Origin of the sequence: Rhodophyticola porphyridii (assembly GCF_003688285.1) — a bacterium.
Classification (GTDB): Bacteria; Pseudomonadota; Alphaproteobacteria; order Rhodobacterales; family Rhodobacteraceae; genus Rhodophyticola; species Rhodophyticola porphyridii.
The window spans coordinates 1-56,043 of sequence record NZ_RCNT01000001.1; the positions used below are offsets into that span (position 1 = coordinate 1).

Below are 56,043 nucleotides of genomic sequence, written 5' to 3' on the forward strand. Positions count from 1 at the left end.
CACCATCCGCCACCCCGTCACGCCCCCTCGCGGCCCCGTGAGCCGCCGCAACATCCCTCACGAAAACAGAGACTTGCCCTCGCAGAGCCGTGACAATCGCACAGCCCCGCGCCCACCCCGAGGGCGCTCAGACGCGAATCAGGCGGCTGGGGAGTGGTATCAGCGGGAGATTTCGATAAATCCGCGTTCGGCCCTGCCCGTGGCATCGATTACCGTCAGTTCGGCAAACCCGGGGGCGGCCCTGCCAAGATCGACCTGCCGGTCGAAGACACCGGTCGCAACAGGCCGCCCGTTCCAAAGCCATGTGAAAGGGGGGTGGCCCCGCTCGACCCGCGCCAGAAGCGGCAGATCGGGTGTGGCCGCAAGGATTGCGCCGTCGGGTGGAAAGGCGATCACCGGAGCCTCCGCATCCCGTGCCCCGGCGGTTTCCGGCTGAAACCGGCGGAGCGGCGGCGGCAATTGCATATGGGGGACGGTCAGGGCCCCCAATGGCGGTGCCGCAAGCGGGGCCAGATCGGGACCAAGCCGGGCGAAGGCCTCGAACAGCAGTGGCGCCGCCAGATCGGCTCCGAAGGCACCGGGCACGGAGGCGCCATCGGCCCGGCCCAGCCAGACACCGACCACGTGGCGCCCGTCAAAGCCGAAGGCCCATGCATCGCGGTGGCCATAGCTGGTCCCGGTCTTGTAGGCCAACCCGTTGCGCGGCGCGTTGGGCGGCGGCACCAGGCCTGACAGGATATCGCCCAGATACCATGCGGCGGTAGCTGATAGGATACGGTTGCGCGCGCCTGCGTCATCGCTCGGACGGATACGCAGCGGCATCGTTTCTCCACCCCGGGCGATCATCGCATAGAGCCGCATCAGATCCTCCATGCTTGTCCCGATCCCGCCAAGTCCGATGGCAAGGCCCGGCTCCCCCTGGGGCAGTTCGGCCCGCATCCCGATACGGCGCATGCGGGTCAGCATCTCGGCCGGGCCGATCTGGTCCAGCAGGCTGACCACCGGGGTGTTGAGCGAGGCCTGCAGCGCGTGACGCACGCTCAACTCGCCGCGAAAAACGTTGTCGAAGTTTTGCGGCGCATAGCTTCCGAAACGGACCGGGCGATCATCGACCAGGGTTTCGGGATGGATGAGGCCCGCTTCGAACCCCAGACCGTAGACAAGAGGTTTCAGGGTGGATCCCGGCGAGCGCAGCGCGCGGGTCATGTCGACAAAACCTCGGCGCACATCGTCGGTGTAATCCGCGGCCCCGACCGTGGCGCGCATCTCGCCGGTCCGATGGTCCAGCACCATGATCGCGGCAGTCAGCCTGCGGTCGCGCCCCTCGACGGCCCGTGCAGCCAGAAGCTCCATCTGGGCCTGAACGCCGCGATCGAGCGTCAGCGCGTGGCGCGCGGCGGTCGGCCGGTCCGCCAGAACCCGATCGGCCAGATGGGGCGCCAGCGCCGGAAAGCCGTGCCGTTCATCCGGAATGGGCGCGCGGCGGGCCCAGGCGATTTCGGTTTCAGCGATACCGCCGAAGCGGATTGCCCGGTCGAGCACCCGGTCACGCGCCAGGCGCGCGGCCTCCGGGAACCGGTCGGGCCGGCGGCTGGCGGGTGCCTGCGGCAGCGCGACAAGCAAGGCGGATTGTGCGGCCGTCAGCCGCCGCGGCTCGGTTCCGAACCATGTCAGGCTGGCGGCGCGGAGACCCTCCACATTGCCGCCATAGGGCGCCAGATGGAGATAGAGCGTCAGGATCTCCTCCTTGCTCAGCACCCGCTCCAATGCCAGCGCAAGGCGTATCTGCCGCAGTTTCCCACGCCAGGCGCCCGTGCCGCTGTCTTCCAGCAGCCGCGCGACCTGCATCGTGAGCGTGGAGCCGCCCGAGACGATCCGGCCATACCGCAGTGCCTGCCATGCCGCCCGCGCAAAGGCGCGCGGATCCACGCCCGAATGGGTCCAGAACCGCCGATCCTCGTAGGTGATCAGCATGTCGATGAAGCCTGGATCCACCTCGGCCAGGCGGACGGGCAGACGCCACCGCCCATCCTCGACAGTATAGGCGCGCAGAAGATCTCCGTTCCTGTCGACGACCTCGACGCCCGTGACCGGAACCAGCGGCGGAAGCTCCGTCGCGTCGATCCAGGCGTTCAGCCGCGCCACCCCGGTACCGACAAGGACAAGCGTCAGGGCCAGCGCGATCAGCGGGCTCCGCCAAAGCCGCATCTATTCGGTCACTACCAACCGGCCCGATACCGTCTGCGCGCGGTATTGCGGGCGGTACATATCCTCGACACTCGCGGCGGGGTGATGAAATTCGCCCGGTGTGACCGCGCGAACGATATATCCCAGACGGAAGCTGCGATCGGTGCGCCAGTCGACGGCGGCCATGAAGCGGTCCTGCCGGAACTCCGTATGGGTCGCCACGTCGTCCAGTTCGAACCCGTCGAGTGCGCGGATATCGCCACCGCGCAGAAGATTCGGGTTATCGATCTCGAACCCGGCCGGAAGCGGGTCATTGATCATCAGACGCGCTTCGCGCCCGTCGAACGGCGTCACCGTCAGCAGCGCCACCAGCCGCGTGCCGACCGGAACCTGCGCCGGATCGGCGGGCTGTCCTTCCAGCGTCACGTAGCTCCGGCTGATGCGGTAGCCGTTGCCGAAGGCCTCGGTCGCGCCGGCGGGCACACCGAACCGGGTCAGGGTCAGGGCCTCGGGCGTGGTGCCCGTATTGGTGATCCGGCGGTCGGTTGTGTCGCCGGCGCGCAGCACCTCCACCAGCGGGCCGGATACCGGTTGACCGTCAAGTTCAAGGCCCGTCACGGAATCCGCATCGATAAGCGCATGGGCGGCCAGAAGGCTCCACACCGCTTCCTGTGTCGATACCTGCCGGCCCGGCGGGGTCAGCGCCAGCGCCAGATCGGAGATAGGGACCGCATCGGACCCGGCCTGCACCGCCAGCGTCAACAGCCCGGCCGCATCCCGCCGGTCGGTGCCGTAATCGCTGCGCCAGACCGTGGCTTCGGGGGCGTCCAGCCGGTCCTGCAGCATGGCATATCCGGCGCGGAACATCGCATCGGCCCGCGGCTGATCGCCATACATCGCCAGCGCCGCCCCCAACTGGCCAAGTGCAAGGGGGCTGCCGAACGCCGTCGCCTTTACATCGGCATAGTAACGCAGGTCGCCCATGGATGCCGTGCCTTCGCGGGCCAGCACCATCAGTGCATAGGCCAGATCTTCGCCGCCATTCTCGAAATCGGGATAGAAGGAGATTTCGTTGCGCAGATTGTCGAGGGCGCGGCCGAAGGCCAGATCAGACACCTGATACCCCTGCCCGCGCGCGCGGGACAGGAAATCGGTCACATAGGCGTCTAGCCACAGATCGCCGGAATAGGCGCCCCAAAGGCCAAAGCCTCCATTGCTGGCCTGATTGACCAGCACATCGCTGATTGCCGCGTTGATCCGGCGATCCAGATCCTCCGCCGTGGTCAAATCCATGGTCTGGGCGACCGAGGACAGGTAGAGAAGCGGCATCGCCTGACTCGCGACCTGTTCGGTGCAGCCATAGGGGTAGCGGTCAAGCATCTGCAGCAGCCCCGGTGCATCGAACCGCGACAGTGGTCCGGCGGAAAGCGTGGCCCGGCCCGATCCGGGAAGGAACCCGGTGAAGGCGGCGCTATCCAATGTGAAAGTGTCGCCGGGGTTCAACGTGACGACGCTCGTTTCGGCGATCTCGGGGTCGTTTATCTGCACCGGCAGGACCAGCGGTTTGGCAACAACGGTCCCGTCCGGCAGGTTCAGCGAGACAGAGATTTCCTGCACACCGGGTCTGTCGCCGGCCGTGATCGGAACCGAAAGGCGGCTGGTCTCTCCCGCGCCGAGATTGACGCTGAAGGGCATCAGCCCGACATCGACGCCCTGGGTGGAGGTCAGGCCAAGCCGCATCTCTCCGGTCGGGCCGGTGGCATGGGTTATCTCCAGCAGCAGTCGCGCCGTGTCGCCCGGTGACAGGAAACGCGGCAGGCTGGCGGTAACCACCACCGGATCGCGGATCAGAACATCCGCCTCGCCCTGACCGACACCGGTCCGGGACCACGCTACCGCCATCACGCGCACCGTGCCGTTGAAGGACGGTATGTCGAAGCTGGCGCGGGCCAGCCCGTCCTGCCCCACGGTGAGCGGGCCGGAGTGAAACGCCACCAGCGCCTCGGTGGGCGGCGGTGCCTGCATCCGCATCCCTGCGCTTTCGTCGCCGCCCGAGCGCACGCGCCCTTCGGCCCCGCTGCGGCTGTCGATCAGACGGCCATAGACATCGCGAAGCGCCATGCCCAGCCTGCGCTGGCCGAAATAATGGCCTTGAGGGTCCGGGCTCTCGAATCCGGTCAGGTTCAAGATGCCCAGATCGACGGCGGCGATCGAGGCGTAAACCGTGTCGCCCGGCGCGGCGTTGCCGATGCGGAGCGCGACCTCCAGCGGCCCACGCGGCATCGTCTCCGCCGGCGCCTCCAATGTCACATCCAGCGCCCGGTCGCCCGGATCGATCGCGGCATGCGCCAGACCGAGCGCCCGGGCCGGTGTCTGGGCGTCGATATCGACCACGGGCCGCAGCAGGGTTGCCGAGACATAGGCGCCGCTGCCCCAGTCATCGGTGACCGGCAAGGCAACTTCCACGGGTTCGTCGCCCAGTTCGACAATCTGCATGTCGATCAACCGGTTCGACATCACCCGGATCAGGGCCGTGCCTCCCTGCCGGGGGATGATGCGAAGTTGTGCGGTATCTCCGGGGCTGTAGGTCTCCGCATCCAGCGACAGGTCCAGCACGTCCGGTGTGCCACCGGTATCGGCGGGCGCATACCAGCCGGCTTCGAACCCGACAGAAGTGATGCCATAGGCGCCGGATGCGGTTTCCACCCGCAGTTCGAACGCACCCCATTCGACGGCCTGACCGATGCGCACCGGATCGGGGCCAAGTGTCTCCTGGCCGCTGGCGATCCGGGTGCGGGTCGTGACCTGCTCCCAGTTCCACGCGCCGTTCTGGGAGTACCACTGATAGCGGCGCTCGACACGGTTTAGGGTCCATTCCACGGGCACTGAGCCATCGGCATTCACCGCAACCAGATCGAACTGTGCCTCCGCACCTTCGGCCAGTGTGCCGTCGAAAAGCGGCCTGATGCCGATGAGCGCGCCCTGCGGCTCTACCGCGCGTGTGATCTGGCGCTCGACCGGGCGGCCCGATCCTTCCGAAACGCGGACCGTGACCGTCAGGTCCCGCGGATGCGGCGGACCGGAGGTTTCCGGCAGATCCAGGGTCAGCGTGGCACGCCCGTCTCTGGCGGTGACAACGTCGCCGGGGACGCTTCCGAAGGCGGGCTGGGGGGGCTGGTCGTGACGCCCGAAGCGATATCCGGGCCAGTTCTCAAGCGTATCCCGTGGGCGCAGTACCAGCGTTCCTTCAACCGGGAGATTGCCGGCGGGGGCGCCGAACAGATAGTCCGCCTCAAGGTCGAGCCGCGGTCTCTGACCGGGGCGGATCGGCCCCTCGGGCAGGCTAAGCGTCACGTCGATGCGCTCGGGCAGAAAATCCTCGACCAGCAGGGCCCGGCTGGCAAGCGGTGGCGCTTCGGGGTCCGCATGGACGGCCAGCCGCCACGTGCCGCGGGGAATGTTGGTGCCAAGCGGCAGCGCGAACACGAAGCCCCCCGCCCCGCTTTCGCGCAGCAGGGTCCGGGTGTACTCCACACCATCCGCGCGGGTCAGGATCGCGGTCAGCGGCAGGCCGGTGATCGCCTCGGCCCGGCCGTCGCGCGCCAGCGCCGTGGCGTGAATGACCTCGCCCGCGCGATAGGCGCCGCGATCGGTGGTCAGAAACAGATCGATCGCACCGGCCGCCTCTCGCCCCTCCACCCCGCGATCGGAAAGATCGAATTCCGCGTCGCGCAGGGACAGAAAGGCATAATCATCCGTGTCTGTCACGGCCACCATGGCGGGCGCAGCCCCGGCGCGGCCAAGGGCCAGCCCCGCATCGAACAGCGCGTAGCCCTCCGCGTCGGTCACGGCCTCGCCCAGCACGCGATTGGATTCCGAGATCAGGCTGACGGTCAGGCCCGACCGGGCGGCCGCATCGGACAGCCCGCGCACGACGACATGGATACCATCGGCGCCGCTCATGGTGGACAGCCCCAGATCGCTGACCAGAAACCACTGGGTGGCGGCTGTTGTATCCCGCGCGGCCTGATTGGCGGCGCGCGCCTCCAGCGCATAGATCCCCGGGCCCAGATCGGTCAGCACGTCGCCCATCGGCAGACGGGTCGTGACATCGCGGTTCAGCTCCTGCGCAACCTCGCCGGTTCCTGTCCAGACCTCTTCGGCCAGTTCGGTGGTAAAGCGGTTGATCTCCCACTCGTTCAGAGGCCGGCCGAAATAGGTCTCCTGCAAGCTGCGGACAAGATTTCGGTCAGACACGCGGAACAGGCGCAGCGCCACCTCGTCTGTATTGACGGCGACGACGGGGATCGCCGCGGCCTCGCTGCGCGGCAGGATATAGGCGCGACCGGGAAAGCGGACAGAGGGGCTTCGATCCTGCACATACTGCCGGATCGTGACCGGTGCCTGCAGCATTTCACCCGATGCCGCCGGCAGGCCTGCGCGCAATGTGAACTCGTATCTCTGGCCATGGGTGACACCCGAGATACAAAGCTGGCGATCCTCCGCATCCACGCTCAGCCCTGAAACCGTGGATTGCAGGAAATCGCCGTAGGTGACGCCACCGGGCTCCAGATCTTCTGAGAAGATCACGCAGATCCGCGGCATTGCCGCCTCGTTGTCGACCTGGGTTTCGAGCACGCGGAACCCGAAAAGCCTGATGGCCCTGTCGAGCGCGCCCGACAGGTCAGCCCGCGGGGCCTGGGCCAAAGCCAGGCGCAGGGCCGGGATCGTGTCGCGCCCCCGACCCTGCCGTTCCAGCGTCTGCGCGAGGATGTCGAGCGCATCGGCCAGAACCGGCCCGTCCGGCGCGCGCAGCGCCGCATTGGTCGCGGCGGCGAAAGCGCGGGTCTGCAACTGGTACCGTGGCTGCCCGTTGATATCGCTGAGTGCCAGAAGATGGCGGGCATATTCTGCCCAGAGCGCGGGCGCATCGCTGCGGGTGATTGCCGCCCCGGTCAGGCGGATCGCCCCCGGCAGGTCGCCGCGGGACGCGGCATCGCGGGCGGCATCGGCCAGTTGCTGTACACTCCAGGTGCCGGCGGGGTGCTCGCCGGCCAATCCCTCCGCCTGGCGGCGTGCGCTGGACAGATCGCCGGGGCGCAGAAATGACAGGGCCGCCACGCGGCCGTCCAGCCGCTCCAGAACGCCGGGATCGGTGGCGTAGGCCTCTGCGGAGATGGCCCCATCGTAAGGGTTCCGGGCAAGAACACCGGATTTCGGGAAACAGGCGTCGGAGCGCTGGTTGAACGTGAAGGCCCGGCAATCGGGATCCGCCAGACAGGCGGCGGAACAGGCTTCGAAGGTCGTGTCGAAAAGGGGCCGCAAATCGGCGCCGGGAAAATCCACATCGCGTGTTATGGCGATGAACCGATCCGGAATCGCATCCTCGGCAAATACGGGCAGAGCAACGAGCAGCCAGGTCAGCAGCGCAAAAATCGGGCGCATGGCAGTCTCCTGAAAATGATGAAATAATGGGCTGATAGTGCCACGCTTTTCAGGGCTCTGTCCACGATTTCCCGTGCCGCGTTAAACCAATGTTCAGACGGTTCGGGGAACATCGCGATCAAGTGATGTGCTGGGACATAGGGAAATCATGGGCAGCGCCGGTATCGATGACCGTTTGGCGCAGGAGCGCCGCTTGCGTCTGGCCGCCGAGCGGCTTCTGGTTCAGAAATCCGACGAGCTGTATTCCGCGAACAAGAAGCTTGCGGAACATACAAATGCGCTGAGTTATCAGGTCATTGAACAGCGGGAGGAAAATGCCGAGCTGATCGGGCAGACCACGCAGGTGAAGGCCCAGCTTGAGGTGGCCACCGAAAAAGCGGTGATGGCCGAGCGCCGGTTGTGGGACTCGCTGGAGGCGATCGATGACGGGTTCGCCATTTTCGACAGCGATTGGCGGATGATCGCCGCCAACCCCGCTTTCATCGCCGTGTTCGACAATATCGCCGATATCGGCCCGGGGGCCAGCTACGAGGCGGTGCTTCGCATCGCCGTGGAAGAAGGCATCGTCGATCTGGAAGGGGTCGGACCCGAAGACTGGATCGACGACATGATCGCCAGATGGGAAAGCGAGACAATTCCCGAAAAGACACTGAAGCTCTGGAACGGCGCCTATATTCGCCTGCATGACGAACGCACCGGCGAAGGCGATGTGGTGTCGCTGGCGATCGACATCACCGAAACGGTCCGCCGGGAGCAGGAACTGCGCAAGGCCCGCGATCAGGCGGAGGCCGCCAATCGCGCCAAATCCGCCTTCCTTGCCAATATGAGCCATGAGATCCGCACCCCGATGAACGGCGTGGTCGGCATGGCCGATCTGCTGCGTGACACCGAGCTGACCGAGGAACAGCGCCTCTACATCGACACGATCAAGAGCTCGGGCGAGGCATTGCTGGTCATCATAAATGACGTTCTGGATTACTCGAAGATCGAGGCCGACAAGATCACACTGCATCCCGAGCCTTTCGATATGCAGGAAATGATCCATGAAATCTTTCGATTGCTGCGCCCGGGCATTCAGGGCCGCGACCTGACGCTCCGGGTCGATTACGACATGTTCATGCCCGAAAGGGTGGTGGCGGATCGGGGGCGCATCCGCCAGATCCTGACCAATCTGATCGGCAACGCAGTGAAGTTCACCCCTGAGGGCTATGTTCTTGTCCGCGTCGTGGGCGAAGGCCGGAATGACGGCCAGGTCACCTTTCGGATGGTGGTGGAAGATACGGGCATCGGCATCCCCGCCGAGATGCAGGCCCATGTCTTCGGGCAGTTCAACCAGGTCGAGGATCAGGCAAACCGGAAATTCGAAGGCACCGGGCTTGGCCTGTCGATCACGCGCCGTCTGATCCGCATGATGGCGGGGGAGATGTGGCTGGAAAGCGAACCCGATGTCGGCTCCGCCTTCGGGTTCCGGTTGTGTCTGCCGGTGCCCGAGGATGAGGATGACAGGCCCGTGCCTCCCTTGCCCGCCGCATCCCGGGCATTGGCGATCTGGGAAGATGACGGCACCGACGCCACCGGTTTGGCGGAGCGTCTGGGCCGCCTGGATGCGCAGGTTTCTGTCCTGCGCGGGCCGGACAGGCCGCCAGCGGATCTGGCACTGCTCATCCTGCTCACGGACCGAACGGAAGAGCAGATCGGAGCGGCGATCCAGGATCTGCGTCAGGGGGGCCATGCGGGGCCTATCGCCCTGGCCGGGCCGAACATCGCAGAAGCCTTGCAGTATCCGGCGATTCCGCTGGCCGCATCGCGGGCGTTATTGCGCGATGCGGTGATGGCCACAGCCCTGGGGCAGGAGACGGAGCCCCCCTCCGCCCGGTCGGGCACGGAGACTGCCACTGCCCCGGCATCGCCCGCCCCCGCGGACCCGCATGCGGCACCGCCTCCGCAGCCGCGCGTTCTGCGCCTGCTGGCCGCCGAAGACAACAAGACCAACCAGTTGGTCTTCCGCAAAATGATCAAATCCCTCACGCTCGATCTGTGCATGGTCAGTAACGGGCGCGAGGCGCTGGACGCCTATGTCGCGCATCCGCCCGATCTGGTCTTCACCGACATTTCCATGCCCGAGATGGACGGGCTGGAGGCCGCAAGGGAAATTCGCGCGTTCGAAGCGCGCCATGACCTGCCGCGCGTGCCGATCGTGGCGATGACGGCCCACGCCATGGACGGAGACGAGAAACGCATTTTCGAGGCGGGGATCGATCACTATCTGACCAAGCCCCTCAAGAAGGACGCAATTCTGGACCGGATCGTGGCGCTTGCGCCCGCCGACCTTGATCTGGGCCCGGATGCGCCCGAGAGGACGGATTAAAGGCGCCAGTCGGCCAGACTGTCGCTGATCCGATAGGCGCCCGTCTCGATCCCGCGGCGATTGAGGATCGGGCCGTGGCGATACCGGATCGCGGCTGGATGATCCGCCGCAAGAACGCCCGCGCCGATCAATAGCTGAGTGATCACGGCCTCGGCCCCGCGTGTCGTGCCGTCTTCGATCTTGACGGCGATCCCGAGTTTCTGCTCGGGCAGGATCCCGACGAACACCGCTTCGGCCCCGGTCTTGATCGACGCGCGCCCGTTCATCGCGCGCATCAGAATGGTACAGGCCCGACCTTCCCCCGCCACCAGATGTGGATAGGCCGCCATGGCGCGTGTCAGCCGGAATTGTGCCTGGTCGCGTGGGTCGCCGTCGCCCGTGGCAGCGGCAAAGCCAGCCATCGCCCGCGCGAGCCCCGTCATCGTGCAGGCGAAATTCGGGGCTGAACACCCGTCTATGCCATGGCCGGGGCTGTCCTCTCCGGTGACCTCTTCGAATGCGGCTTTCACGGCGAGCTGAACCGGGTGATCAGTGTCCACGTATTCCGGCCCTGCCCCGAGATGCCTGCCAAGGGTCAGAAAGCCGGAATGCTTTCCGGAGCAATTGTTGTGACTCTGCCCTGGCTCCCTGTATCCACGGATCAGTTCGTTGCGGGCATCCCGGTCATTCGGCATCTGCGGCCCGCAGCGAAGCGCCTCTTGGGACAAGCCCAGATCGGCAAGCCATGCCTCCACCATGTCCGTGTGAACATGCGCTCCCTGATGAGATGCGCAGGCCAGGGCCAGTTGCGCATCGGTCAGGCCGAAGGCCTCTGCCGCACCGCTTTCGACAAGCGGCAGAGCCTGCACCATCTTGCAGGACGACCGTGGCAGGATCACGGCTTCCGGGTCGCCCCAGGCGGCGACGATATCGCCGCCCGCGTCCCAGATCACCGCATGCCCGTGGTGCAGGCTTTCACAGAAAGGGCCGCGCCAGACCTCGACCAGTGGCTCCGTATTCGTCATTGTTCCGTTCCCGTTCACATCCCGGCGAATTTCTGCCGCCGGGGCTTTCCCAAGCCTTGAAAATCAGGTTAGTCTGCGGCAGCAGAAAGTGAAATGTCCGTTCCGCTTACCAGAGATAAAAAAACCGCCGGATCGGGCCAGAGGCAGAGTAAGGCTGGAGGCAGTAGGGAAGATGAAACACTGGGTGTTGGGTGCGCTTGCCGCAACGGCGCTGTCCCTGTCGGCGAACGGGATATGGGCGCAGGATCAATCGTCGAACCGCGTGAATGCCGAAACGGACTGGAGCGTTTTCGTCGAAGACGATCCCACACAATGCTGGGTCGTTTCGACCCCGCGCGAAACCGTCAACACGCGCGATGGCCGCGTGGTCGCCGTGCGGCGCGGCGAGATCCTCATGTTCGTGAGCTATTGGCCCGCCGAAGAAAAGCGCGGCGAGGTTTCTTTTACCGGCGGCTATCCGTTTGCACCGGGCTCCACCGTCACGATGGCGATCGGATCGTCCACGTTCGAGCTGTTCACCGATGGTGAAATGGCCTGGGCCGCATCGGAACAGGATGATCAGCGCATCGTGACCGCGATGAAGCGCGGGGCCGAGGCGGTTCTGACGGCGCGGTCCGCCCGCGGGACACAAACGCAGGATACGTTCTCTCTTCTGGGCTTCACGGCCGCGGTCGAAGATGCCGAGGCGCGCTGCGGCAGCTAGGCCGTCCGGGGCCTGTAGGGGTTTGCGTTGCTGCGCGCGGGGCTATATGTGACCCGCCTGACCCCAAAGGATTGAGCCGATGACCGCCAGCGCTCCCGTCACGCAGGACGTTCTGACCATTCCGCGTAAACTGCCCGACGGACCCATAAATCTCGTGGGTCTGACGCGGGACCAGATGCGCGCGACCCTGATTGCCCACGGTACGCCCGAAAAACAGGCGCGGATGCGCGTCGGCCAGATCTGGCAGTGGATCTATCAGAAGGGCATCCGCGAGTTTGACGCGATGACGAATCTCAGCAAGGCCTACCGGGCTGAACTGGCCGAGACATTCGTGATCGCCCTGCCCGAGGTCGTCTCCCGTCAGGTTTCGGCCGACGGTACGCGCAAATACCTCGTCCGGATCGCGGGCGGCCATGAGGTCGAGGTTGTCTATATCCCGGAAGAGGATCGCGGGACCTTGTGCATTTCTTCCCAGGTAGGCTGCACGCTGACCTGTTCCTTCTGCCATACGGGCACGCAGAAGCTGGTCCGGAACCTGACGGCGGGCGAGATCGTGGGGCAGGTCATGCTGGCACGGGATGATCTGGGCGAATGGCCGGAACCCGGTGAGGGCTCTGATGCGCGGCCACGTCTGCTGTCGAATGTCGTGCTGATGGGGATGGGCGAGCCGCTTTACAATTTCGATGCCGTCCGCGACGCGATGAAGATCACGATGGACCCGGAAGGAATTTCGCTCAGCCGTCGCCGCATCACGCTCTCGACCTCCGGCGTCGTGCCGGAAATCGCGCGCACAGCCGAGGAGATCGGCTGCATGCTGGCCGTGAGCTTTCACGCGACGACTGACGAGGTGCGCGACAGGCTGGTTCCGATCAACAAGAAATGGCCGATTGCCGAGCTACTGGAGGCGTTGCGGGCCTATCCCAAAGCATCGAACAGCGAACGGATCACCTTTGAATACGTGATGCTGAAGGGCGTGAATGACAGCGACCAAGATGCGCGCCGGCTGGTCGATCTGATCAGGGGGATCCCGGCCAAGATCAACCTCATTCCGTTCAATGAATGGCCCGGCGCGCCCTATGAAAGGTCCGACTGGGAGCGAATCGAGAGATTCGCCGACATCGTCTACAAGGCGGGCTATGCCAGCCCGATCCGCACCCCCCGGGGCGAAGATATCATGGCGGCCTGCGGTCAGTTGAAGTCGGCTACCGAACGGGCTCGAAAGTCCCGCGCTCAGATCGCGGCGGAAACCGGTCAGTCGCTTTAGGCTTACTGGATTGAGACTACCAAAAGAAAAAGGCGGCCCGAGCGGACCGCCTTTTTACTGAATGCCGTAAGGCGTTCGATCAATCGGCCGCAACTGCAGCAGCGATCAGGATCAGTGCCAGGATCGGAACAAGGATGCCACCGGCGGAGGTCGAAGTGTCCTCAACGATAACAACGGGTTCCAGAACCGGTTCTGCCATGCCGCCTGCGAAAGCGGAGGTGGCAGCAACCGAAATAGCGGCGGCGAGAGCGAGTTTTTTCATTGTATCCTCCAAGATACGCCCCTTCGGCGCGGAATTGCGCAACTTTAGGGCACCCAAGACTGTACCTCGTGCCCCGGTTTAAGCAGCAATGACAGGCGATTGCAATGCCGCGGAAATGCCGGAAACGGCATCAAACCGGATTTGTCGTCAAATAAGCAACACTTGTGTGCCGCGCCGCGTCATCGCGAACAACTCGGCAATGTGTTCGTTGTAAAGCCCTATGCATCCGTTCGAAGACCGGCGCCCGATTTTGCGCGTATCGTGGGTTCCGTGGATCCGGTAATAGGTCCAGCTCAGGTAAAGCGCATGGGTGCCGAGCGGATTGTCAGGCCCGGGCGGAACGTAGTCGGGCCATTCCGGATTGCGCTGCTGCATAGCTGGGGTCGGGCGCCAGTCGGGGCCTTCGACCAGCCGCACCACTTCGGTGCGCCCGCGCCGGGTCAGGTCTTCGGTCATCGGAACGGATGTGGGGTAAAGCCGGTAGGTTCTCTGGTCCTCGCTCCAGTAATGCAGCGCGCGAGAGGTGACATCGACCAGAATCGCCCCGTTCCGCGTATCGCTGAAATAGGGTCGCCAATCCAGCGTCCGGAAACTTGAGATATTGTGGCGAACCGTTTGCGAGATATCGCCCTCGAACTCCACGGTTTCGGTCCCGCTCTGGGCCAGGGCGGGCGCGGCCAGCCCGGCGGCGGCGCTGCCGAGAAACATGCGGCGGGACAGGGGGTGTTTGCTCATGGCGGGTCTCCTTCGGGCGTCACGCCCGATACGGTCACCGAAACTATGACCGGCAGACAGTCACGGCAAATCAAACAATACCGTGAGCGCGCGATATTCTGCCGGTTGTGTTTGATTGACCGCAGTCGCGCCTGTAAGGGTCAGGGGAAGAAACGGGGTTTTGAAACAGGTATTTCCGCAATGAAGAGACGGACTCTGCTGCTTTCCTCAGGCGCACTGGCCCTTTCGGCATGCGTGTCGAACACAGCGCCGCGCCTCGGGCCGGACGGTCGCCCTCTGCCGACGATTTATCGAATCAATCCCGACGACACGGCGCGAATCCAGTTTCGTGTCCTTGACAGTGTGAATTCGCTTCGCGCGGCGGCGGGCGCACCGGCCTTGCGCCTGAATGCGGAGTTGAACGCCGCGGCGGCCACTCATTCCCGCGACATGTCGGTGCAGAACCGGCCCTGGCATTTCGGCTCGGACGGATCTTCGCCGATCGACCGGGCAAGGCGTGTGGGTTATCCGGGCACGGTTCTGGGCGAAAACATCTCCGAAACCTACGAGTCCGAGCTTGAAACCGTGGCCGCCTGGATGCAGCAGCCTGACACGCGCGACGTCATCACAGACCCGGGCGCGAGAGATCTGGGCTTTGCGTTCTTTCAGGAACCGAACGGCAAGATCTGGTGGACCATGGTCACCGGAGATGGCGGGACCTCGGGCCCTGCCAATGCGCCGACGGGTTAGGGGAAGATATCGATGATGGTGCCATCATTCACCATCGCGTAGATCTGCCGCATCTCGGCATTGGTCACGGCGATGCAGCCCCATGTCCAGTCATCCGCCCGCCGAAACGCTCTGGGCGTGCCATGAATGAAGATGTCGCCGCCAGGTGAAAAGCCCAGCGCAGCGGCCTCTTCGCGGTCCTGCTCATTGGGGTAGCTGATACCGATGGACAGGTAGAACTCGCTGTTGGGATTGCGACGGTCGATGGTGTAGCGGCCTTCCGGCGTGCGCCCGTCACCCTCGATCTGCTTGTCGCCGACCGGGGCGAAACCAAGCTCGAAGTCATAACTCTCCAGAATGGTTTCGTTGTGGAACAGATACATCTGCCGCGTGCTTTTATGCACCTCGATCCGGGTCACTTCCGGCCCGTTATACTCGATGAAGCGCGAACAGGCGCTGGTGCCCAGCACCAGCACACCCACCATCACCCAACTCAGAAACCGCATGCCCGTCGCCTCGATTTTTTACTCGATTATTGGTCTTCGCCATACAGCAAAACCGGCCCGGGCGGTATCTCTAATCGCGGCTCTCGGCGGCCAGCAGTGCCGCCAGTCCGGTCCGATAATCGGGATAGGTCAGCTGCACGCCCAGCTCCGCCTTGATCCGCGCGTTCGATACCCGCTTGCTTTCGGCATAAAAACTGCGGGCCATGGGCGATAATTCGGCTTCCTCGATCGGCACATCGGGCGGCACGGGCAGGCCAAGAAGCCCGGCGGCAAAGGCGATCACATCTTCGGGAGGGGCCGGGTCATCGTCGCAGACATTGTAGATCGCGCCGGGATCGGGCCGGGTCATCGAGGCAAGCAAAACCTGTGCGATATCGTCCACATGGATCCTGGAAAACACCTGCCCCGGCTTGATGATCCGCCGTGCGGTGCCGCGCCGGACCTTGGCAAACGGTCCGCGGCCGGGTCCGTAGATCCCCGCAAGGCGGAAGATATGCAGCGGCGCACCGGCCTGTTCGGCCAATGCCTGCCATGCGGCCTCCGCCGCGACACGCGCCCGGCCCCGTTCGGTCATGGGGGTCAGGGGCGTCGTCTCATCCACCCATCCCCCCTGATGATCGCCGTAAACGCCAGTGGTCGAGAGATACCCGATCCAGCGTTTTCCGCCCGCGACGGCTGCGATCTCATCATGCAGTTCGGCCAGAACCGGGTCGCCTTCGGGCCCCGGCCCGACGGAGCTGAGAATATGGGTGGCCCGGCGCAGGTCATCCCGCAGGTCGTCGCCCGGGAACACCCGCGCGGTAATCCCGTTCGCGCTCAGGGCTCGGGCCTTTTCGACACTCCGCGTGGTGCCGATTACCTCGGTCCCCCCGGGCAACAATCGTGTCAGCGCCTGCGCCGAATAGCCATGCCCAAAGCTCAACAAGATCATCGCAAACGCTCCACTGCCCATCTGGCCGCATCCGCCACGGCCTCGTCGGTGTCATTGATAAGGCTCTGCGCGGCGGGTTTGAGCCGTTTTTCGCCGCTGTTCCCGATCGCGTAAAGAACATTCCGCACGAATCTGTCCCGTCCGATCCGCTTGATCGGAGATCCCGAAAAAAGCGCGCGAAATCCTGCATCATCCAGCCCGGCCAGATCTTCCAGCCCGGGCGCGCGCAATTCGGCCCGCGCGGCGTAACGCAGCTCCGTCGCTTCGCGTGCGAACTTGTTCCACGGGCAGACCGCCAGACAATCGTCGCAGCCATAGATGCGGTTGCCCATTTTGCCACGCAGCTCGGGATCGACCGGGCCTTTGTGTTCGATGGTCAGGTACGAGATGCAGCGCCGCGCATCGAGCTGGAACGGCGCCGGAAATGCATCGGTCGGGCAGATATCCAGACATGCGGTGCAGCTGCCGCAATGCTCCCCTTCGGGCGGATCGGGGGCAAATTCGGCTGTCGTGAAAATCGCGCCCAGAAAGAACCAATTGCCAAGATCGCGGCTCAGCAGGTTGGTATGCTTGCCCTGCCAGCCGAGGCCCGCAGCCTCAGCAAGAGGCTTTTCCATTACCGGGGCTGTGTCCACGAAGACCTTGATCGACTCGCCCGGACAACGTTCCAGAAGCCATCGACCCACCCGCTTCAGCCGCTTCTTGACCAGATCGTGATAGTCCCGGTTCTGCGCGTAGACACTGATGGTCGCCCGGTCGCAACGGTTCAATGCGTCAAGCGGATCATGCTCAGGGGTATACATCTCCGCCAGCATGATCACCGAACGTGCTTCGGGCCACAGCGCCGTGGGGTCGCCGCGCCAGCCCATCCGTTCCTCCAGCCAGCTCATCTGGCCATGCCGTCCTTCGGCGACATATCTGGCCAGACGGCCGGCGGCCTCGGGGATCGCGTCGGGCCGGCAGATCCCCAGCTTGGCGAAACCTGCCTGCCGGGCCTCGGCTTCCAGCGCATGCCGCAGCGCGGTCAAAAGTCCAGATTGGCGTAATGCGGCGGCTGGATGAACCCCGGAACCTGATCGGCCAGGATCGACCGGAATGCAGGCCGCGATTTGATCTTGGCGTACCAGTCCTTGACGATCTCGGACCGGTTCCAGTCGACGTCGCTGATGTAATCGAGACAGCTCAGATGCGCGGCCGCCGTGAAATCCGCAAGTGTCATCCGGTCTCCGGCGAGCCAGCGGCGATGATCCAGCAGCCAGGCCATGTAATCGAGGTGAAACTTGATCTGCTGCGCGCCGGTCTTCACCGCCTTGCCGTCGGGATACCCGCCTCGCATGATCTTCTTGTTCACCCGTTCGTAAACCAGGTTTGCCGTGACTTCGGAGTGGAACTTGTCGTCGAACCATCCGCAGAGCCGGCGCACCTCGGCCCGCGATTTGGCGTCTTTCGGCATCAGTGCGGGCTCGGGCACGGTTTCCTCGACATATTCGCAGATCGCCTGACTGTCGCTGAGCATCAGCCCGTCGATCTTCAGGACCGGAACCTTCCCAGCAGGATTGCGGCGCAGGAACTCCGTGGAGGGTTCCCAGTATCGTTCCTCGACCAGTTCCACATCGATTTTCTTTTCGGCCAGCACCAGCCGGACCTTGCGACAAAACGGGGAGAGGGCGAAATGGTAGAGGCGCGTCATGCTCGGCTCGTCATTCTTGTTATCGGTCTTGTTTGCCCTGCCGGAGCCGTAAATTCAATTCGCAAAGCACATATCGCGGCCATCGGCGCGGATCGTCGCCGCACCGTCAAGGATCTGCCCGGCCCGCCGGCGCGTTGCATCGCTGGGCTCCGACGCGGATCTTGTCTGCGGGCTGGGCAGGATGGCGGCAAGCCGCGCGGCCTGCGTCTGGGTCAGGTCCGCGGCCGCGACCCCGAAGTAATGCCGGGCGGCGGCTTCGGCACCAAACACACCCTCATCAAACTCCGCAATGTTGAGATAGACTTCCAGCACCCGCCGCTTGGGCCAGATCAGTTCGACCACGGGGGTGATCGCCGCCTCCAATGCCTTTCGCACCCAGCTGCGGCTTTGCCACAGAAACGTGTTTTTCACCGTCTGCTGGCTGATGGTGGAGGCACCGCGCGCCCCGCCATCGGCAATCGCATCGCGGATCGCCGCCATGTCGAACCCCCAGTGGAGGCAGAAATTCGCGTCCTCCGCCGCGACGACGGCGCGTTGCAGGTTCGGCGAGATCTCCTCCATCGGCACCCAGTCGCGCGCGACACCGCCAAGCCGCCAGCTTTCGGAGATCATGTAGGGCGTTCGGGGAACCGGCACGACGGCGTAGATCGCAATCCACGCCACCGCCAGACCGACCGCCAGAAGCATCGCCCGCGAAATCCATCTCACCACGCCCTGCAAACGCCGCCGAAGCGGGGAGGCGGCATTGCCTTTCGATCTCCGCCCGGAGCCGGATTTTCCCGGTCTGGATTTTGCCCGTTTCGCCATTCCGCCCCGTCGTTTGGGTCTTCTTGTGGGTTCAAATACCGCCGCCGGAGGAAAAACCAAATCCCCAAGATCATAAAAGGCGCGGAATTCTGGCGCGGGGTTTTCCCGATCGCCGCGCATATCCGTGTGGGGCGGCACGCCCCGAATGTGTTTCCTGCAACCCGAGCGGGCGGAGCCGTGCCTTATCTCTGGCCAGTGTCAGAGGTTGCGCACGCCACCCAGAACCATGTCGGTCACCAGATCGCCATAGGCCTCGCGGCTGATCCCCTTGCCCGGCCGATGCCACATGTAAAACCAGTTGAGCATCCCGAACACGGTCATGGTGACGGCGCGCAGCTCCCCGGAAACGCCGATCGCGGCGATGACGTCACTCATCCGGGTGACAAGGCGCCGTTGCAGCTCGATCAGCGGTGCTTTCATGTCGGTGGGCAGGGTATCCAATGCGTCGATCTGGAGTTTGTGTTCTGCGTCCGCGTCCCGGTAATTGGTCAGAATAGCGTGGATCAGAGCGCGCAACTGGGCCTCGGGCGCGCCGGTGTCGGGCACCGTGTCGACGGCATTCACCAGCGCGCCCAGATGGCCTTCCAGAATGTCGAAAAGCAGCGCCTCCTTGCTGTCGTAGTAGTGGTAGATCAGCGCCTTGGACACACCGCAGGCACTTGCCACCGACGCCATGGAGGCCCGGTCATACCCGTGTTCGGCAAAATGTTTCGCCGCGCCCTTGCGCAGGGCGGCGCGCTTTTCCGCGTGATCCCGGGCCAGTCCGCGCGGCATCGCGCTAGGCCTTCGGCCGGTTGTCGATGATGCGCACGGCCTTGCCCTGGCTGCGCGCCACGCCGCCGGACCCATGGGCGGTGATCGCAACCGTCACGCCGACACGCTCCTTGATCCGCCGTTTCAGGGTCTCCGCGGCCTTTTCGAGCGCTTCCGAGCCCATCGGTCCCTCCGCCGCTTCCACATGGACGCGCATTTCGTCCATCCGGCCCTCGCGGCTCAGCTCAATCTGGAAATGCGGCGCAAGCCCGGCCACCTCCATCAACTGCTCCTCGATCTGGGTGGGAAAGATATTGACGCCGCGCAGGATGATCATGTCGTCGGAGCGACCGGTGATCTTCTCCATCCGGCGCATGGTTCGCGCGGTGCCGGGCAGAAGCCGGGTCAGATCGCGGGTGCGGTACCGGATGATCGGAAACGCCTCCTTGGTCAGCGAGGTGAAGACGAGTTCGCCCTGCTCACCATCTGCGACCGGCACCCCAGTTTCCGGATTGATCACCTCGGGGTAGAAGTGATCCTCCCAGATATGCAGCCCATCCTTGGTCTCGACGCATTCATTGGCGACGCCGGGGCCCATCACCTCGGACAGACCGTAGATATCCACCGCATGCATATCGAAGGCCTGTTCGATCTCCTCGCGCATTGCATTGGTCCAGGGTTCGGCTCCGAATATTCCTACCTTCAGCGGGCTTTTGCGCGGGTCCAGCCCCTGCTCTCGATAGGCGTCGAGAATGGACAGCGCATAGGAGGGCGTGACCATGATGGTGGAGGCGCCAAAATCCTCGATCAGCTTGACCTGCCGCGGTGTCATTCCGCCCGAGACGGGAACAACCGTACAGCCCAGTTTCTCCGCCCCGTAATGGGCGCCAAGCCCGCCGGTGAAAAGCCCGTAACCATAGGAGATATGGACCACATCGCCCGGTCGGGTGCCGCTCGCCCGCATCGAGCGGGCGACGCAACTGGCCCATGTGTCGATGTCCCGCGCGGTGTAGCCGACAACGGTGGGCTGCCCGGTGGTTCCCGAAGATGCATGGACCCGCGCCACCTGCTCCCGCGGCACGGCGAACATCCCGAACGGGTAATTGTCCCGCAGATCCTGTTTCACGGTGAAGGGAAACTTCGCCAGATCCGACAGGGATTTCAGATCGTCGGGATGTATGCCCGCCTTGTCGAAACTTGTCCTGTAGAAGGGCACATTGGCATAGGCATGGGCCAGCGACCATTTCATCCGCTTGAGTTGCAGCGCCGCAATCTCATCCCGGCTGGCGATCTCGATCGGATCCAGATCCTCCCGCTTCGGCGTCAGGTCCAACATCAGGCCTCCTCCTTGAAATGGGTGCCGCTGATCGTGCGCGACGCACCGCGAAACAGCGCCACCTGTCGCCCGTCTCCACCGGTCACGACCACATCCGTGATGCCGTTCCGCCCCTGACGGGAGATCTCCCGCGCCTCGGCGGTCAGGGTCTCTCCGGGCTGGCCGGGGCTCAGGTAGCTTATGGTGTTGTGCTGCGCGACGGCGATCTGGTTGTGGCTGTTGCAGGCAAAGGCAAAGGCGCTGTCGGCCAGGCTGAAAATCACGCCGCCATGACAGATCCGGTGGCCGTTCAGATGCTCTCCACGTACAGTGCAGGTCATCCGCGCATAGCCGGGCGCGACCTCGACCAGATTTATGCCGACCCATTTCGATGCGGCATCGCCCGCCCACATCGCTTCGGCGCTTCGCCGCGCGCGTTCTTCCGGTGTCATCGCCGTCCTCCCGTTCGCAAGCAGCTTGACGCAAACCCGACCAATCGGTCAAGACTGTTCGACAAGGGAGGACAGATGATGATCGAGCTTCAAAGCTTCGCGGCCGGTAAATGGGTCGCCCCTGACGGCAACGCGCGACAGATGTTCAGCGCCGTCACCGGCGAGATGATCGCGCGCGGAGGCGCCGCTCTGGATACGGATGCGATGATCCGGTATGCCGTGGAGGTTGGCGGGCCGGCCCTTCGCGCGATGGATTTCCATGCGCGGGCCCGCATGCTGAAGGCTCTGGCCCAGCATATCGACAGCCGCAAGGAGGAGCTTTACGCCCTCAACCCGCTGACCGGGGCCACCCGCGCGGACGGCTGGATCGATATCGATGGCGGCATCGGTACGATGTTCGTCTACGCCTCCAAGGGCCGCCGTGAGATGCCGGAGGGTCACGTCTATATCGAGGGCGAGACCGAGCAGCTTTCCCGAAACGGAACCTTCCTTGGCCAGCACGTGGCGGTCCCGCTGCGCGGTGTCGCGGTGCATATCAACGCCTTCAACTTCCCGATCTGGGGCATGCTGGAAAAACTCGCGCCCGCGCTTCTGGCAGGTGTGCCCTGCATCGTGAAACCCGCGACGGCGACCAGTTATCTGACCGAAGCCTGCGTGCGGGTCATGCTGAGTTCCGGCTTTCTGCCCGACGGGGCACTGCAATTGATCATTGGCGGGACGGGCGATCTGCTGGACCGTCTGGGCCCGCAGGACGTGGTCAGTTTCACGGGGTCTGCGGATACCGCGCTGATGCTGCGGTCGAACCCCCATCTGCTGAAACGGGGTACACGGTTCATTGCCGAACAGGACAGTCTCAACTGCTCCGTTCTGGGTCCCGATGTCACACCGGACGCGCCCGAATTCGATCTCTTCATCAAGGAGGCCGCGCGCGAGATAACCACGAAGGCGGGTCAGAAATGCACCGCGATCCGGCGGATCATCGTGCCGCAGGCGCAGTTTGACGCGGTGGCCGATGCGCTGTCGGCGCGGCTGTCGGGCACCCGAATCGGCGACCCCGCCCTTGAATCCACGCGGATGGGTGCGCTGGCCGGTGCCAGCCAGAAGCAGGATGTGATCACAAATCTGCGCCGTATCGCCGAAGAGGCCGAGCGGATCTGCGGCGACCCGGATCTGATGCAGGTGGACGGGGCCGATGCGGGGGCAGGGGCATTCCTGCCACCGACCCTGTACCGCTGTTCAGACCCTGATTCAGCACGGAATGTGCATGAGATCGAAGCTTTCGGCCCGGTCTCCACTGTGATGCCCTATCGCGATCTCGATCATGCCTGCGACCTTGCAAATCGCGGCGGCGGATCGCTTGTGGCCTCTGTGATCACACATGATCCGCAGGTCGCCCGGGAGGTCGTGCTTCGATCCGGTGCCTGGCATGGCCGGATCTATATCAACGATCGCGACAGCATGGGGGAGGCGACTGGCCATGGCTCCCCCCTGCCGCACATGATCCATGGCGGCCCCGGTCGCGCGGGCGGCGGCGAAGAGCTGGGCGGGATCCGCGGCGTTCTGCATTACATGCAACGTGTCGCCGTTCAGGGCTCCCCCGACATGCTGACCTCCGTGACCGGCCAATGGGTACCGGGCAGCGGCGAGAAAAAGGCACCCGCGCATCCCTTCCAGCTGACCTTCGACGAGATCGAGGTCGGCCATACGATCAACACGGCGCAGCGGCAGGTCAGCCTTGAGGATATCGAGCATTTCGCGGCCTTCACCGGGGATACGTTCTACGCCCATATGGACGAGGCAGCCGCCGCCGCGAACCCGTTCTTCCCAGGCCGCGTGGCCCATGGCTATCTGCTGCTGAGCTTTGCGGCCGGGCTGTTCGTCCAGCCTGACCCGGGCCCGGTTCTGGCCAACACGGGGCTCAACAGCCTCAGCTTTCAGAAACCTGTCAGCCCCGGGGACAGCCTTTGGGTCCGGCTGACCGCCAGGCGCAAGACCCGGCGCACCGACACTTATGGGGAGGTCCGCTGGCATGCGACGCTATACAATCAAGACGACGAGCAGACCGCCGCATATGAGCTTTTGACGATGGTGAGCTATTCCCGCTAAACCCGCGGGATGACCGATTTGCTGCGACCTCTTCTTGACGAATACCTGCACGATCAGGGCCGTCTGCGTGTCTGGTCGCTGATCGTGACCATTCTGGGCGACACCGTCGAGACCCGGCAGGAAACGATTTCGACCACACGGCTGGGCGTGCTGCTGGATCGACTGGGTGTTGGTCAGCCGGCGCAGAAAACCGCGTTGTCGCGTCTGGTGAAAGACGGCTGGGCGGAACGGAGCAAGGAAGGCCGGAACACGTTTTACGGCTTCACCGCCAAGGGGCGCGATGCCTTTGTTCCGGCCTCCCGGCTTGTCTACGCCGCGGCCCGGACGGAGGAGCCGGTTCATTGGCTGATGGCGGTGTCCGACGATCCGCGCGGGCTGCCGGTGGCGCCCGGTGTCGGGCTCTGGCCGGTGGATTTCGCGCCGCGGGATCGCGGCTTTTCCGTTGCGGGACGGATCGAATCGCTGCCTGATGAGATCAGGGCGGTCTCCCCCGAACATCAGGCGGAAACGGACACGCTGACGGCGCTTTTGCGGTACCTTGATGTCACATTCGCGCCGGATACGGGCCTTGACGCGCTGGCCGCGCGCACGGTGCTGGTCCATCGCTGGCGGCGCTATGTCCTGCGCTATCCCGAGGTGCCCGCCCGACTGGCGCCGGAGGGCTGGGCCGGGTTGAAATTGCGGGAGAATATCGGGGCGGCCTACTGGTCGCTGACCGGTCCGGCGGAAGAGTGGCTGCAGGCTGCGGGCCCGGGGTTCCGAAGGCTCAAAACACCGGGCCCGATGTACTGGGAGCGCTTCGGCTTTCGAAAATAGGTTACAAAAAAACGTTGATTCGCATTTTTTTGTAACCTATTTGTGCAACACACCCTGCATCTGGGAGGAGAGGCTTGTGTATTCTCAAGGTCTGATCGGTGCCGACAGCACCACCGAAGAAACGCCGGAATTCCTGGCGCGATTCCAGGCGCGCATCGACGCGGAAGAAAAGATCGAGCCGAATGATGCGATGCCCGAGGGATACAGGCGGACCCTGGTTCGCCAGATCGGACAGCACGCCCATTCCGAGATCGTGGGGATGCTGCCGGAGGGCAACTGGATCACCCGCGCGCCGTCGCTGAAGCGCAAGGCCGCACTTCTGGCCAAGGTCCAGGACGAGGGCGGTCATGGCTTGTATCTCTATGCCGCCGCCGAGACGCTGGGGGTCAGCCGCGAGGAGATGACCGAAGAGCTGCATGCGGGCAAGGCCAAGTATTCCAGCATCTTCAATTATCCCACGCTGAGCTGGGCCGATATCGGCACGATCGGCTGGCTTGTGGACGGCGCGGCGATCATGAATCAGATCCCGCTCTGCCGGTGTTCCTTCGGGCCCTATGCCCGCGCGATGATCCGGGTCTGCAAGGAGGAATCCTTTCACCAGCGGCAGGGCTACGAGATCGTCATGACGCTTGCGCGCGGCACACCCGCGCAGCGCGAGATGGCTCAGGATGCGCTGAACCGCTGGTGGTGGCCCTCGCTGATGATGTTCGGCCCCCATGATGCGGATAGCGAGCATTCCGACCAGTCGATGGCCTGGAAGATCAAGCGGTTCTCCAATGACGAGCTGCGCCAGAAATTCATCGACGCCACGGTGCCGCAAGCGGAGTTTCTGGGTTTGTCCGTGCCGGATGAAGATCTGAAATGGAATGAAGAAAAGAACGGGTACGATCACGGAGAGATCGACTGGTCGGAGTTCTGGCGCGTGGTCAAGGGCGGCGGTCAGATGAATGTGGACCGGATCCGCGACCGCAAGGCCGCCTGGGACAACGGCGCCTGGGTGCGGGAGGCCGCGCGGGCCCATGCCGCGAAACGGGCCACGCGGAAACAGGCCGCCGAGTGAATCGAGAAGGGCGGGAACGAGGGGCGCTGCCCCCGCTCTCGCCGCCATATTTCTGAACCAAGGATGGAGTGGGCGATGACCGAGGCGACGCCGTTATGGGAAGTGTTCATCCGGCCCCGGAACGGGTTGGCGCATAAGCATTGCGGATCCCTGCATGCCGCGGACGAGGTGTTGGCGCTGAACGCTGCACGCGATGTCTACACGCGGCGGGGCGAGGGTGTGAGCATCTGGGTGGTGCCATCCGCCGCGATCACCGCCAGCGATCCCGATCAGGCGGCGGAGAATTTCGAGCCGACGGCGGACAAGATCTATCGCCACCCGACCTTCTACGAGATCCCCGAAGATGTGGGGCATATGTGATGGCCCGGCTTGAGGCTGTTCTGGAACTGGCCGACGACCATCTGATTCTGGGGCATCGGATCTCGGAATGGTGCGGCCATGCGCCCATGCTGGAGGAGGATCTTGCGCTGCCGAACATGGCGCTGGATCTGATCGGCACGGCGCGGGTGCTCTATGACCATGCTGCGAAACTGGAAGGCAAGGGCCGGTCGGAAGACGATCTGGCGATGCTGCGGGTGGAGCGGGAGTATCGCAACTGTCTGCTGGTGGAGCGGCCCAATGGCGATTTCGCGCAGACAATGTTGCGGCAGCTCTATTTCGCGGCATTCATGGAGCCGTTCTGGAAGGCCGCTCTGGGATCCTCCGATGAGATCATCCGCGGCGTTGCCGGCAAGGCCGTGAAGGAGATGGCCTATCATATCCGGCACGCGGGCGAATGGGTGATCCGATTGGGCGACGGGACGGAAGAGAGCGCGCGGCGGATGCAGGGTGCCGTCACGGAGTTGCATCGGTTCACCGGCGAGTTGTTTGAAAGCAGCCCGGCCGCGGCCGCCTGCGAAGCGGAGGGCGTTTTGCCGGTCCGGGCGGACATGCGCGGGGACTGGGATCGGGTGATCGGCATGGTCTTTGGCGAGGCGCTGCTGGAGCAGCCCGACATTCCTTTCCCGCAGACCGGTGGCCGCGCGGGTATTCACGGGGAGCAACTGGGCCATCTGCTGGCCGAGATGCAGTATCTTCAGCGGGCCTATCCGGGGGCCGAATGGTAGCGGTTCTGGACCAGAAACGCGCCTGGGCCGCCGCCGCCGCCGTGCCGGACCCGGAAGTGCCCTGCGTGACCGTCGAGGATCTGGGAATCCTGCGCCGGGTGGAGCTGGTGGACGGGGTTGCGGTGGCGCAGGTGACCCCGACCTACTCCGGCTGCCCCGCGACCATGGCCATCGAGATGGCGATCGAAGTGGCGCTTCGCGAGGCCGGGTTCGACGTGCGGATCGAGCGGGTTCTGTCGCCGCCATGGACCACGGACTGGATCACCGAAGCCGGGCGCGAGAAATTGCGCGCCTACGGGATCGCGCCGCCGGTGGAGACTGCGGGCTCGGTCCGGGCGCTGTTTGGCGACGTGGCGGTGGCGTGCCCGCGCTGCGGCTCTGGAGATACAGAGAAGATCAGCGAGTTCGGATCGACCGCCTGCAAGGCGCAGTATCGGTGCCGGGCCTGCGCCGAACCGTTCGACTATTTCAAATGCATCTGAGGATTGCCTGATGTTTCATGAGCTGAAAGTGGCCGACCGGCGGGCCGAGACCGAGGATGCGGTGGCGATTTCCTTCGAGGTGCCGGACGAGATCGCGGGCCTTTTCGCCTATCGGCCCGGGCAGTATCTGACCCTGCGGGCGAAGGTCGACGGGCAGGATCTGCGGCGCAGCTATTCCATTGCCTCCCTGCCCGGCGAGCGCCTGACCGTGGGCGTGAAAAAGGTCGAAGGCGGGGCGTTTTCAACCTTTGCGCAAGGGCTGGCGCCCGGCGACCGGGTTCAGGTCATGCCGCCGGAGGGACGCTTTACCGATCCGGGCTGCGACCGGCTGGTTCTGATCGCGGCGGGCTCCGGCATCACGCCGATGGTGTCGATTGCGGGCGCGGCGCTGGCACGCGGTGCCGAGGTGACGCTGGTCTATGGCAACCGCCGGGCCGATACGATCGTGTTCCGCGAGACGTTGGAGGCGCTGAAGGATCGCTATCTCGGGCGCTTCACCCTGATCCATGTGCTGAGCCGCGAGCCGCAGGATGTGGCGCTTCTCTCGGGCCGGGTCGATGGCGAGAAGATCACCCGGCTGGCCCGGTCCGGCGCGGTGGATCTGGCCGGTGCCGATGGCGTGTTCCTGTGCGGCCCGGGCGAGATGATCGACGCGGTGGAGGCGGCGGTGCTGGCCCTTGGCGTCGCGCCGGAGCGCATTCACCACGAACGCTTCTTCATGGCGGGCGAGGTCCCGCGCCTGCCGAAATCGGCGGAGGCCGAAGCGGTGGCGGCGGGCGGCGTCGAGGTCGAGGTGCTGCTTGACGGCGCGCGGCGTCGGTTCACCTATGCGGCCGGCGACGATACGGTCATCGCGGCGGCGGAACGGGCGGGGCTGGAACTGCCCTATTCCTGCCGGGGCGGCATGTGCTGCACCTGCCGCTGCAAGGTGGAGGAGGGCAGCGCCGAGATGGCGGTGAATTACTCGCTGGAACCCTGGGAACTTGAGGCGGGGTTCACGCTGGCCTGCCAGTCCAGGCCCACCAGCAAGAAACTGGTGCTGGATTTCGACGCGGCATAAACCGGCTGTTCACGGCCGCGTTTTGCGCTAAAGACCGGCCCATGAAACTGAAAAACCTTGAACTGGAAGCCACTGCGCTGATGTCCGAAGTGATCTTCGGGCACGGGTTCGCGCATTACGGCTATTTCCCCGACGGCGTGCCGGAGGTTCTGTCCGCCGAAGCGATGGGCCGTGCGCAGCAGGCCTATTTCGAGAAGCTGGTGCAGGTCATTCCCGACGGGGTGACGTCAATCCTTGATGTCGGCTCCGGCACGGGCGCGAATGCCCGGGCGCTGATCGCGCGCGGGTTCGACGTTACCTGCGTTTCGCCGTCGGTCCAGATGAATGAAATGGCGCGGGCCAAGCTGCCGACGGGCACAGGCGTGCACGACGCCCTGTTCGAGGCGTTCGAGAGCGATGCGCGGTTCGACATCTGCCTGTTTGCGGAAAGCTTCCACTATATCGATCTGGAGGCCGCGCTGGCGCAGGTGAACCGGTACGCCACGCGCGGCATGGTGATGTTCGATTACTTCCGGCGACCCGGCTTCGCCCATGGAGACGGCACGCGGGGCACGCATCAGGCGTTTCTGGAGGCGGTCGCGGCGCAGGGCGCCTTCCGGATCGTCAGCGACGAGGACATGACCGATGCGATCACGCCGACTTTCGTGATCCACGAGTCGATCAAGAACGACAAGGTCGCGCCCTTCATCACGCGGTTCCGGGCCGAGATCGGCCGCGAATATCCCTGGCGCGCCTGGCTGATGGAAAAGATGCTGGGTCGTGCGCTGGACAAGCTGAACCGGCGCACCGACCGGGCCGAGAAATTCGCGCGGGAGCATGAATACCGGCTGGTGGTGCTGGAACGAGTCTAGCCGATCAGCGCCAGCAGCGCCCGTTCCGCCTTGCGAAGGCGCGCGGGCGTCCGGGCCTGCGCCAGTCTGGCGCGGTCGGTCTCGGAGCTGTCTGACAAGGCGATCACGTCGGGGTGGATGTAACTGTTCCGCGCGATTTTCGGCGTGTTGTGCAGCCGTTTCGCCGCCGCCTCGGCCATCGCGGTGATTGTCGGGTCGGGATGGCGAAGCGCCACCTCCATGGCCGCGACCGACCCGTTCCATGTGCGAAAGGCCTTGGGCGTCAGCCCCTCCTCGCCCGTCAAGTCGGCGATATGCCGGCTCAACATCTCCGGGGTCACCGCGCGCGGGGTCTCGCCATCAAGCCATGTGGCGACCGGGGCCCCGGGCAGATCGTCCAGCCGGCCGAGGGCGCGTGCCAGCCGCCTGTCGGTCAGCTTGGTGCGCACCTTCGCGCCACCCTTGGCGGTGAAGGACAGCGACAGGGCATCCTTCCCGACGTTCAAATGGCGCGAGCGGAGAGTGGTTGCGCCGTAACTGCCGTTTTCCTCGGCATAATCCACATGTCCTGGGCGGAGGGACAACTGGTCGATCAGGCCCAGAACCGCGGCCAGCGCGAAATCGCGGCTGCCCGGTTCACCCTCCAGCCCCTCGCGGATCTTCTGGCGAAGCCGCGGCAGGGCGGCGCCGAACCGGGGCAGATCGTCGAATTTGCACTGCGCGCGAAACGCGGTCCAGTCCACGTGATAGCGGTATTGCTTGCGCCCCGCCGCGTCGCGCCCCGTGGCCTGCAAATGGCCATTGATCCGCGGGCTGATCCAGACCGCGGAATAGGCGGGCGGGACCGCCAGCGCCTCGATCCGGGCGCGCTCGCGGCGGCTGGCGATGGTGGTGCCGTCCGGTGCGCGGTAGGAAAAGCCGCGGCCCTGACGCCGGCGCGTGATGCCGGGGCGGTCATCGGGATAATAGATCAGGCCATCGGGGGTCATGCAGGGGAAACCCTGCAAGCCGATAAATGGTTCCCGCCGGGTCAGTCTGCGTAGTCGGGCTCCTCAGTATCCAGAATCTTCCTCAGTTCGGCCAGAAACGCCGCATCGGCATCGGCGCAGCCCTCCAGCTCGCGCGCCGTCTTCTCCGCGATCTCCGGGGACAGCTCGCGCAGGGGACGTCCGGTCTGCAGGGCAAGGATATAGGTGCGCGCCGCACGTTCGAAGTAATACAGACGCGCGAAGGTCTCGGCCACGGTTTCGCCGATGATCAGGACGCCGTGATTACCCATGATCATCGTCCTGACGGACGGGTCCTGAAACAGGCGGGCGCAACGGGTGCCTTCCTCCTCAAGCGCGAGACCGCCATAATTCTCATCCACGACGTGCCGATTGTAGAACATGGCGGAGTTCTGATCGACGGGCGGCAGACGGCTGTCCGCCAGCGCCGCGAGCGCCGTGGCATAAGTGGAATGCACATGCATCGCGCAGCGCGCATGGGGCACATGGCGATGCAGACTGGCATGCAGGCCCCAGGCGGTCGGGTCCGGCGCGCCGCGGCCGCTGCAGCTTTCGGGATCATTGGCGTCGATCACCCAGAGGTCCGAGGCGCGCATCCGGCTGAAATGGCGTTTGGGGTTGATCAGGAAGCGGCTGCCATCCTCGCTCACCGCAAGCGAGAAGTGATTGGCGACCGCTTCATGCATGCGCTCGCGCGCGGTCCAGCGGAAAGCGGCGGCGAGATCGCGTCGCGCGGTGGCATGATTCATGTCATCCTCTCCCTCGAATGTGGCGAAGCCTAGATGCGATGACGGGGAATGGGAAACGGGAAGCCGAAGGCGCCGTCGCCCGCAAAACCTATCCTTTTGGACAGGTATTCCACGATTTACATAAAATTTGAGCTTTCGCGCCACCAACGGTCCCCCTTAATACCCGGCTTTGGCCTGCGCCTCTCCGCAATCGCGCCGCATTTTGATCCCATGGTGCCAGACAACAAGAACATGTGCTGATGGGTGACTGAATGGACCGTTTGACGGAGATGGAAGCGTTTGCCACCGTGGTGGATCAAGGCGGTTTCACGGATGCGGCGAGGAAGATGGGGATTTCGAAATCGGCCGTCTCCAAGCATGTGTCGAGCCTTGAAACCCGCCTTGGCGCGCGCCTGCTGAACCGGACGACCCGCCGGGTCAGCCCGACCGAAATCGGGCTGGCCTACTATGATCGTGCGCGGCGCGTGCTGAATGACGCGGGCGAGGCCGATGCGCTGGTGACCGCGATGCAATCGGCGCCGTCAGGGCTCTTGCGTGTTTCGGTCGCCACCGATTTCGGCGTGAACCATCTGTCGCCGGTTCTGGGGCAGTTTCTGCATTCCTATCCGGAAATCACGGTCAACATGATCCTGAACAACCGCTATGTCGAACTGATCTCCGAAGGGTTCGACATGGCGATCCGCGTGGGCGATCTGGAGGACAGCAGCCTGCGCGCCCGCAAGCTGACCGAAACATACAAGCGCATGATCGCGGCCCCCAGCTATTTCGAGGAGTTCGGCCGGCCCGAAAAGATCGACGATCTGAACGATCACAAGCTTCTGCATTACTCCAATCAGGCCAGCGGCAACGTCTGGAAGCTGACCGCGCCCTCGGGTGAAAAACGACAGGTCCGCACCGCCGGATCGCTGACGGTGAATGACGGCCAGTCACTTCTGAATGCCGCGATCGGAGGGCTTGGCATCGCCTATCTGCCCAGCTTCCTCTATGCCGATGCGATGCGTCAGGGCCTGCTGGTCGATGCGATCCCCGACCTTCCGATGGAGGTGCATGGCATCTATGCCGTCTATCCGCCGGGCCGCTACACCCAGCCCAAGGTCCGTGCCTTCATCGATTTCCTCGTAGAGCAGTTTCGGGACAAGGGTCCTGAGGACTGGTGAGCGTCATAAGCTTCCCCATGCGTGAGTATTGTGGGGTCGCTCTTGGGCCCGGTTGGCATGTGTCGACCGGGCCATTTTTTTGGCCTACTCCTTCCGGTGCGCGCCCTATTCCGTATTGGTCAGAACCACCTCGACACGCCGGTTCAGTTCCCGCCCGTCATCGGTGCTGTTGGGGGCCCTGGGTGCGAGATATCCCACCCCTTCGGCACGCAGCCGCTCGGGCGCGATATCGTATGTCGAGATCAGGAAGCTGCGCACCGAATTGGCCCGCGCCCGGCTGAGTTCGATGTTGTTCTGCAACGCGCCTTCGGCATCCGTGTGGCCCACCAGAACAACCCGCTTTTCCGGATTGGCGATCAGGTAGTCGGCCAGCGTCGCAAGCGACAGATACATGTCACCCGACAGCGTGGAGGCACCCGTCTCGAATTGCAGATCGTCTAGCGTGGCGGTACCGGTGCGTTCCAGAGTGGCGATCAGGGCTCCGGTGTCGGCAGGCAGGCCCGTCTCGTCCGGCGCGCGGCTTGAAAGGGTCACCTCCGGCCCTTCTTGCCCGGGCGGACCGACGCGGACCAGATGGATGTATCCATGGCCCCCCCCGCGGGAGACGATGAGCGCGATGGTGTCGTTTGCCTCGGCCGTCTGCCGCCGCGCGATCAGATAGGCGAAATCGCCCAGGTTGACATGCATCACCGGCTCCGGCGCCACGTCGATGCCGAAGCGGAAATCGAACCCGCCGCAATCGCGGTCGGTACAGGAAAACAGCACCTCGTAGCCGTCGGCCACCAATTGCGCGCGCAGCGGCGCCAGAAGCTGGACGGTGGTTCCGCCATAGGGCACCACCTGCCAGACCATGCGGGAAAATCCCCCTTCGGCATCGTAGCGCGCCATGCCCGCTTGCGTCCACGGGCCGGTCGGCATCTCGTAGCGGCCCATCGGCTCTGTCTCTTCCAACGCCAGCCGCGCGGCCGCGGGCAATTGCAGGTCAAGCGCCGCCGAGGGTGTGGCCATGACGCCCGCCAGAAAGAGATGCGCCAGCCGCAGTCTCACCGATCCTGCCCGTGATATTCCGGATTGGGCCGCATATCGACGGCGGAGGCCATCCGGTTCGACATGTTGAAGAAGGAGGCGGTCGCCGCGATATCCCAGATATCGCGATCGCTGAACCCGACATCGCGCAGCGCCTGACGGTCCGCCTCCTCGATCCGGTAGCTGGCTTCGGTCATCATCACGGCAAAATCCAGCATGGCCCTTTGGCGTGTGTCGAGCGGGGCCACGCGATAGTTCATTACCAGCGCTTCGCCCAGGGCCGGATCGCCCGACAGCGCCCGAACGGCGGCGCCATGGGCCACGAGGCAGTAGAAACAGCGGTTCACCGCGGACACGGCCACCGCGATCATCTCGCGCTCCAGCTTGCTCAGCCCGCTGTCGCCGAGCATCAGGTCATTATACATCGTCGTGAACGCGTTCAGCTTGTCCACGTCGAAGGCATAGGCGGCCAGGACGTTGGGGATCATCCCGAGCTTTTCCTGGCAGATATCGAAGTACTTCTGCGTCGCCTCGGGCAAGGGCTCAATCGGCGGCAGGTTCAGGGCGGTGGCGTTGGGGTCAGGTTTGCTCATCGGTCTCTTTTTTTATTCTGTAATGATAGTGTCCCACAGGCTGAAACCCCATGGAAGCGTAGAGCGCATTGGCCGGCAGGTTTGCGCCCGTCACCAAAAGTGTGATGTGGGTGGCGTCGCGGGCTTTCGCCCAGAATGCCATGGCCTGCATCATGTAGCGGCCCATCCCCCTGCGGCGATGCTCGGCGCGTGTCTCCAGCGCGTGCACCATGGCGATCCGCCCGTCTAGCGCGACAAATCCGGTGCCCGCCGGCCGGTCGTCGATCCGCCCGAAAATCGTCGTCTTGGGGGTGGCGGCGCGGTGCATGACGGCCAGCCGTTCCGGCCCGATCCCGCCTTGCGCCCAGATCTCCTCCTGCGCGGCCAGCGGCGGCCAGATCTCGAAGCAGGTGATCGGCGGGGGCGCGTCCGTCGCGATGGCATCGACCGGGGCGGCATAAAGGGTGACAGGGTCTTTGAGGACGTAGGATTCCGTCTCTAACAGATGATCCAGAGCCGTTTCGCCCTCCCGGATCATGAAGAGCGGCGGTTGCCCCATGTGGCGCATCGCGGTCTCCGCCTCGGCCAGATCTGCGGCGGTCGGATTTCCCTCGCGGAGGGTCGCGGCGCAGGTCCGGCTGCCGCTGCCGCGCCGCCCCTCGCGCAGGCGCCAGAGACCCAGGTCGAAAAGGCGCACGGGCGGCCATGTGTGGTCGATCACGGGATAGAGATCGGGGGCGCGGGGCAGCGTCATTGCGCCTCGGGGAACAGGGCGGCCAGTTCGTGGATCACCGCATCGATGGCGGCGCCGTCGGGGCTGCGCACTACGATATTCGCGCCATAAACACCGTCCTTGATGAACGGGTAGGAGCCGATTTCCACCTCCGGGTGGGCTGTTGCCAATTTGCCAAGGGGACCGGCGATGTCGCCTTCGCCCCGCGCGATGCGCAGCGATTGGGACAACATCGGCGCGCCGCCCGTCAGCGTCGGCAGGACCGAGGCGACCATCGTCTGAAATACGGTCGGCACCCCGGCCATCACATGCACATTGTGCAGCGTGAACCCGGGCGCGGCGGAGACCGGATTGTCGATCAGGCTGGCGCCTTCGGGGATGCGCGCCATGCGCAGGCGCGCCTCGTTCAAAGTGCTGCCCTGCCGGTCGTAATGCGCCTGCAGGATTGCGCGGGCATCGTCGCGGATGCCGATCGGCACCGCAAAGGCATCTGCCACGGCCTCCGCGGTGATGTCATCATGGGTGGGGCCGATCCCGCCCGAGGTGAACACGGTATCGTACCCCGCGCTCAGCGCCTGCACCGCGCCGACGATCGCATCGTGATTGTCCGGCACGATGCGTACCTCGCTCAGGCGGATGCCGTGTTTCGTAAGCTCCTGCGCCAGATAGTGCATGTTCGCATCACGGGTCCGGCCGGACAGGATTTCATCGCCGATGACCAGCATCGCGGCGGTGGGGTTTGGCATGGGCCTGCTCCTTGCCTGCATTGCCTGCCGGGTATAGGGGCTTGGCGATGCGTTTTCAAACCCCTCTGATCCCCGCGACCCTGCTGCGGCGCTACAACCGGTTTCTGGCCGAGATACGGCTGGAGGACGGGCAGGTGGTGACGGCCCATTGCCCCAATCCTGGCTCCATGATGGGGCTGAAGGAGCCGGGACTGCGGATCTGGGTCGAGCCAAATGACGATCCGCGAAAGAAGCTGAACTACGGCTGGCGGCTAGTGGAACTGCCCGGCGGTCACTGGGCCGGGATAGACACAAGCCTGCCGAACAGGGTAGTTCTGGAGGCGCTGCGCGCTGCCGCGATCCCGGAACTGGCCGCCTATGCGGAGATCACGCCCGAGGTGACCTATGGGCAGAACAGCCGGGTCGATTTTCTGGCCTCGGGCCCGGGCCTGCCGAATGCCTATGTGGAGGTCAAGAACGTCACCCTGCGCCGACAAGGCGACTGGGCGGAGTTTCCCGACAGCGTGACCGCCCGTGGCGCCAAACACCTGGCCGAACTGTCGCGCATGGCCGCCGACGGCCACCGGGCGGTGATGCTCTACCTGCTTCAGCGGAGCGATTGCGCCCGGCTGAAAATCGCGGGCGACCTAGACCCGGCCTATGCCGGAGCGTTCGACGCGGCCCGGGCCGCCGGTGTGGAGATGCTGTGCTATGGCACCAGGATCGGCCCTGATGCGGTCGAAATCGGCCATGCGGTGCCGGTCGACCCGGCCACGCAGATATGACCATGCCGCGTCTGGAAAATCGGCGTCTCATCGCATAAGTTTCGGCAAACACAGCTCCGGAGTGGTAGTTTGGACGATTTCCAGGGCCGTTTGACCAAGGACGGCATCCGCATTCATCAACCGCAGGATTTCGCCGGCATGCGCAAGGCCGGTGCGCTGGCGGCGCGTATCCTGGACGATATCGCGCCGATGGTGCAGCCCGGTGTGACTACCGGTACGCTGGACGACCGGATTACCGCGATGGTCGCGGAGGCCGGGGCAACCTCGGCCACGATCGGGTATCGCGGGTACAAGCACGCAAGCTGCATCAGCGTGAACCACGTGGTCTGTCACGGGATTCCGGGCGCGAAAGTGCTGAAGGACGGCGATATCCTGAACATCGACGTGACCGTCATCGTCGACGGCTGGTACGGCGATACCAGCCGGATGTTCGTCGCCGGTCGGTTGAACCGGCGGGCCGAACGGCTGGTGCAGGTCACCCATGACGCGTTGTTCAAGGGGATCGAAGCGGTGAAACCGGGCAACACCTTCGGCGATATCGGCCATGCCATCCAGTCCTATGTGGAGCAGCAGCGCATGTCGGTCGTGCGCGATTTCTGCGGGCACGGGCTGGGGCAGGTGTTCCACGCTCCGCCCAATGTGCTGCATTACGGGCGCCCCGGCACCGCGGCGGTGCTGGAGGAGGGCATGTTCTTCACGATCGAGCCGATGGTCAATCTGGGCCGTCCCGAGACCAAGGTGCTCGCCGATGACTGGACGGCGGTGACCCGCGACAAATCCCTGAGCGCGCAGTTCGAGCATTCCATCGGCGTGACGGCAGACGGTTGCGAGATTTTCACCCTGTCGCCCGGTGGGCTGTTTCACCCGACCTACGCCAGCTGAGCGCGACCGCCCTATTCCAGCCAGACCTCGACCCGGCGGTTGACCGCACGGCCCCATTCGGTGTCATCGCAGGCCATCGGCATCGCCTCCCCAAATGCATCCACGCGCAGTTGCACCCGGTTCAGATCGGCGGCATTCGCGGCCTCCATGACCGCGCGGCGGGCGGTCTCCGCGCGCCCCCGGGCAAGGCGCAGATTGGTGGCGGCATCGCCCGCGCCATCTGAAAACCCCACGAATATAAGGCGTTGGCCATCGAACTGACCTTGCTCGATGGCGCGCGCAAGCCGCGAGACGGAACTGCGCGACTGCGGGTCGAGATCGGTGGTGCCGGGGGCGAAGCGAAAGGTGGGCGACAGGCGCTGGCTGTCGCTGATCCGGGCGCTCAGCCGTTGCAGATCCTCAAGCGTGATTTCGGGGCCCGCGGCGGCGATGGCGTTGGCCAGCCGGTCGCCCTGACCCGAAACCGGGGTGCGCAGGATCGATTGGTTCACGAAACCGGCCCGGCGGATCACCCGCTCGGCGGCCTGGCTTTCGAAGAAGGACAGGAACTCGCGCACAAGCCTCGGCATCCTGCGGGCGGGCGTATAGACGAACAGTGGCGCTGTCAGCGGGTAATCCTCGGCCTTGAGGCTCGCCGCGCTGGCGGCCTGGTTGAAACCGCAGGGGCCGCCAAGCGCCAGCGCGCGGGCGTTTCCAAGACCGGCATAGGAGGTGATGCCGATCGCATAGGGGTCGCGCGCGACCGCGCCAGCCAGATCCGCCTGGGTCGTGTGACGGATGATGCCGGGGCCAAGGCCAAGCCGCGCGGGCAGCAGCACCCGGTTCGCAAACCCCTGGGCGAGGCCGGAATCGTCGCGCATCAGATGCAGCGAGATCGGCGCATCGCCGCCACCAAGCAGGGCCCAGTTGGTGATCTCTCCGGCGAAGACGCGGGCCAGATCGGACAGGGCGATGTCGCGCAACGGGTTTTCGGGGGAAACCACCGCCACAAGGCCGTCGATGGCCAGAACGCGTGCCCGTTGCGACAGGCCCAGATCGCCCTGATCGGCCAGCCGCGCGGCGTCGCGCTCCACCGGGGAGGGCTCGCGGAGCGCCAGCGCAAGATCCGCGTCGCGATTCAGAAGCGCCTCGAATCCGCTATCGGTGGTGCCCGGGATCAGCGTGAACCGCGCCGCGGTCGTCCCATCGACGCTGCGGGTCAGGGTGAAGACGGAGCGGCCATCGGGCGCCAATGCGCGTGAGACGGTCATGCCGCGCGCGCGCGCGAACCCCTCGATCAGCGCCGGCATCAGCCGGTCGGCGATCACAGAGGCGCCGGCGAACCGTGCCTCGGCCACGAAACTTTCCAGATCCGGACATCCCGGCCCGGCGCAGGCAACCCCCTCGGCGTTGACGGTGAGTGGCCCGTAGATCGTATCGACGCGGTAGAACTCCCCGTCGAAGCCGATCAGGGATCCGTCCAGCTCGATCGACCCGTCGAGAGAGCGCAGGGTGACATCCTGCGCAACCGCGGGGGACAGGCCCGTAATACCGAAAAAGGCGGCTCCGAAAGCCGCCCTCAGCCATGCATGCATCTGTGCCCTGTACCGGGTTGGATCAGTTCGACGCGACTCTCAGGTCCTGCAACAGATTTTGCAACACCAGATAGTCGCCAACCGCGTCGCAGGCGGGAAGCGTGAAGGTCAGCTCGGTCACCGCGACGGGCCCGGCGGGATCAGTTTGCACCGTTCTGGCCAGAGTGTCCTGGCCGCAATTGCGGCTGTTGATCGGCGCCTCGATCGAGATCCGCACCGATCCTTCGCGGGTCAGCGTATCCCGCGGGAAGGTATAGACCTGTGCCATCACCGGCGCGTCCACCGCATCGTCCCCCAGAAGCGTGACAAACCCGCCGACGCCGGTCTGCGCCCGGGCGACAGTGCCCGCGTTGTCCGCCCAGATATGGCCCGGCTCTCCGTAATCGGCGCCGAATTCCAGTGCGTGCAACTCCAGGTCCCGGGTGTCTTCCCAGGTGATGGCAACGCGGTCATATGCATGCAGATCCGGGATGGTGACCAGCGCACTCTCTTCCTCGTCCGCCAGGCGGATCGTGAAGAAGGCGGGCGTTTCGAAGGCCGGGATATCGACCGTCAGAAGACCCATCTGATCGGTGGCCTCGGTCAGGGTCAGGCCCGAATGCTCGATCACCACGCGCGCGCCGGGGCGGCAGGGGGCCATGATATCCAGCGCGACCATCGCCGCGGGCGCGGCCTCGGCACTGACGCTCAGCCCGCAGGGCAGGCCGAACTGGCTGGTTTCGGGGGTGGCCGGGGCGGCCATGGTGGCGTCGGGCGTTTGGGCCATCCGCTCGGACAGGTCGCGACCGGGCTGCGACAGATCGGGCGGGGTCAGCGCGAGCTCGGGGGCCGCAGGCAGGGCCAGCGCGCCGGGTGCCTCCGGAGCCGTCAGGACGGCGGGGGCGGGCAGGGCGGCGGGTGTTGCCGTCGCCTCCGGCGCGACCGGACGCGCCGCAGCGGTCTGATCTGCCGACGGAGCGTCGGCCTGCATGCCGGGGATCAGCCCGGCCTGAACGGCGAACAGGCCGCCGGATACGGTCATCAGCCCCACAGCGGCCAGTCGGATGATTTGGCGTTTTGGCATACCGCCCTCCTTCGCGGGTGTTGCGGCGAAGACTGGGCGTGGATTGGGGCGATATTGCGGAGCGATTGGCCGGATTTCGTGGAAAATCCGGCCAGTGTGGCGCGATTGCCGCGGGTTGTTTCCGGTTTCGACCCAATCCTTATGGAATCGTGGCGAAAAAGTGGCGCGGCCCCGTCTGTGTCAGGCCAGCCGTCCGTGACAATGCTTGAACTTCTTGCCCGATCCGCAGGGGCAGGCATCGTTCCGGCCCGGATTGCCCCAGGTGGAGGGGTCATCCTCCACGAACCCGTCGACCAGCGCGGCGGTCTCGCCCCCGTCGGGCGCGGCGGCGGCTGCGGTTGCAGCGGTTGCGGCCTTCTGTTGCGCCTGTTGCTGGGCCTGAAGCTGTTTGATGAGCTGTTCCTGCTGCTCCGGCGTCAGAGGCTGGATCTTCGACAGCCGCTCGGTCACATCCATGCGCAGACTGTCCAGCATGCTTTCGAAAAGCTGGAAGCTCTCGGTCTTGTATTCATTCAGCGGGTCGCGCTGGGCGTAGCCGCGGAAGCCCACGACGGAGCGCAGATGTTCAAGCGTCAGAAGATGCTCGCGCCATTTGCCGTCGATCGTCTGCAACAACACCTGTTTCTCGATATTGCGCATCTGTTCGGGGCCGAACTGCACGGCCTTTCCGGCCATGTACTCATCGGCCGCCACCTCAAGGCGCTCCCGGATCGTCTCGTCATCGACGCCTTCCTCATCGGCCCAGTCCGCCACCGGAACATCGATGCCCAGCTTCTCACGCACCTCTTTCTGCAGGCCTTCGGTATCCCACTGATCGGCGTAGGTTTTCGGCGGCATATGGATATGAACCAGATCGTCGATCACCTGATGGCGCATGTCGCGCGTGACCTCCGCGATATCCTCGGCGCCCATGATCTCCATGCGCTGCTCGAAAATCGCCTTTCGCTGATCATTCATGACATCGTCGAATTTCAGCAACTGCTTGCGGATGTCGAAGTTGCGCCCCTCCACCTTGGCCTGCGCCTTTTCGAGGCTTTTGTTGACCCAGGGGTGCACGATCGCCTCCCCCTCCTTCATCCCGAGGGTAGAGAGCATCTTGTCCAGCCGGTCGGAGCCGAAAATCCGCATCAGATCGTCTTCCAGCGACAGGAAGAAGGAGGAGCGCCCCGGATCGCCCTGCCGGCCCGAGCGCCCGCGAAGCTGGTTGTCGATCCGGCGGCTTTCATGCCGTTCCGTGGCCAGCACATAGAGCCCGCCCGCGGCTTTCACCGCTTCTTCGTCGGCGGCGTGTTCGGCCTCGATCCGCTCGCGGATCTCGTCGGGATGCGCATCGGGATCGGCCGCCAGCGCCTCCATCACCTTGAATTCCACATTGCCGCCCAGTTTGATGTCGGTGCCGCGCCCGGCCATGTTGGTGGCGATGGTGATCGCGCCCAGCTTGCCCGCGTCGGCCACGATCTGCGCCTCCTGCTCGTGCTGGCGCGCATTCAGCACGTTATGCGGCAGCCCGGCCTCTTTCAGCAGGTCCGACAGCATTTCGGATTTCTCGATCGATGTCGTGCCCACCAGAACCGGCTGCCCCTTTTCATGGGCCTCCCGGATCTGCGCGACGATGGCGGCGTACTTCTCTGCGCCCGTGCGATAGACCTGATCATCCTCGTCTTCGCGGGCGATGGGGCGGTTGGTGGGCACTTCGACCACGCCCAACCCGTAGATGGAGGAAAACTCCTCCGCCTCGGTGGCGGCGGTGCCGGTCATGCCAGACAGCTTGTCGTAAAGGCGGAAGTAGTTCTGGAACGTGACCGAGGCCATGGTGATGTTCTCGGGCTGGATCGCCACGCCTTCCTTGGCTTCGATGGCCTGATGCAGCCCGTCCGAAAGGCGGCGGCCCGGCATCATCCGCCCGGTGAACTCGTCAACCAGCACCACCTCCCCATTGCGGACGATGTAATCCTTGTCCTTCTGGAAGGCCTTGTGCGCGCGCAGGGCGTTGGTCACATGGTGGACGATGGTCGTGCTTTCGGGGTCGTAGAGGCTCTGCCCCTCGGGCAGGATTCCTTCGGCCAGCAGCCGCTCCTCCAGAAAATCGTTGCCTTCGTCTGTGAAGGTCACGCCGCGGGTCTTTTCGTCGAAGGTGTAATGATCCTCCGCAATTCCGGGGATCAGCGCGTTGATCGTGACATACAGTTCCGAACGGTCCTCCGACGGGCCCGAGATGATCAGCGGCGTCCGCGCCTCGTCGATAAGAATCGAATCCACCTCGTCCACGATCGCGAAATTGTGCCCGCGCTGCGCCATGTCGGCGAGGCTGGCGCGCATATTGTCGCGCAGGTAATCGAACCCGAGCTCGTTATTCGTCGCATAGGTGATGTCGGCGGCATAGGCGCTGCGCTTCTCCGTGTCGGGCTGGCGCGGATAGACGACACCGGTGGACAGGCCAAGCGCGGTATAGACCTTGCCCATCCAGTCCGCGTCCCGCTTGGCGAGGTAGTCATTGACGGTGACGATATGCACACCCTTGCCGGTAAGCGCGTTCAGATAGGCCGGGAAGGTGGCGACAAGCGTCTTGCCTTCACCCGTTTTCATCTCCGCGATATTGCCCTGATGCAGGAAGACACCGCCCATCAATTGCGTGTCGAACGCCCTTAAACCAAGGGCGCGGCGCGCGGCTTCCCGGCAATTGGCGAAGGCTTCGGGCAGCAGGTCGTCCAGCGCCTCGCCGTTCTGAACCCGGTTGCGGAACTCCGCCGTCTTGGCGACGATTTCCGTGTCGCTCAGCTTTTCGAACTCCGGTTCCAGCGCATTGATCCGGTCCACCAACGGTCTGACCGATTTCACCTTGCGGTCATTCGGCGTTCCGAAGACCTTCTTCGCGATGGTTCCAAGCCCCAGCATGTTCTCAAACGCCTTTTTGTTGCGGGCGGCGCCATTGGCGGCATTCCCCCGGATCATCAATTCGTGTGCGGCACGCGGCTTGTTTGGCCAGACTCTGCGGTCTATCAACGGCGGCAAGATCGGCACGGCCCCGGTGCGAAACCCGTCAGGGACATAAGGGGCCGCCGGATATGTGTCAACGCGGCCAATGGATCAAGGGCCCGACGAAAACAAAGGACTTTCGAAAATGAAACGACTTCTTGCCGGTGTGGCTCTGTCCGCGCTTCTTGCCGCTCCCCTTCAGGCTCAGGACGCAACTACCGTTCTGGCCACCGTGAACGGCACCGACATCACGCTCGGGCATCTGATCGCGATGCAATCGCTTCTGCCCGACCAGTATCGCCAGTTGCCCGATCAGGTGCTGTTCGAGGGGATGCTGGAGCAGCTGATTCAGCAGGAGGTCATGGCCGGGCAGGCGCGGGGCATGATGACCTCCCGGATGGAGCTCGGTCTCGAAAACGAACAGCGCGCGTTCCTCGCCGCCGCGCTGATGGACGAGATCGCCATGGCCGATATCCCCGAGGAGGAGATCGAGGCCGAATACGAAAACGTCTACGGCGCGACCGAACCGGCGCGGGAGTACAACGCCTCCCACATTCTGGTCGAGACCGAAGAAGAGGCGCTGGCCCTGATCGCGGACCTGGAAGGCGGTGCCGATTTCGCGGAACTGGCGCAGCAGCACTCCACCGGTCCCTCGGGTCCGAATGGCGGGCAGCTTGGCTGGTTCACCGCCGGCATGATGGTCCCGAGCTTCGAGGAGGCGGTCTTCGCCCTTGAGGCGGACGAGATCTCGGCGCCCGTCGAGACCCAGTTCGGCTGGCATGTGATCCGTCTCAATGAAAGCCGGTTGCAGGACGCGCCCGCGCTGGAGGATGTGCGCGAGGAACTGGTTCAGGGGCTCCGCCGCGCCCGCGTCGACGCCCGCATGGAAGAGCTGACCGCCGAAGCCGATGTGGAGCGCCCGGATCTGGAAGGCTTCGATATCAGCCTGATCCGCGACATCGATCTTCTGGAAAACTGAGCGCACAGGAATGAGCGACAGTGCCACGAAAGCCAAGCCGGCGGTTTCGCCGCTGGCACCGCCGGGCGGGTTTCCGGACCTGCCGGTGATCGACGGGGTGCGCTTTGCCGCGGTGGCAGCCGGCATCAAGTACAGGAACCGCGATGACGTGATGCTGGCCGAAATCGCGCCCGGTGCGTCACTCGCCGGGGTGTTCACCCGCTCTGCCACCCGCTCCGCGCCTGTGCTGGATTGCGAGGCCAAGCTGGCCGCGCTCGGGTCGCAGGAGGCGGGGTTCGCGATCCTGGTCAATTCCGGCAATTCCAACGCCTTCACGGGTGCCGCGGGCGCGGAGACGGTGCGCGCCGTTTGTGCGCAGGTCGCCCGCGCCATGGACCTGCCGGAGGCGCATGTCTTCACCGCCTCGACCGGCGTGATCGGAGAGCCACTGCCTGCGGAAAAGATCACCGGCGCCATCGCTGCGCTCAAGGCCGGCCTGTCGCCCGCAGGGGGGGCCGCCGCCGCGCGCGCCATCATGACGACGGATACCTTCGCCAAGGGTGCCGCGGCGACGGTGCGGATCGGCGGCACGCCGGTTTCCATCGCGGGCTTCGCCAAAGGCTCCGGCATGATCGCGCCGGATATGGCGACGATGCTGGCCTATGTCTTCACCGATGCCGCGATTGACCGCTCGGTGCTGCAGGACATGCTGCGGGCGCAGACGGTACGCACCTTCAACGCAATCACCGTCGACAGCGATACCTCCACCTCCGACACGGTGATGGTGGTGGCCACCGGCAAGGCTGGCCACGGGCGGATCACCGATGCCGACAGCGTCGAAGCGCGGGAGTTCGCCGCGGCCCTCGAAGCGGTGATGAAAGACCTCGCATTGCAGATCGTCCGCGACGGCGAAGGCGCGACGAAGCTGGTCGAGGTGCGGGTGACCGGCGCGGCCAGCGATGCCGATGCCGACAGGGTTGCCCGCGCCATTGCCAATTCACCGCTGGTGAAAACCGCTATCGCCGGGGAGGATCCGAACTGGGGCCGCATCGTCATGGCCGTCGGCAAATCCGGCGCAAAGGCGGATCGCGACCGTCTCAGCATCCGGTTCGGGGATATCCTCGTGGCCGAAGACGGCTGGGTCGCACCCGGCTACCGGGAGGAGGCGGGCGCGGCCTACATGACCTCCGACACGTTGCTGATCTCGGTCGATCTGGGCCTTGGCGACGGGTCCGCGACGATCTGGACCTGCGATCTGACCCATGGCTACATCACCATCAACGCGGATTACCGGTCGTGACCGCCGATTGTCGGGGCGATCGTCGGGACCGGCGATGAAAACGGTTCTCGTCTCGGCGGTCGCGTTGATCGACCCGGATGGCCGGGTGCTTCTGGCCCAACGCCCCCAGGGCAAATCCATGGCCGGCCTGTGGGAGTTTCCGGGCGGCAAGGTAGAACCGGGCGAAACGCCCGAGGCCGCGTTGATCCGCGAGTTGCACGAGGAACTGGGGATCGACACCTGGGCGTCGTGTCTCGCCCCGCTCACCTTCGCCAGCCATAGCTACGCGGAGTTTCACCTGCTGATGCCGCTTTTCGTCTGCCGGAAATGGCAGGGCATACCCGCCCCGCGCGAAAATCAGGTGCTGAAATGGGTCGCACCAAAGGCCTTGCGAGATTACCCGATGCCGCCGGCCGACATCCCCCTGATCCCCATCCTGCGCGACTGGCTTTAGCCCCGCGGGACCGGAATGAGGCCAGAATACCTGATATCTCCGCCGCTTTCCGGCCAATGCGTCGAATTTTGGGGCTGCTTTTTCGTGAAGCTGGAATAGTATTCCGTAATCACAGCCAATCGGGGGTTATGACTGTGCTCAAGACAATCACATTGGGGACTTGCGTGTCCGTTCAGGGTATTTTTGTGCGCGCGCTGACCGATGGCAAGATCATGGTGCGCGTCGGCGACCGGATCTTCACCGGACGCGCGGTAAGCGCCTAACCCACCCAGCCTTTCAGATTGTCATCCACTACGGCGGCCAGCGCCGCGATATGGGCGTCGTCATCGTTGAGGCACGGGATATAGGTAAACTCCTCGCCGCCGGCCTCCTCGAAGCTCTCTTTGATCTCTTCGTTGATCTCTTCCAGCGTTTCGATGCAGTCGGCTGAAAACGCGGGCGCGCAGACGGCGATCTTCTTCTTGCCGGTCTCCGCAAGCCGTGCGACCTCCTCCACCGTGTAGGGTTTGAGCCATTCCTCGGGGCCGAACCGGCTCTGGAATGTGGTTACGATATCCGTATCCTCCCAGCCCAGACGTTCCTTCAGCAGGCGCGTCGTCTTCTGGCACTGGCAGTGATAGGGATCGCCCTCCATCAGATAGCGTTTGGGCACGCCGTGATAGGAGCACACCAGAATATCCGGCCGGTTCTCCAGCGCGCCATAGGCCCGCTCGATCGACTGCGCCAGCGCTTCGATGTAAAGCGGATGCTCGAAGTAGGGCTCGACCGTGCGCACGATAGGCTGCCATTTGATCGACATGACAGATCGGAAGAACTGATCGCAGGCGGTGGCCGAGGTGGCACCGGCATATTGCGGATAAAGCGGGAAGAACAGGATCTTGGTGCAACCCTGCGCAACCAGTTCATCCACCTTGGATTTCGTCGAGGGATTGCCGTAGCGCATGCAGAAATCCACCACGACACTGTCACCATGGCGTTCGGCCATCACCGCCTTCATCTTGGCGGTCTGGTCCTTGGTGATCGTCATCAGCGGGCTTTCACCCGCCTCGTGATTCCAGATCGAGGCATAGGCCCTGCCCGAGGAAAACGGCCGTTTCGACAGGATGATCAGCTGCAGGAGCGGCTGCCAGATCCAGGCGGAATAGTCGATCACCCGCTTGTCGGACAGGAACTCGTTCAGATACCGGCGCATCGGCCAATAACTGTAATCATCGGGCGTGCCCAGATTGGCCAGCAGAATTCCGATCTTGCCGAATTTCACCTGCGGGTGGTCGGCGGGCGCGTGGCTCAACGCGGGCTTTGGCTGCATCATGTTCATCTTTTCGGCTCGCACCTCAGTCAGGTTCCCGGTCTAGAACCGGTGTTGCTGTGTCGTCAAACTCGGTTGTGTGCAATGCGTCAGCCAGCCGCGTGGTGGCGCTGCCGGGACGCAGGGGTTTCTGCTGGCTCTCGTGGGGGGTCCAGCCGGTCAGGAAAGCCAGCTCGAAGGTCGCGCGGATGCGCCCCCCCTCGGCCGGGAAACTCGCCGCGTAAATCTCCGCCGCGCGCCGGAACACGCGCCGGGGCGTGGGGGCCCGGTGGCGGCTGGCCAGCGCGTTGGTTTCGCCCATGGCACGCAGATCGGCCATCAGATCGGGCAGCGTCGCATAATGCACCTCGCGGCGCGTGCTGTCGGCAACCGGCAGGGCAAAGCCCGCGCGCTGCAACAGCCCGCCCAGATCGCGCAACTCCCCCATCGGGGCGATGCGGGGGGACAGGCCGCCCAGCGTGTCGATCTCGGCCTGGCCAAGGGCGGCGCGCAGCTCGCCCAGCGTTTCCCCCGCGAAACACACCCCCAGAAACAGCCCGTCAGGGGCCAGCGCCCGGCGGCATTGCACGATCTGGCCCACCGGATCGTCGGCCCAGTGCAGGCCCATCGCATGGATCACCAGATCATGGGCGCCCGGCGCCAGATCGATCACCTCCGCATCCGGCACGACCACGGCGCCGGGCAGGAAACCGTCCCATTCCGCAGGGAAAGGCGTCACGATCGCGGGCCTCGTAAACGATCTGTTAACGTCGATGAGTCTTTCCTGAAGCTCGAACCGGGCTTCGTCATGCAGGAAGCCGGCCTGATCCAGCCGTGCGCGGGCACGGTGCCGGGCAAGGGCAGGTCTGTCCACCAGAGCGGCTGGTCGCTGGTTCTTCATCAAGGGTTCCGTTCGCTGACCCGCTGCAACTTAGGGGCATGACATGAGATTGCAAACGGCGGTGCATGCGGTCTTTCCGCCCGAATGCCTCTGTTGCGGCGCGCAGGTGGAGACCGATTACGCGATTTGCGGCCCCTGCTGGCTTGAAACGCCCTTCATCCATGGCGCTTCCTGCGACATCTGCGGCGTACCTCTGCCAGGGCGTGGCGATGACCGCCCGATTCGCTGCGACGAGTGCCTGACGGTCGCCCGGCCGTGGTCGCACGGCCGCGCGGTCTTCGCCTATTCCGGAAATGCGCGCCGTCTGATCCTCGGTCTGAAACACGGCGACCGGGCCGAGGTGGCGCGGGCCGCCGCGCCGTGGATGCTGCGGGCCGCGGGGCCGCTTCTGGGCCCGCGCACGCTTCTGGTGCCGGTGCCGCTGCACCGCTGGCGTCTGCTCAGGCGGCGCTTCAACCAGTCCGCGCTTCTGGCCCATGCGCTCGGCCGCGCCGCCGGTGTGCCGGTCGCGCCCCGGGCGCTTGTGCGGGCGCGGGCCACGCAAAGCCTTGACGGGCTGGGCCGGGAAAGCCGGTTCCGAACCCTGGAGAGGGCAATCCTCCCCGCCCCTGGCCACGGGGCTGTGCTGGAGGGCCGCGATGTTCTGCTGGTCGACGATGTGATGACCACCGGCGCGACCTTCGCCGCCGCGACCGAGGCGTGTTTTCTGGGCGGGGCCGCAAACGTCTCCGTGATTGCTCTGGCGCGCGTGGCCCGGGACACCTAAATCGGAACGCAACATCGGATAGAGGGAAGCCAGATCATGCCGACAGTTGAAATCTACACCTCGCCGCTTTGCGGATACTGCCACGCGGCCAAACGCCTGCTCACCGAAAAGGGCATCAGCTTCGCGGAGTACAATGTCTCCGGCGATGCCGAGAAACGCCAGGAGATGCTGGCGCGCGCCAATGGCCGCCATACGGTGCCGCAGATTTTCATCGGCGAGACCCATGTGGGCGGCTATGACGAAATGGCCGCGCTGGACCGCGAGGGCAAGCTTGACGGGATGCTTGCGGCCTGACGCGACGTGCTGGCCCCTTGCTCAAGGAGCCAGAGTCTTGTGTTATGCGCGCCATGACCTCCACCGATGACCCCCTTGCCGTCGCGCTGTTCAGCGAGATGTTCATGGCCGATCAACTGGCGCGGAACCGGTTGTCCAGGGCGTTGCCGAAGGGGATGGAACTCAGCCATTTTTCCGTTCTGAACCAGCTGGCGCGCACGGGCGATGAAAAGACGCCGGCGCAACTGGCCCGCATCTTTCACGTCACCCGGGGCGCGATGACCAACACATTGGGCAAGCTGGAATGGGCGGGTCATGTGCATATTCGTCCCGACTGGGATGACGCGCGGCGCAAGTTCGTGTCGATCAGCCCCTCGGGCCGCAAGGCCCGCGATGCGGCGCTGGAGGCGATTGCCCCGATCCTGACGGCGACAGTGGCCGAGATCGGCGCGGACCGCGTCCGCGCGGCCCTGCCGGTGATCCGCGAGATGCGGGTTCGGCTGGAGGAGGATGGCTGATAGGCCACTCCGGGTCTGCAAGCTCGCCTTCGGGAATGGTGGCTTTGAGCCCCACTTAAGAATGCCAGGACAGGTCCGGACGGCCACTTTCAGTCATGCGCGACCGTTCGCCATGCTGAACAGTCTGGAATCCAGGTCTGCGACCGGAAAGGGATCGAATGAAAAATCTCTCGAACGCACCCGTGCTGACGACTGAGCGCTTGGTTTTGCGTGGCCCCGAACGGAGCGATCTACCGAGTTTTACCCGTTTCATGACCAGTGCCCCGTCGATGGAGGCTCAGGGAGAGACGGTCACGGCGGAACAGGCCTGGTTCGGGTTCCTGACTGGTATTGGCCATTGGCATTGGCACGGATTTGGCTTCTTTACGGTTGTGGCACAGCAGACAGGGCATCCCGTCGGCCGAGTGGGCTTGATCAGGCATTCCAACTGGCCGGGCATAGAGCTGGCCTGGCATCTTTTCGAAGACGCGGAGAGAAAAGGCTTTGCAACGGAAGCTGCGTTGGCCGTCAAGAAATGGGCCTATCAGGATCTGGGGTTGGATAGGCTATACAGCTACATAGATCGTGAGAATACGCGTTCACAGGCTGTGGCGAAGAGGCTCGGTGCCGCTACTGACGGAACGCGGGCACCGCATGAACCAGAGGCCGAGCTGTGGGTACACTCAATGGAAAGGCATTGAGCCAAGCTGGCAAGGACTGTGGTCGGCAACCCCGCCCCTAGGCCGGTTTCGTACTGGCCGTCACGTAATTCACGCTCAGGTCGCGGTCGGAGAGGCTCCAGGTCCAGGCGATCGGGTTGAAGACGAAGCCCTTGCGGTCCACGGGCGTCAGGCCCGCATTGGCAATCAGGGCGAAAAGCTCATCGGGCGTGATGAATTTCTGCCATTCATGGGTGCCCTTGGGCAGCCAGCGCATCACGTATTCCGCACCGACAATCGCCATCGCGAAGCTTTTCGGGTTCCGGTTGATCGTCGAGCAAATCATCAGACCGCCGGGTTTCAGAAGCTGCTGGCATGCGGTCAGGTAACCCTGCGGGTCGGCCACATGTTCGACCACCTCCATGTTCAGGACCACGTCGAACTGTTCGCCCGCCTCGGCCAGCGCTTCGGCTGTGGTGAAGCGGTAATCGATCTCCAGCCCCGATTGCTCCGCATGAACGCGGGCCACGGGAATGTTCCGTTCGGCCGCGTCCGCGCCCACCACATCGGCGCCCAGCCGCGCCATGGGTTCCGACAGGAGCCCGCCGCCGCAGCCTATATCCAGCAGTCGCAATCCCGCGAACGGGGATGCGTCTTTCAGGTCCCGCCCGAACTCGGCGGCGATCTGGGCGGTGATGTAGTCCAGCCGCGTGGGGTTCAGCATGTGCAGCGGTTTGAACTTGCCATGGGGGTCCCACCATTCCGCGGCCATCGCCTCGAATTTGGCAATCTCGCCGGCATCGACCGTTTGTGTCGCGGTGTTCATGGACATCCCTTTCCAATCTTGTCACTCTTTTGGTCATGTCAGACCCGTCATATGGGTCTATATAGGACCGGTATGGACAAGTTCTCTGGCCAAAAGCGCGCAGCCGCGCATCTGTTTCCGCCGATCGACCCATACGATCAGCGCATGCTGGATGTGGGCGACGGGCATCACGTCTATGTCGAGCAATGCGGCAACCCCGATGGCGCGCCGGTGATCGTGTTGCACGGTGGGCCCGGCGGTGGGTGCAGCCCGGCCATGCGGCGCTATTTCGACCCCGAGGACTGGCGGATCATCCTGTTCGACCAGCGCGGCTGTGGCCGGTCGCGGCCCCATGCGGCAATCAAGGCCAACACGACCTGGGATCTGGTCGACGATATCGAGCGGATCCAGAACACGCTCGGCATCGACCGCTGGGCCGTCTTCGGCGGTTCCTGGGGCGCGACGCTCGCGCTGATCTATGCCGAAACCCACCCTCACTCCGTGGCCTATCTGGCGCTCAGGGGGGTGTTCCTGTCGACCGAGCGGGAACTCAAGTGGTTCTATGGCGGGGGTGCCGGGCAATTCTGGCCCGATCAATGGGCGAAATTCACCTCCCTCGTGCCCGAAGCGGAACGCGACGATCTGATCGCGGCCTATAACCGGCGGCTTTTTTCCGGCGATCTGATGCTGGAGACACGGTTCGCGCGGGCCTGGGCGTCATGGGAAAACGCGCTCGCTTCGATGGACAGCGACGGGGCGGGGGGCGAAAGCCCGGCCGATTACGCCCGCGCCTTCGCCCGGCTCGAAAACCACTATTTCATGAATCGCGGCTTTCTGGAGGAGGACGGCCAGATCCTGCGTGACCTCTATCGGATCGCTCATATTCCCGGCACCATCGTGCAAGGGCGCTATGACATGATCTGCCCGCCGATGTCGGCCAACCTGCTGGCGCAGGGCTGGCATAACGGGCGGTTGCAGATGATCAAATCCGCGGGCCACGCCCTGTCGGAACCCGGGATCAGCCATGAACTCGTGCGGGTGATGAAGGCCGTGGGCCAGCATCGCGGCAAATACGGGCTCTGAGGGCCTTTTGGTCCCAAAAAAACCGTTTGCCGCTCAGTTGGCGCCGCCGCAGGCATCGCCCAGGGCGCAGCCCATGACCTCCGCTAGATCCTGTTCGGTGGGGGTCATGTAGGAATAGGCCGCGCAGGGATCGGCCTCGAAAATCACGCCGGCCTCTTCGTCCTCGCGCAGGAAAAACAGCGTATAGCTGTCAAGCGGCGGCGTTCCGCACCACGCCGAGACGCAGGACACCTCCACCGTTACATCCACCTCAAGCGGGTTCAGAAACCCGTCCGCCATGGCCGAGAGACCGGAAAACCGGGCCGGAAAACTGTAGGGCGCGGGCAGGTTTTCCTCCCCTGTCTGCACCGCGTCCGGGCGCGCGGTGTCGGGCCCCGTCCGGGTCAGCTCGCCCACCGCCATCACGAAGGTCTCCTCCCGCTCGTTGGCGGCGTTGAAACTGCCGGTCACGCTCGGCGCCAGACAGCTCAGCGCAAGCGCGGGCGTGGCGGCAAGGCCCAGACAGGCGGTCACCCATAATCGTTTCAGCACAATCCGAACTCCTTGAAGACCTGTTCATACATCTCGCGCTTGAACGGCACGATCAGATCAAGCAGCGTCGCCGTGGGCATCCAGCTCCAGTCGGAGAATTCCACATCCTCGTGCCGCAGGTCGATCACCCCGTCGTCCGCCTCCAGCCGCATGAGAAACCACATCTGTTTCTGTCCGCGATATTTGCCGCCCCACCGCTCTGGCACGATCTCCGGCGGCAGATCGTAGGTCAGCCAGTCGGCGGTCTGGCCCGCAAGGGTCACATGTTCGGCGCCCACGCCGGTTTCTTCCAGAAGCTCCCGGAAGGCCGCGGCCTCCGGCGTTTCATCCGCGTCCACGCCGCCCTGCGGCATCTGCCACGCGGGCGTGTCCATGTCCGCTCTCTGGCCCGCGAAGACCAGACCATCGGCGTTGATCAGGACAACGCCGACGCAGGGCCGGTAAGGCAGGCTCTCGATCTCGGCGGGGGTCATCGCCTCCTACTGCGAACCTGGCGCAAGCGCGTTCAGTCCGGTCAGGATGTCGATGGCATAGGCCAGCTGGTAGTCCTCGTTTCTCAGCTCTGCCGTGGCTTCGGCGACCGCTTGCTCCTCTTCCAGCTGGCGGCGCTCATCCTCCGTCAGGGTCGAGTTCTGAAGCGACCCGCGAAGCGAGGCTTCGGTCCGCTGCGGGCGGTCTTCCTCGTCCGACTCGACGCTTTCGCGCTGCTCCACCAGAATGTCCGGGGCGACGCCAAGCGCCTGGATCGACCGGCCAGAGGGCGTGTAGTAAAGCGACGTGGTCAGGCGCATGGCACCCTCGCCCTGCAACGGCATCACCGTCTGGACCGACCCCTTGCCGAAGCTGTTGGTGCCCACCACCACCGCGCGGCGATGATCCTGCAAGGCGCCGGCGACGATCTCCGAGGCGGAGGCCGAGCCGCCATTGATCAGAACCACCACCGGACGGCCGTCGATCAGATCGCCGGGTGTGGCGTTGTAGCGCTCGCCATCGGCCTCGTCCCGGCCGCGGGTCGATACGATCTCGCCACGCTCCAGAAACGCGTCGGAAACGCGGATCGCCTGGCTCAGCAGCCCGCCGGGGTTGTTGCGCAGATCCAGAACCACCCCGTCGAGGTTTTCCAGCCCGCCGACCTCGGCGATCAGTTCGTCCAGGCCTTCGCGCAGATTCGGATAGGTCTGGTCGTTGAAGGTGGATACCCTGAGGATGGCGGTGTTGCCTTCGAGCCGCGCGCGCACGGCGGTCAGGCGGATCCGGTCGCGCACAATGGTGATGTCGAAGGGCTCATCCACCTCCTCGCGGACCACTGTGATCACAATCTCCGAGCCGACGGGCCCGCGCATCAGATCGACCGATTCTTCCAGCGTCAGACCCAGAAGCGCCTCGCCATCCACATGGGTGATGAAATCGCCCGCTTCGACACCGGCGGCCATCGCCGGGGTATCGTCCATCGGCGTGATGACGCGGATGAACCCCTCTTCCTGGGTCACTTCGATGCCCAGCCCGCCGAATTCGCCGCGTGTCTGCACCTGCATCGTGTCGTAATCGCGTGGCGGCAGATAGCTGGAATGCGGATCGAGAGAGGTCAGCATGCCGTTGATCGCCGCCTCGATCAGATCGGCCTCATCCACCTCTTCCACGTAATTGGCGCGGATCCGTTCGAAGATATCGCCGAACAGGTCGAGTTGTTCGTAAACCGAGGCGTTGCGGTCATTCTCCTGAGCTATCAGCGGGCCGGCGATCTGCGTGGTCAGCAGAACGCCCGCCGCCGTTCCGCCTATGGCCGCCATGACAAATCTTTTCATCTGAGCCTTATCCTCATCTCTTACTCGGTGACGAACCACTCGGTCGGGTCCACGGGCACATTCTCTTCTCTTAGCTCTATATAAAGCGTTTCTGACAACTCTCCGCCACCACCTTGCGCATTTGTGACAATCACGTTGTCGCTGGTCTGCGGGGCGCCGCCCATCAGGCCGATCGGCGCTGAGGGCGGCAGAACCTCGCCGGGGCGCACGAAAACATCCGCCAGTCCTGCCAAAACCAGCAGGTAATCGCCATCCGGCTCGATGATCACGACGGTGCCGTAATCCAGCAAAGGCCCCGCATAACGGACGGTTGCGGGCCATGGCGCGGTGACCATCGCCTGCGCCTGCGTGGCCAGCACCAGACCGGGCCGGGCGATGCCTGCCGCGTCCTCCTCGTTGAACCGGCGCAGCACACGGCCCAGTGCGGGCAGCGGCAGAGAGCCCCGCGCCTCGGCGAAATCGGGCAGGTCGAACCCGCTCAGATCGGTCTCAGCGGGCTGTTCGCGAAGGCTTTCGGCGAAACTGTCCAGCGAATCGACGCTTTCCATCAGTTGCAGCATGGCTTCGGTGTTCAACTCGAACCGGTCGGGCAGAACGCGCCGGTCGGCGATGGCCTGAGACAGCCGGGTGCGGGCCTCCTGCGCACCGTTCAGCCCGTCGCTCAACCGGGCCAGCGCGCTTTCCTGCAGGGCGCGCAGCTCCGCGATTTCCTGCAATTGGCCCTGCAGACGCGCGGCCTCGCTGGCAATCGCGGGGCTTACATCGGACAGGATCATGCCCGACCGCGCGGTGCCGACGGGCCCTGAAGGATGCAGCATCAGCAAGGGTGCCGGCGCGCGTTCCATGGTTTGCAGAACGCCCAGAAGGCGCGCCAGCCGCTCCCGCTCCGCCTCGAACACCACGAGTATGGTCTGTTCGCGCAGGGCGGCGCGGCGAATGCCCTCGCGCAGCGCCAAGAGCCCCTCCTCATAGGCGCGCACGGTTTCGGTCAGCGCCTCGACCCGGTCGCGCGCGCCATCGGCCTCGCCCAGCGAGGTCGCCGCCGCATCCAGCATCTGGGCCGCGCGCTGCGCGGTCAAGGCCGGGTCCAGATCGGCCAGCGCCGTACCGGAGGGCAGCGCCCAGACCAGGGCCCAGATCAGCGCCAGACGGGCCAGATGCCTCATGCGATCAGGCTCTTTCCGGTCATTTCCGGCGGTGTCTCCAGCCCCATCAGCTGCAACAGCGTCGGCGCCAGATCGGCCAGCCGGCCATGGGACATGCGCGCGCCCTCCGGCCCGCCCACAAGGATGACGGGAACCGGGTTCAACGTATGCGCGGTATGCGGCCCGCCGGTTTCCGGGTCGATCATGACTTCGCAATTGCCGTGATCCGCGGTGACGATCATCGCGCCGCCCGCAGCCTTCAGCGCGGCCAGCGCCCGCCCCAACCCGGCATCGACCGCCTCGCAGGCCTTCTTCGCCGCCTCCAGATCGCCGGTATGCCCGACCATGTCCGGATTGGCGTAATTCACCACGATCAGGTCATATCCCGCCTCGATCGCCGCGACGAACCTGTCGCTCACCTCGCCCGCGGACATTTCCGGCTGCAGATCGTAGGTCGCCACATCGGGGGATTTCGGCATGCAGCGGTCCTCCCCCGTCTCGGGCACTTCCTTGCCGCCGTTGAGGAAGAACGTCACATGGGGATACTTCTCGGTTTCGGCCAGCCGGTACTGGCGCAGCCTGTGCTTCGAGACCCAGGCGCCCAGCGTGTTGACCACGCGCTGTTTCGGATAGGCGGTGGTCATGAATTCCTCATGCGTGTCGGAGTAATCGACCATCCCCAGCAGCGCCGCCAGATCCGGGCGCCCGCTCACATCGAACCCGTCGAACCCGGGCGCGCCGATCGCGCTCAGGATCTCGCGCGCCCGGTCCGCCCGGAAATTCAGGCAGAAAACTCCGTCGCCCCCGGCCACCCCGCCGAAATCGCCGATCACCGTTGCGGGGATGAACTCATCTGTCTTGCCGTCCTCATAGGCGGCCTCCACCGCCTGTTCCGGTGTCTCCGCCCGCGCCCCGTCGCCGTGGATCATAGCCGCATAGGCTTTTTCCACGCGGTCCCAGCGATTGTCCCGGTCCATCGCGAAATACCGTCCGATCACGGTGCCGATCCGCGCCCCCTCGGGTAGCGCACCCTGCAGGTCCGCAATGAAACCCGCGGCCGATTTCGGGGCCACGTCGCGCCCGTCGGTGATGGCATGGATCACGACCGGCACCCCGCCATCGGTCACGGCCCTGGCCGCCGCCACGATATGGCTCAGATGCCCGTGCACCCCGCCATCGGACACCACGCCCATCAGATGCGCCGTCCCGCCGGAGGATTTCAGCGCGTCGACAAAGCCCAGAATCTGCTTGTTTTCAAAGAAACTGCCGTCTTCGATGGCCAGATCGATCATTCCCAGATCCATCGCCACCACCCGGCCCGCGCCGATATTGGTATGCCCGACTTCGGAATTGCCCATCTGGCCTGTAGGCAGCCCCACATCGCGACCATGAGTGGTCAGGGTCGCATGCGGGCATTCGGCCATCAACCGGTCGAAATTCGGGGTGGCGGCTTGCTTCGGCGCATTGCCTTCGACGGAGGGATTGATCCCCCAACCATCCAGAATGCACAGAACGACGGGTTTCTGATTGCTCATGCCTCGCGTTCTACGCAAGGCCGCATGGACAGGCAAGGATCAGACCCGGTGATAGGGGCTTCCCGCAAGGATCGATGCGGCCCGATAAAGCTGCTCGGCCAGCATCACCCGCGCAAGCATGTGCGGCCAGACCATCTGCCCGAAGGAAATCGCCCGGTCCGCCTCGTCGCGGAATGCGCCGCTCACCCCGTCGGCGCCGCCGATGACAAAGGCCAGATCGCCCCG

General features: G+C 64.7%; 54 protein-coding genes (1 of these 54 only partly in view). 23 read left to right on the top strand and 31 right to left on the bottom strand.

Annotated features, from left to right (window positions below):
- Positions 1–159: 159 nt before the first annotated feature.
- Positions 160–2,208 carry a penicillin-binding protein 1C gene (gene pbpC, locus D9R08_RS00005; RefSeq protein WP_121895969.1) on the bottom strand — a complete coding sequence of 683 codons (2,049 nt, stop codon included), beginning with the start codon at positions 2,206–2,208 and terminating at the stop codon, positions 160–162.
- Entirely contained in the window at positions 2,209–7,632 is a 5,424-nt protein-coding gene (locus D9R08_RS00010; RefSeq protein WP_121895970.1) for an alpha-2-macroglobulin family protein, read from the bottom strand.
- Positions 7,633–7,780: 148 nt separating this feature from the next.
- Between D9R08_RS00010 and D9R08_RS00015 the strand changes: the two genes are divergently transcribed.
- A complete protein-coding gene (locus tag D9R08_RS00015; protein WP_121895971.1) occupies positions 7,781–10,000 on the top strand; it encodes an ATP-binding protein in 2,220 nt (739 codons plus the stop codon).
- Here the strand turns inward: D9R08_RS00015 and D9R08_RS00020 are convergent.
- Positions 9,997–11,004 carry an asparaginase gene (locus D9R08_RS00020; RefSeq protein WP_121895972.1) on the bottom strand — a complete coding sequence of 336 codons (1,008 nt, stop codon included), beginning with the start codon at positions 11,002–11,004 and terminating at the stop codon, positions 9,997–9,999. The genes D9R08_RS00015 and D9R08_RS00020 overlap by 4 nt on opposite strands.
- 172 nt (positions 11,005–11,176) lie before the next feature.
- On the opposite strand from D9R08_RS00020, the gene D9R08_RS00025 reads away from it, so the two are divergent.
- Positions 11,177–11,707, top strand: a complete 531-nt coding sequence (locus D9R08_RS00025; protein ID WP_121895973.1) for an invasion associated locus B family protein — start codon at positions 11,177–11,179, stop codon at positions 11,705–11,707.
- A gap of 79 nt (positions 11,708–11,786) precedes the next feature.
- Positions 11,787–12,971: a 23S rRNA (adenine(2503)-C(2))-methyltransferase RlmN gene (rlmN, locus tag D9R08_RS00030; protein ID WP_121895974.1), complete on the top strand. Its 1,185-nt coding sequence runs from the start codon at positions 11,787–11,789 to the stop codon at positions 12,969–12,971.
- 79 nt (positions 12,972–13,050) lie between these two features.
- On the opposite strand, the gene D9R08_RS00035 is transcribed toward rlmN, so the two are convergent.
- Both D9R08_RS00035 and D9R08_RS00040 read right to left on the bottom strand, forming a co-directional pair.
- Positions 13,051–13,233 (bottom strand): hypothetical protein, encoded by a 183-nt coding sequence (locus D9R08_RS00035; protein ID WP_121895975.1) that lies wholly within the window; start codon positions 13,231–13,233, stop codon positions 13,051–13,053.
- A 147-nt stretch (positions 13,234–13,380) separates the two neighbouring features.
- Positions 13,381–13,968 (bottom strand): L,D-transpeptidase, encoded by a 588-nt coding sequence (locus D9R08_RS00040; protein WP_121895976.1) that lies wholly within the window; start codon positions 13,966–13,968, stop codon positions 13,381–13,383.
- Positions 13,969–14,148: 180 nt separating this feature from the next.
- Here D9R08_RS00040 and dalA point away from each other — a divergent pair, with 180 nt between their 5' ends.
- The gene (dalA, locus tag D9R08_RS00045) at positions 14,149–14,697 is read left to right on the top strand and encodes a divisome-associated lipoprotein DalA (protein ID WP_121895977.1); all 549 of its coding nucleotides are present in this window, start codon (positions 14,149–14,151) and stop codon (positions 14,695–14,697) included.
- On the opposite strand, the gene D9R08_RS00050 is transcribed toward dalA, so the two are convergent.
- The 8 genes from D9R08_RS00050 to paaI form a co-directional block, all read right to left on the bottom strand.
- The gene (locus D9R08_RS00050; RefSeq protein ID WP_121895978.1) at positions 14,694–15,182 is read right to left on the bottom strand and encodes a L,D-transpeptidase family protein; all 489 of its coding nucleotides are present in this window, start codon (positions 15,180–15,182) and stop codon (positions 14,694–14,696) included. The genes dalA and D9R08_RS00050 overlap by 4 nt on opposite strands.
- Before the next feature lie 70 nt (positions 15,183–15,252).
- Positions 15,253–16,113 carry an SDR family oxidoreductase gene (locus tag D9R08_RS00055; protein WP_121895979.1) on the bottom strand — a complete coding sequence of 287 codons (861 nt, stop codon included), beginning with the start codon at positions 16,111–16,113 and terminating at the stop codon, positions 15,253–15,255.
- On the bottom strand, positions 16,110–17,141 hold the full coding sequence (gene queG, locus D9R08_RS00060; RefSeq protein ID WP_121895980.1) for a tRNA epoxyqueuosine(34) reductase QueG: 1,032 nt from the start codon (positions 17,139–17,141) through the stop codon (positions 16,110–16,112). Before queG ends, D9R08_RS00055 begins: the two co-directional genes overlap by 4 nt.
- Complete coding sequence (gene fzlA, locus D9R08_RS00065) at positions 17,138–17,803, bottom strand: FtsZ-binding protein FzlA (protein ID WP_121895981.1); 666 nt, start codon at positions 17,801–17,803, stop codon at positions 17,138–17,140. The genes queG and fzlA overlap by 4 nt, the downstream gene beginning before the upstream one ends.
- Positions 17,804–17,857: 54 nt before the next feature.
- A complete protein-coding gene (mtgA, locus tag D9R08_RS00070) occupies positions 17,858–18,610 on the bottom strand; it encodes a monofunctional biosynthetic peptidoglycan transglycosylase (protein ID WP_121895982.1) in 753 nt (250 codons plus the stop codon).
- A 198-nt stretch (positions 18,611–18,808) separates the two neighbouring features.
- Positions 18,809–19,384 (bottom strand): TetR/AcrR family transcriptional regulator, encoded by a 576-nt coding sequence (locus D9R08_RS00075; protein WP_121895983.1) that lies wholly within the window; start codon positions 19,382–19,384, stop codon positions 18,809–18,811.
- 4 nt (positions 19,385–19,388) lie between these two features.
- Positions 19,389–20,699 (bottom strand): phenylacetate--CoA ligase PaaK, encoded by a 1,311-nt coding sequence (gene paaK, locus D9R08_RS00080; protein WP_121895984.1) that lies wholly within the window; start codon positions 20,697–20,699, stop codon positions 19,389–19,391.
- Complete coding sequence (paaI, locus tag D9R08_RS00085) at positions 20,699–21,130, bottom strand: hydroxyphenylacetyl-CoA thioesterase PaaI (protein WP_121895985.1); 432 nt, start codon at positions 21,128–21,130, stop codon at positions 20,699–20,701. Before paaI ends, paaK begins: the two co-directional genes overlap by 1 nt.
- A gap of 78 nt (positions 21,131–21,208) precedes the next feature.
- On the opposite strand from paaI, the gene paaZ reads away from it, so the two are divergent.
- The 8 genes from paaZ to D9R08_RS00125 all read left to right on the top strand — a co-directional run bounded on the left by paaZ (position 21,209) and on the right by D9R08_RS00125 (position 28,611).
- Positions 21,209–23,236: a phenylacetic acid degradation bifunctional protein PaaZ gene (gene paaZ, locus D9R08_RS00090; RefSeq protein ID WP_199709203.1), complete on the top strand. Its 2,028-nt coding sequence runs from the start codon at positions 21,209–21,211 to the stop codon at positions 23,234–23,236.
- Positions 23,237–23,245: 9 nt separating this feature from the next.
- Positions 23,246–24,052: a PaaX family transcriptional regulator C-terminal domain-containing protein gene (locus D9R08_RS00095; RefSeq protein ID WP_121895987.1), complete on the top strand. Its 807-nt coding sequence runs from the start codon at positions 23,246–23,248 to the stop codon at positions 24,050–24,052.
- Between the two features lie 76 nt (positions 24,053–24,128).
- Positions 24,129–25,112 carry a 1,2-phenylacetyl-CoA epoxidase subunit PaaA gene (gene paaA, locus D9R08_RS00100; protein ID WP_121895988.1) on the top strand — a complete coding sequence of 328 codons (984 nt, stop codon included), beginning with the start codon at positions 24,129–24,131 and terminating at the stop codon, positions 25,110–25,112.
- 75 nt (positions 25,113–25,187) lie between these two features.
- On the top strand, positions 25,188–25,472 hold the full coding sequence (gene paaB / locus D9R08_RS00105) for a 1,2-phenylacetyl-CoA epoxidase subunit PaaB (RefSeq protein WP_121896756.1): 285 nt from the start codon (positions 25,188–25,190) through the stop codon (positions 25,470–25,472).
- Complete coding sequence (gene paaC, locus D9R08_RS00110; protein ID WP_121895989.1) at positions 25,472–26,218, top strand: 1,2-phenylacetyl-CoA epoxidase subunit PaaC; 747 nt, start codon at positions 25,472–25,474, stop codon at positions 26,216–26,218. Before paaB ends, paaC begins: the two co-directional genes overlap by 1 nt.
- Complete coding sequence (gene paaD, locus D9R08_RS00115; RefSeq protein ID WP_121895990.1) at positions 26,212–26,700, top strand: 1,2-phenylacetyl-CoA epoxidase subunit PaaD; 489 nt, start codon at positions 26,212–26,214, stop codon at positions 26,698–26,700. Before paaC ends, paaD begins: the two co-directional genes overlap by 7 nt.
- Positions 26,701–26,710: 10 nt before the next feature.
- Positions 26,711–27,760 (top strand): 2Fe-2S iron-sulfur cluster-binding protein, encoded by a 1,050-nt coding sequence (locus tag D9R08_RS00120; protein ID WP_121895991.1) that lies wholly within the window; start codon positions 26,711–26,713, stop codon positions 27,758–27,760.
- 41 nt (positions 27,761–27,801) lie between these two features.
- Positions 27,802–28,611 (top strand): class I SAM-dependent DNA methyltransferase, encoded by an 810-nt coding sequence (locus D9R08_RS00125; protein ID WP_121895992.1) that lies wholly within the window; start codon positions 27,802–27,804, stop codon positions 28,609–28,611.
- Here the strand turns inward: D9R08_RS00125 and D9R08_RS00130 are convergent.
- Together D9R08_RS00130 and D9R08_RS00135 are read right to left on the bottom strand one after the other, a co-directional pair.
- Positions 28,608–29,579 carry a DNA topoisomerase IB gene (locus D9R08_RS00130; protein WP_121895993.1) on the bottom strand — a complete coding sequence of 324 codons (972 nt, stop codon included), beginning with the start codon at positions 29,577–29,579 and terminating at the stop codon, positions 28,608–28,610. The two genes, D9R08_RS00125 and D9R08_RS00130, sit on opposite strands and share 4 nt — an antisense overlap.
- A gap of 41 nt (positions 29,580–29,620) precedes the next feature.
- Complete coding sequence (locus D9R08_RS00135) at positions 29,621–30,346, bottom strand: class II aldolase/adducin family protein (protein ID WP_121895994.1); 726 nt, start codon at positions 30,344–30,346, stop codon at positions 29,621–29,623.
- Between the two features lie 251 nt (positions 30,347–30,597).
- Here D9R08_RS00135 and D9R08_RS00140 point away from each other — a divergent pair, with 251 nt between their 5' ends.
- Complete coding sequence (locus D9R08_RS00140) at positions 30,598–31,503, top strand: LysR family transcriptional regulator (protein WP_121895995.1); 906 nt, start codon at positions 30,598–30,600, stop codon at positions 31,501–31,503.
- Positions 31,504–31,608: 105 nt separating this feature from the next.
- Here D9R08_RS00140 and D9R08_RS00145 read toward each other — a convergent pair whose 3' ends face one another.
- The 4 genes from D9R08_RS00145 to D9R08_RS00160 are packed head-to-tail and all read right to left on the bottom strand — an operon-like array spanning position 31,609 to position 34,580.
- Positions 31,609–32,550 (bottom strand): OmpA family protein, encoded by a 942-nt coding sequence (locus D9R08_RS00145; protein ID WP_121895996.1) that lies wholly within the window; start codon positions 32,548–32,550, stop codon positions 31,609–31,611.
- The gene (locus D9R08_RS00150) at positions 32,547–33,122 is read right to left on the bottom strand and encodes a peroxidase-related enzyme (RefSeq protein ID WP_121895997.1); all 576 of its coding nucleotides are present in this window, start codon (positions 33,120–33,122) and stop codon (positions 32,547–32,549) included. The genes D9R08_RS00145 and D9R08_RS00150 overlap by 4 nt, the downstream gene beginning before the upstream one ends.
- Complete coding sequence (locus D9R08_RS00155) at positions 33,109–33,855, bottom strand: GNAT family N-acetyltransferase (protein ID WP_121895998.1); 747 nt, start codon at positions 33,853–33,855, stop codon at positions 33,109–33,111. Before D9R08_RS00155 ends, D9R08_RS00150 begins: the two co-directional genes overlap by 14 nt.
- Positions 33,852–34,580: a competence/damage-inducible protein A gene (locus D9R08_RS00160; protein ID WP_121895999.1), complete on the bottom strand. Its 729-nt coding sequence runs from the start codon at positions 34,578–34,580 to the stop codon at positions 33,852–33,854. The genes D9R08_RS00155 and D9R08_RS00160 overlap by 4 nt, the downstream gene beginning before the upstream one ends.
- A 47-nt stretch (positions 34,581–34,627) precedes the next feature.
- On the opposite strand from D9R08_RS00160, the gene sfsA reads away from it, so the two are divergent.
- Complete coding sequence (gene sfsA / locus D9R08_RS00165) at positions 34,628–35,344, top strand: DNA/RNA nuclease SfsA (protein ID WP_121896000.1); 717 nt, start codon at positions 34,628–34,630, stop codon at positions 35,342–35,344.
- A gap of 69 nt (positions 35,345–35,413) precedes the next feature.
- On the top strand, positions 35,414–36,226 hold the full coding sequence (gene map, locus D9R08_RS00170; protein WP_121896001.1) for a type I methionyl aminopeptidase: 813 nt from the start codon (positions 35,414–35,416) through the stop codon (positions 36,224–36,226).
- A gap of 11 nt (positions 36,227–36,237) precedes the next feature.
- Here the strand turns inward: map and D9R08_RS00175 are convergent, their stop codons facing one another.
- From D9R08_RS00175 to secA, 3 genes are all read right to left on the bottom strand, one after another.
- Positions 36,238–37,800 carry a phosphate ABC transporter substrate-binding/OmpA family protein gene (locus D9R08_RS00175; protein ID WP_121896002.1) on the bottom strand — a complete coding sequence of 521 codons (1,563 nt, stop codon included), beginning with the start codon at positions 37,798–37,800 and terminating at the stop codon, positions 36,238–36,240.
- A 22-nt stretch (positions 37,801–37,822) separates the two neighbouring features.
- Positions 37,823–38,863 carry a hypothetical protein gene (locus D9R08_RS00180; protein WP_121896003.1) on the bottom strand — a complete coding sequence of 347 codons (1,041 nt, stop codon included), beginning with the start codon at positions 38,861–38,863 and terminating at the stop codon, positions 37,823–37,825.
- Positions 38,864–39,043: 180 nt separating this feature from the next.
- On the bottom strand, positions 39,044–41,758 hold the full coding sequence (gene secA, locus D9R08_RS00185) for a preprotein translocase subunit SecA (RefSeq protein ID WP_121896757.1): 2,715 nt from the start codon (positions 41,756–41,758) through the stop codon (positions 39,044–39,046).
- A gap of 226 nt (positions 41,759–41,984) precedes the next feature.
- Here secA and D9R08_RS00190 point away from each other — a divergent pair, with 226 nt between their 5' ends.
- Genes D9R08_RS00190 through D9R08_RS00200 form a run of 3 tightly spaced genes read left to right on the top strand, consistent with a single transcriptional unit; the run spans position 41,985 to position 44,530 of the window.
- Positions 41,985–42,818 (top strand): peptidylprolyl isomerase, encoded by an 834-nt coding sequence (locus tag D9R08_RS00190; RefSeq protein ID WP_233557144.1) that lies wholly within the window; start codon positions 41,985–41,987, stop codon positions 42,816–42,818.
- Between the two features lie 10 nt (positions 42,819–42,828).
- A complete protein-coding gene (gene argJ / locus D9R08_RS00195; RefSeq protein ID WP_121896005.1) occupies positions 42,829–44,097 on the top strand; it encodes a bifunctional glutamate N-acetyltransferase/amino-acid acetyltransferase ArgJ in 1,269 nt (422 codons plus the stop codon).
- Between the two features lie 34 nt (positions 44,098–44,131).
- Positions 44,132–44,530 carry a (deoxy)nucleoside triphosphate pyrophosphohydrolase gene (locus tag D9R08_RS00200; RefSeq protein ID WP_121896006.1) on the top strand — a complete coding sequence of 133 codons (399 nt, stop codon included), beginning with the start codon at positions 44,132–44,134 and terminating at the stop codon, positions 44,528–44,530.
- 259 nt (positions 44,531–44,789) lie between these two features.
- On the opposite strand, the gene hemH is transcribed toward D9R08_RS00200, so the two are convergent.
- Both hemH and D9R08_RS00210 read right to left on the bottom strand, forming a co-directional pair.
- Complete coding sequence (hemH, locus tag D9R08_RS00205; protein ID WP_407690581.1) at positions 44,790–45,848, bottom strand: ferrochelatase; 1,059 nt, start codon at positions 45,846–45,848, stop codon at positions 44,790–44,792.
- Between the two features lie 16 nt (positions 45,849–45,864).
- A complete protein-coding gene (locus D9R08_RS00210) occupies positions 45,865–46,719 on the bottom strand; it encodes a methyltransferase domain-containing protein (protein WP_121896007.1) in 855 nt (284 codons plus the stop codon).
- A 43-nt stretch (positions 46,720–46,762) separates the two neighbouring features.
- On the opposite strand from D9R08_RS00210, the gene D9R08_RS00215 reads away from it, so the two are divergent.
- The 4 genes from D9R08_RS00215 (at position 46,763) to D9R08_RS00230 (ending at position 48,956) form a co-directional block, all read left to right on the top strand.
- Entirely contained in the window at positions 46,763–47,485 is a 723-nt protein-coding gene (locus D9R08_RS00215) for a double zinc ribbon domain-containing protein (RefSeq protein ID WP_121896008.1), read from the top strand.
- Between the two features lie 36 nt (positions 47,486–47,521).
- Positions 47,522–47,779 carry a glutaredoxin 3 gene (grxC, locus tag D9R08_RS00220; protein ID WP_121896009.1) on the top strand — a complete coding sequence of 86 codons (258 nt, stop codon included), beginning with the start codon at positions 47,522–47,524 and terminating at the stop codon, positions 47,777–47,779.
- Positions 47,780–47,832: 53 nt separating this feature from the next.
- Positions 47,833–48,276, top strand: a complete 444-nt coding sequence (locus D9R08_RS00225) for a MarR family winged helix-turn-helix transcriptional regulator (protein ID WP_121896759.1) — start codon at positions 47,833–47,835, stop codon at positions 48,274–48,276.
- Positions 48,277–48,434: 158 nt separating this feature from the next.
- Positions 48,435–48,956 (top strand): GNAT family N-acetyltransferase, encoded by a 522-nt coding sequence (locus D9R08_RS00230; RefSeq protein WP_121896010.1) that lies wholly within the window; start codon positions 48,435–48,437, stop codon positions 48,954–48,956.
- A gap of 37 nt (positions 48,957–48,993) precedes the next feature.
- On the opposite strand, the gene ubiG is transcribed toward D9R08_RS00230, so the two are convergent.
- Positions 48,994–49,740: a bifunctional 2-polyprenyl-6-hydroxyphenol methylase/3-demethylubiquinol 3-O-methyltransferase UbiG gene (ubiG, locus tag D9R08_RS00235; protein ID WP_121896011.1), complete on the bottom strand. Its 747-nt coding sequence runs from the start codon at positions 49,738–49,740 to the stop codon at positions 48,994–48,996.
- A 72-nt stretch (positions 49,741–49,812) separates the two neighbouring features.
- On the opposite strand from ubiG, the gene pip reads away from it, so the two are divergent.
- On the top strand, positions 49,813–50,802 hold the full coding sequence (gene pip, locus D9R08_RS00240) for a prolyl aminopeptidase (RefSeq protein WP_121896012.1): 990 nt from the start codon (positions 49,813–49,815) through the stop codon (positions 50,800–50,802).
- 33 nt (positions 50,803–50,835) lie between these two features.
- Here the strand turns inward: pip and D9R08_RS00245 are convergent, their stop codons facing one another.
- The 6 genes in view from D9R08_RS00245 to rlmH are tightly spaced (at most 39 nt apart) and all read right to left on the bottom strand, a layout consistent with a single transcriptional unit that may run on beyond the window.
- Positions 50,836–51,333 (bottom strand): hypothetical protein, encoded by a 498-nt coding sequence (locus D9R08_RS00245; RefSeq protein ID WP_147450596.1) that lies wholly within the window; start codon positions 51,331–51,333, stop codon positions 50,836–50,838.
- Positions 51,327–51,806: an RNA pyrophosphohydrolase gene (locus tag D9R08_RS00250; RefSeq protein WP_121896014.1), complete on the bottom strand. Its 480-nt coding sequence runs from the start codon at positions 51,804–51,806 to the stop codon at positions 51,327–51,329. Before D9R08_RS00250 ends, D9R08_RS00245 begins: the two co-directional genes overlap by 7 nt.
- A gap of 6 nt (positions 51,807–51,812) precedes the next feature.
- Complete coding sequence (locus tag D9R08_RS00255) at positions 51,813–53,138, bottom strand: S41 family peptidase (RefSeq protein ID WP_121896015.1); 1,326 nt, start codon at positions 53,136–53,138, stop codon at positions 51,813–51,815.
- A gap of 20 nt (positions 53,139–53,158) precedes the next feature.
- Complete coding sequence (locus D9R08_RS00260) at positions 53,159–54,304, bottom strand: murein hydrolase activator EnvC family protein (RefSeq protein WP_121896016.1); 1,146 nt, start codon at positions 54,302–54,304, stop codon at positions 53,159–53,161.
- Entirely contained in the window at positions 54,301–55,818 is a 1,518-nt protein-coding gene (gene gpmI, locus D9R08_RS00265) for a 2,3-bisphosphoglycerate-independent phosphoglycerate mutase (protein WP_121896017.1), read from the bottom strand. Before gpmI ends, D9R08_RS00260 begins: the two co-directional genes overlap by 4 nt.
- A gap of 39 nt (positions 55,819–55,857) precedes the next feature.
- Positions 55,858–56,043, bottom strand: partial view of a 23S rRNA (pseudouridine(1915)-N(3))-methyltransferase RlmH gene (gene rlmH, locus D9R08_RS00270; protein ID WP_121896018.1) — the 3' portion only. It continues 285 nt past the right edge of the window; the window shows 186 of its 471 coding nt (coding positions 286–471); the start codon falls outside the window, past its right edge; the stop codon is at positions 55,858–55,860.

Coding starts and splice junctions, on each gene's coding strand:
- D9R08_RS00125 (WP_121895992.1), top strand. CDS start 27,802: ATGAAACTGAAAAACCTTGAACTGGAAGCCACTGCGCTGATGTCCGAA.
- argJ (WP_121896005.1), top strand. CDS start 42,829: ATGAGCGACAGTGCCACGAAAGCCAAGCCGGCGGTTTCGCCGCTGGCA.
- D9R08_RS00050 (WP_121895978.1), bottom strand. CDS start 15,182: ATGCGGTTTCTGAGTTGGGTGATGGTGGGTGTGCTGGTGCTGGGCACC.
- paaI (WP_121895985.1), bottom strand. CDS start 21,130: ATGACACCGGAAGAACGCGCGCGGCGAAGCGCCGAAGCGATGTGGGCG.
- D9R08_RS00035 (WP_121895975.1), bottom strand. CDS start 13,233: ATGAAAAAACTCGCTCTCGCCGCCGCTATTTCGGTTGCTGCCACCTCC.
- D9R08_RS00025 (WP_121895973.1), top strand. CDS start 11,177: ATGAAACACTGGGTGTTGGGTGCGCTTGCCGCAACGGCGCTGTCCCTG.
- D9R08_RS00180 (WP_121896003.1), bottom strand. CDS start 38,863: ATGCCAAAACGCCAAATCATCCGACTGGCCGCTGTGGGGCTGATGACC.
- D9R08_RS00260 (WP_121896016.1), bottom strand. CDS start 54,304: ATGAGGCATCTGGCCCGTCTGGCGCTGATCTGGGCCCTGGTCTGGGCG.
- hemH (WP_407690581.1), bottom strand. CDS start 45,848: ATGAACATGATGCAGCCAAAGCCCGCGTTGAGCCACGCGCCCGCCGAC.
- paaK (WP_121895984.1), bottom strand. CDS start 20,699: ATGTTGGACCTGACGCCGAAGCGGGAGGATCTGGATCCGATCGAGATC.
- paaC (WP_121895989.1), top strand. CDS start 25,472: ATGGCCCGGCTTGAGGCTGTTCTGGAACTGGCCGACGACCATCTGATT.
- D9R08_RS00020 (WP_121895972.1), bottom strand. CDS start 11,004: ATGACGAATACGGAGCCACTGGTCGAGGTCTGGCGCGGCCCTTTCTGT.
- D9R08_RS00175 (WP_121896002.1), bottom strand. CDS start 37,800: ATGCATGCATGGCTGAGGGCGGCTTTCGGAGCCGCCTTTTTCGGTATT.
- D9R08_RS00130 (WP_121895993.1), bottom strand. CDS start 29,579: ATGACCCCCGATGGCCTGATCTATTATCCCGATGACCGCCCCGGCATC.
- D9R08_RS00010 (WP_121895970.1), bottom strand. CDS start 7,632: ATGCGCCCGATTTTTGCGCTGCTGACCTGGCTGCTCGTTGCTCTGCCC.
- D9R08_RS00135 (WP_121895994.1), bottom strand. CDS start 30,346: ATGAATCATGCCACCGCGCGACGCGATCTCGCCGCCGCTTTCCGCTGG.
- D9R08_RS00210 (WP_121896007.1), bottom strand. CDS start 46,719: ATGAAGAACCAGCGACCAGCCGCTCTGGTGGACAGACCTGCCCTTGCC.
- pbpC (WP_121895969.1), bottom strand. CDS start 2,208: ATGCGGCTTTGGCGGAGCCCGCTGATCGCGCTGGCCCTGACGCTTGTC.
- D9R08_RS00255 (WP_121896015.1), bottom strand. CDS start 53,138: ATGAAAAGATTTGTCATGGCGGCCATAGGCGGAACGGCGGCGGGCGTT.
- ubiG (WP_121896011.1), bottom strand. CDS start 49,740: ATGAACACCGCGACACAAACGGTCGATGCCGGCGAGATTGCCAAATTC.
- gpmI (WP_121896017.1), bottom strand. CDS start 55,818: ATGAGCAATCAGAAACCCGTCGTTCTGTGCATTCTGGATGGTTGGGGG.
- D9R08_RS00225 (WP_121896759.1), top strand. CDS start 47,833: ATGACCTCCACCGATGACCCCCTTGCCGTCGCGCTGTTCAGCGAGATG.
- D9R08_RS00075 (WP_121895983.1), bottom strand. CDS start 19,384: ATGCCGCGCGGACTGGCCCGGGATCACGCGGAAAAGCGCGCCGCCCTG.
- paaB (WP_121896756.1), top strand. CDS start 25,188: ATGACCGAGGCGACGCCGTTATGGGAAGTGTTCATCCGGCCCCGGAAC.
- mtgA (WP_121895982.1), bottom strand. CDS start 18,610: ATGGCGAAACGGGCAAAATCCAGACCGGGAAAATCCGGCTCCGGGCGG.
- D9R08_RS00095 (WP_121895987.1), top strand. CDS start 23,246: ATGACCGATTTGCTGCGACCTCTTCTTGACGAATACCTGCACGATCAG.
- D9R08_RS00250 (WP_121896014.1), bottom strand. CDS start 51,806: ATGACCCCCGCCGAGATCGAGAGCCTGCCTTACCGGCCCTGCGTCGGC.
- D9R08_RS00230 (WP_121896010.1), top strand. CDS start 48,435: ATGAAAAATCTCTCGAACGCACCCGTGCTGACGACTGAGCGCTTGGTT.
- secA (WP_121896757.1), bottom strand. CDS start 41,758: ATGCTGGGGCTTGGAACCATCGCGAAGAAGGTCTTCGGAACGCCGAAT.
- D9R08_RS00120 (WP_121895991.1), top strand. CDS start 26,711: ATGTTTCATGAGCTGAAAGTGGCCGACCGGCGGGCCGAGACCGAGGAT.
- D9R08_RS00140 (WP_121895995.1), top strand. CDS start 30,598: ATGGACCGTTTGACGGAGATGGAAGCGTTTGCCACCGTGGTGGATCAA.
- D9R08_RS00155 (WP_121895998.1), bottom strand. CDS start 33,855: ATGACGCTGCCCCGCGCCCCCGATCTCTATCCCGTGATCGACCACACA.
- paaD (WP_121895990.1), top strand. CDS start 26,212: ATGGTAGCGGTTCTGGACCAGAAACGCGCCTGGGCCGCCGCCGCCGCC.
- pip (WP_121896012.1), top strand. CDS start 49,813: ATGGACAAGTTCTCTGGCCAAAAGCGCGCAGCCGCGCATCTGTTTCCG.
- D9R08_RS00015 (WP_121895971.1), top strand. CDS start 7,781: ATGGGCAGCGCCGGTATCGATGACCGTTTGGCGCAGGAGCGCCGCTTG.
- D9R08_RS00040 (WP_121895976.1), bottom strand. CDS start 13,968: ATGAGCAAACACCCCCTGTCCCGCCGCATGTTTCTCGGCAGCGCCGCC.
- rlmN (WP_121895974.1), top strand. CDS start 11,787: ATGACCGCCAGCGCTCCCGTCACGCAGGACGTTCTGACCATTCCGCGT.
- D9R08_RS00200 (WP_121896006.1), top strand. CDS start 44,132: ATGAAAACGGTTCTCGTCTCGGCGGTCGCGTTGATCGACCCGGATGGC.
- D9R08_RS00160 (WP_121895999.1), bottom strand. CDS start 34,580: ATGCCAAACCCCACCGCCGCGATGCTGGTCATCGGCGATGAAATCCTG.
- D9R08_RS00215 (WP_121896008.1), top strand. CDS start 46,763: ATGAGATTGCAAACGGCGGTGCATGCGGTCTTTCCGCCCGAATGCCTC.
- paaZ (WP_199709203.1), top strand. CDS start 21,209: ATGATCGAGCTTCAAAGCTTCGCGGCCGGTAAATGGGTCGCCCCTGAC.
- dalA (WP_121895977.1), top strand. CDS start 14,149: ATGAAGAGACGGACTCTGCTGCTTTCCTCAGGCGCACTGGCCCTTTCG.
- D9R08_RS00055 (WP_121895979.1), bottom strand. CDS start 16,113: ATGATCTTGTTGAGCTTTGGGCATGGCTATTCGGCGCAGGCGCTGACA.
- D9R08_RS00150 (WP_121895997.1), bottom strand. CDS start 33,122: ATGAGCAAACCTGACCCCAACGCCACCGCCCTGAACCTGCCGCCGATT.
- D9R08_RS00190 (WP_233557144.1), top strand. CDS start 41,985: ATGAAACGACTTCTTGCCGGTGTGGCTCTGTCCGCGCTTCTTGCCGCT.
- fzlA (WP_121895981.1), bottom strand. CDS start 17,803: ATGACGCGCCTCTACCATTTCGCCCTCTCCCCGTTTTGTCGCAAGGTC.
- grxC (WP_121896009.1), top strand. CDS start 47,522: ATGCCGACAGTTGAAATCTACACCTCGCCGCTTTGCGGATACTGCCAC.
- sfsA (WP_121896000.1), top strand. CDS start 34,628: ATGCGTTTTCAAACCCCTCTGATCCCCGCGACCCTGCTGCGGCGCTAC.